This window comes from Streptomyces sp. NPDC047085 (assembly GCF_040643735.1).
GTDB lineage: Bacteria > Actinomycetota > Actinomycetes > Streptomycetales > Streptomycetaceae > Streptomyces.
Map to the genome: position 1 here is coordinate 225,459 of NZ_JBEYUW010000006.1, position 57,671 is coordinate 283,129.

Annotated in this window: 45 protein-coding genes and 4 pseudogenes (2 of these 49 cut by a window edge); 28 read left to right on the plus strand and 21 right to left on the minus strand. The window is 72.4% G+C overall.

What is annotated here, in order from left to right:
- Positions 1 to 38 carry the final stretch of a DUF1996 domain-containing protein gene (locus ABZ865_RS22290; RefSeq protein WP_361233638.1) on the plus strand. It extends 1,957 nt beyond the left edge of the window, so 38 of the gene's 1,995 nt are visible here — the last part of the coding sequence; its start codon lies off the left edge, out of view; the stop codon is at positions 36 to 38.
- Positions 39 to 85: 47 nt separating this feature from the next.
- Here ABZ865_RS22290 and ABZ865_RS22295 read toward each other — a convergent pair whose 3' ends face one another.
- Positions 86 to 772 carry a lipoprotein gene (locus ABZ865_RS22295; protein WP_361232844.1) on the minus strand — a complete coding sequence of 229 codons (687 nt, stop codon included), beginning with the start codon at positions 770 to 772 and terminating at the stop codon, positions 86 to 88.
- A gap of 115 nt (positions 773 to 887) precedes the next feature.
- Positions 888 to 1,565 (minus strand): class I SAM-dependent methyltransferase, encoded by a 678-nt coding sequence (locus ABZ865_RS22300; protein ID WP_361232847.1) that lies wholly within the window; start codon positions 1,563 to 1,565, stop codon positions 888 to 890.
- 110 nt (positions 1,566 to 1,675) lie between these two features.
- Here ABZ865_RS22300 and ABZ865_RS22305 point away from each other — a divergent pair, with 110 nt between their 5' ends.
- The 6 genes from ABZ865_RS22305 (at position 1,676) to ABZ865_RS22330 (ending at position 8,056) form a co-directional block, all read left to right on the plus strand.
- Positions 1,676 to 2,134 carry an NAD(P)H-dependent oxidoreductase gene (locus ABZ865_RS22305; protein ID WP_361232850.1) on the plus strand — a complete coding sequence of 153 codons (459 nt, stop codon included), beginning with the start codon at positions 1,676 to 1,678 and terminating at the stop codon, positions 2,132 to 2,134.
- 245 nt (positions 2,135 to 2,379) lie between these two features.
- A complete protein-coding gene (locus ABZ865_RS22310; protein ID WP_361232853.1) occupies positions 2,380 to 4,569 on the plus strand; it encodes an acetoacetate decarboxylase family protein in 2,190 nt (729 codons plus the stop codon).
- Between the two features lie 107 nt (positions 4,570 to 4,676).
- Positions 4,677 to 4,937: a hypothetical protein gene (locus ABZ865_RS22315; protein WP_361232856.1), complete on the plus strand. Its 261-nt coding sequence runs from the start codon at positions 4,677 to 4,679 to the stop codon at positions 4,935 to 4,937.
- 155 nt (positions 4,938 to 5,092) lie between these two features.
- The gene (locus ABZ865_RS22320) at positions 5,093 to 6,346 is read left to right on the plus strand and encodes a beta-ketoacyl-[acyl-carrier-protein] synthase family protein (protein WP_361232859.1); all 1,254 of its coding nucleotides are present in this window, start codon (positions 5,093 to 5,095) and stop codon (positions 6,344 to 6,346) included.
- 49 nt (positions 6,347 to 6,395) lie between these two features.
- A complete protein-coding gene (locus tag ABZ865_RS22325; protein ID WP_361232862.1) occupies positions 6,396 to 7,343 on the plus strand; it encodes a fatty acid desaturase in 948 nt (315 codons plus the stop codon).
- A gap of 212 nt (positions 7,344 to 7,555) precedes the next feature.
- Positions 7,556 to 8,056: a hypothetical protein gene (locus ABZ865_RS22330; RefSeq protein WP_361232865.1), complete on the plus strand. Its 501-nt coding sequence runs from the start codon at positions 7,556 to 7,558 to the stop codon at positions 8,054 to 8,056.
- Between the two features lie 68 nt (positions 8,057 to 8,124).
- Here the strand turns inward: ABZ865_RS22330 and ABZ865_RS22335 are convergent, their stop codons facing one another.
- The 3 genes from ABZ865_RS22335 to ABZ865_RS22345 form a co-directional block, all read right to left on the minus strand.
- Complete coding sequence (locus tag ABZ865_RS22335; protein WP_361232868.1) at positions 8,125 to 9,198, minus strand: glycerophosphodiester phosphodiesterase family protein; 1,074 nt, start codon at positions 9,196 to 9,198, stop codon at positions 8,125 to 8,127.
- Positions 9,199 to 9,366: 168 nt separating this feature from the next.
- Positions 9,367 to 10,548 (minus strand): PP2C family protein-serine/threonine phosphatase, encoded by a 1,182-nt coding sequence (locus ABZ865_RS22340; protein WP_361232871.1) that lies wholly within the window; start codon positions 10,546 to 10,548, stop codon positions 9,367 to 9,369.
- Between the two features lie 60 nt (positions 10,549 to 10,608).
- The gene (locus ABZ865_RS22345; RefSeq protein ID WP_361232873.1) at positions 10,609 to 11,598 is read right to left on the minus strand and encodes an aldo/keto reductase; all 990 of its coding nucleotides are present in this window, start codon (positions 11,596 to 11,598) and stop codon (positions 10,609 to 10,611) included.
- Between the two features lie 478 nt (positions 11,599 to 12,076).
- On the opposite strand from ABZ865_RS22345, the gene ABZ865_RS22350 reads away from it, so the two are divergent.
- Positions 12,077 to 13,051, plus strand: a complete 975-nt coding sequence (locus tag ABZ865_RS22350; RefSeq protein WP_361232876.1) for a hypothetical protein — start codon at positions 12,077 to 12,079, stop codon at positions 13,049 to 13,051.
- 73 nt (positions 13,052 to 13,124) lie between these two features.
- Positions 13,125 to 16,499, plus strand: coding sequence for a pyruvate carboxylase (locus tag ABZ865_RS22355; protein WP_361232880.1), 3,375 nt, complete (start codon positions 13,125 to 13,127; stop codon positions 16,497 to 16,499).
- A 59-nt stretch (positions 16,500 to 16,558) separates the two neighbouring features.
- Here the strand turns inward: ABZ865_RS22355 and ABZ865_RS22360 are convergent, their stop codons facing one another.
- From ABZ865_RS22360 to ABZ865_RS22400, 9 genes and pseudogenes are all read right to left on the minus strand, one after another.
- Complete coding sequence (locus tag ABZ865_RS22360) at positions 16,559 to 17,539, minus strand: hypothetical protein (RefSeq protein WP_361232884.1); 981 nt, start codon at positions 17,537 to 17,539, stop codon at positions 16,559 to 16,561.
- 161 nt (positions 17,540 to 17,700) lie between these two features.
- A complete protein-coding gene (locus ABZ865_RS22365) occupies positions 17,701 to 18,168 on the minus strand; it encodes a hypothetical protein (protein WP_361232887.1) in 468 nt (155 codons plus the stop codon).
- Positions 18,169 to 18,258: 90 nt separating this feature from the next.
- Complete coding sequence (locus ABZ865_RS22370) at positions 18,259 to 19,032, minus strand: polysaccharide lyase family 7 protein (protein WP_361232891.1); 774 nt, start codon at positions 19,030 to 19,032, stop codon at positions 18,259 to 18,261.
- Between the two features lie 125 nt (positions 19,033 to 19,157).
- The gene (locus ABZ865_RS22375) at positions 19,158 to 20,384 is read right to left on the minus strand and encodes a chitinase (protein WP_361232894.1); all 1,227 of its coding nucleotides are present in this window, start codon (positions 20,382 to 20,384) and stop codon (positions 19,158 to 19,160) included.
- A gap of 227 nt (positions 20,385 to 20,611) precedes the next feature.
- Positions 20,612 to 22,678: pseudogene (locus ABZ865_RS22380) on the minus strand (TIM-barrel domain-containing protein); the annotation flags it as partial.
- 701 nt (positions 22,679 to 23,379) lie between these two features.
- Positions 23,380 to 23,808, minus strand: coding sequence for a PaaI family thioesterase (locus ABZ865_RS22385; RefSeq protein ID WP_361232897.1), 429 nt, complete (start codon positions 23,806 to 23,808; stop codon positions 23,380 to 23,382).
- 109 nt (positions 23,809 to 23,917) lie between these two features.
- The gene (locus tag ABZ865_RS22390) at positions 23,918 to 24,133 is read right to left on the minus strand and encodes a 4-oxalocrotonate tautomerase family protein (protein ID WP_361232900.1); all 216 of its coding nucleotides are present in this window, start codon (positions 24,131 to 24,133) and stop codon (positions 23,918 to 23,920) included.
- Between the two features lie 37 nt (positions 24,134 to 24,170).
- A complete protein-coding gene (locus ABZ865_RS22395; protein ID WP_361232902.1) occupies positions 24,171 to 25,079 on the minus strand; it encodes an SDR family oxidoreductase in 909 nt (302 codons plus the stop codon).
- A 108-nt stretch (positions 25,080 to 25,187) separates the two neighbouring features.
- Entirely contained in the window at positions 25,188 to 25,973 is a 786-nt protein-coding gene (locus tag ABZ865_RS22400) for an SDR family oxidoreductase (protein ID WP_361232905.1), read from the minus strand.
- Positions 25,974 to 26,111: 138 nt separating this feature from the next.
- Here ABZ865_RS22400 and ABZ865_RS22405 point away from each other — a divergent pair, with 138 nt between their 5' ends.
- From ABZ865_RS22405 to ABZ865_RS22440, 8 genes and pseudogenes are all read left to right on the plus strand, one after another.
- Entirely contained in the window at positions 26,112 to 26,960 is an 849-nt protein-coding gene (locus ABZ865_RS22405; protein ID WP_361232908.1) for a helix-turn-helix transcriptional regulator, read from the plus strand.
- A gap of 142 nt (positions 26,961 to 27,102) precedes the next feature.
- Positions 27,103 to 27,852 (plus strand): annotated as a pseudogene (locus ABZ865_RS22410) (GNAT family N-acetyltransferase); the annotation flags it as partial.
- A gap of 123 nt (positions 27,853 to 27,975) precedes the next feature.
- On the plus strand, positions 27,976 to 30,618 hold the full coding sequence (locus ABZ865_RS22415; protein ID WP_361232911.1) for a glycosyl hydrolase: 2,643 nt from the start codon (positions 27,976 to 27,978) through the stop codon (positions 30,616 to 30,618).
- 212 nt (positions 30,619 to 30,830) lie between these two features.
- The gene (locus ABZ865_RS22420; protein WP_361232913.1) at positions 30,831 to 32,006 is read left to right on the plus strand and encodes an NAD(P)/FAD-dependent oxidoreductase; all 1,176 of its coding nucleotides are present in this window, start codon (positions 30,831 to 30,833) and stop codon (positions 32,004 to 32,006) included.
- 113 nt (positions 32,007 to 32,119) lie between these two features.
- Positions 32,120 to 33,931, plus strand: coding sequence for an RICIN domain-containing protein (locus tag ABZ865_RS22425; RefSeq protein WP_361232916.1), 1,812 nt, complete (start codon positions 32,120 to 32,122; stop codon positions 33,929 to 33,931).
- A 48-nt stretch (positions 33,932 to 33,979) separates the two neighbouring features.
- Positions 33,980 to 34,852, plus strand: a complete 873-nt coding sequence (locus ABZ865_RS22430) for an inositol monophosphatase family protein (protein WP_361232919.1) — start codon at positions 33,980 to 33,982, stop codon at positions 34,850 to 34,852.
- A gap of 131 nt (positions 34,853 to 34,983) precedes the next feature.
- Complete coding sequence (locus ABZ865_RS22435) at positions 34,984 to 37,524, plus strand: discoidin domain-containing protein (RefSeq protein ID WP_361232922.1); 2,541 nt, start codon at positions 34,984 to 34,986, stop codon at positions 37,522 to 37,524.
- A gap of 98 nt (positions 37,525 to 37,622) precedes the next feature.
- Complete coding sequence (locus ABZ865_RS22440; protein ID WP_361232925.1) at positions 37,623 to 37,871, plus strand: chaplin; 249 nt, start codon at positions 37,623 to 37,625, stop codon at positions 37,869 to 37,871.
- Positions 37,872 to 37,936: 65 nt separating this feature from the next.
- On the opposite strand, the gene ABZ865_RS22445 is transcribed toward ABZ865_RS22440, so the two are convergent.
- Complete coding sequence (locus ABZ865_RS22445; RefSeq protein ID WP_361232928.1) at positions 37,937 to 39,133, minus strand: acyltransferase; 1,197 nt, start codon at positions 39,131 to 39,133, stop codon at positions 37,937 to 37,939.
- A 309-nt stretch (positions 39,134 to 39,442) separates the two neighbouring features.
- Here ABZ865_RS22445 and ABZ865_RS22450 point away from each other — a divergent pair, with 309 nt between their 5' ends.
- The 4 genes from ABZ865_RS22450 (at position 39,443) to katG (ending at position 44,343) form a co-directional block, all read left to right on the plus strand.
- Positions 39,443 to 40,822: a serine hydrolase domain-containing protein gene (locus tag ABZ865_RS22450; protein WP_361232931.1), complete on the plus strand. Its 1,380-nt coding sequence runs from the start codon at positions 39,443 to 39,445 to the stop codon at positions 40,820 to 40,822.
- 121 nt (positions 40,823 to 40,943) lie between these two features.
- Positions 40,944 to 41,405 (plus strand): GNAT family N-acetyltransferase, encoded by a 462-nt coding sequence (locus ABZ865_RS22455; protein WP_361232934.1) that lies wholly within the window; start codon positions 40,944 to 40,946, stop codon positions 41,403 to 41,405.
- Between the two features lie 228 nt (positions 41,406 to 41,633).
- The gene (locus tag ABZ865_RS22460) at positions 41,634 to 42,071 is read left to right on the plus strand and encodes a Fur family transcriptional regulator (protein ID WP_361232937.1); all 438 of its coding nucleotides are present in this window, start codon (positions 41,634 to 41,636) and stop codon (positions 42,069 to 42,071) included.
- Between the two features lie 46 nt (positions 42,072 to 42,117).
- On the plus strand, positions 42,118 to 44,343 hold the full coding sequence (gene katG / locus ABZ865_RS22465; protein WP_361232940.1) for a catalase/peroxidase HPI: 2,226 nt from the start codon (positions 42,118 to 42,120) through the stop codon (positions 44,341 to 44,343).
- Positions 44,344 to 44,460: 117 nt separating this feature from the next.
- On the opposite strand, the gene ABZ865_RS22470 is transcribed toward katG, so the two are convergent.
- Positions 44,461 to 45,021, minus strand: a complete 561-nt coding sequence (locus ABZ865_RS22470) for a heme-binding protein (RefSeq protein WP_361232943.1) — start codon at positions 45,019 to 45,021, stop codon at positions 44,461 to 44,463.
- A gap of 252 nt (positions 45,022 to 45,273) precedes the next feature.
- Between ABZ865_RS22470 and ABZ865_RS22475 the strand changes: the two genes are divergently transcribed.
- From ABZ865_RS22475 to ABZ865_RS22500, 6 genes are all read left to right on the plus strand, one after another.
- A complete protein-coding gene (locus ABZ865_RS22475) occupies positions 45,274 to 46,464 on the plus strand; it encodes a sensor histidine kinase (RefSeq protein ID WP_361232946.1) in 1,191 nt (396 codons plus the stop codon).
- Positions 46,461 to 47,144, plus strand: coding sequence for a response regulator transcription factor (locus ABZ865_RS22480; protein WP_361232949.1), 684 nt, complete (start codon positions 46,461 to 46,463; stop codon positions 47,142 to 47,144). Before ABZ865_RS22475 ends, ABZ865_RS22480 begins: the two co-directional genes overlap by 4 nt.
- Positions 47,145 to 47,244: 100 nt before the next feature.
- Positions 47,245 to 47,700 carry a universal stress protein gene (locus ABZ865_RS22485; protein ID WP_361232952.1) on the plus strand — a complete coding sequence of 152 codons (456 nt, stop codon included), beginning with the start codon at positions 47,245 to 47,247 and terminating at the stop codon, positions 47,698 to 47,700.
- Between the two features lie 257 nt (positions 47,701 to 47,957).
- Positions 47,958 to 50,354, plus strand: coding sequence for a phosphoketolase family protein (locus ABZ865_RS22490; RefSeq protein ID WP_361232955.1), 2,397 nt, complete (start codon positions 47,958 to 47,960; stop codon positions 50,352 to 50,354).
- Between the two features lie 30 nt (positions 50,355 to 50,384).
- Entirely contained in the window at positions 50,385 to 51,455 is a 1,071-nt protein-coding gene (locus tag ABZ865_RS22495; RefSeq protein WP_361232957.1) for a zinc-dependent alcohol dehydrogenase family protein, read from the plus strand.
- A gap of 208 nt (positions 51,456 to 51,663) precedes the next feature.
- Positions 51,664 to 52,266 (plus strand): hypothetical protein, encoded by a 603-nt coding sequence (locus tag ABZ865_RS22500; RefSeq protein WP_361232960.1) that lies wholly within the window; start codon positions 51,664 to 51,666, stop codon positions 52,264 to 52,266.
- Positions 52,267 to 52,320: 54 nt separating this feature from the next.
- Here the strand turns inward: ABZ865_RS22500 and ABZ865_RS22505 are convergent.
- A pseudogene (locus ABZ865_RS22505) lies at positions 52,321 to 53,258 on the minus strand (serine hydrolase).
- Positions 53,255 to 54,256, minus strand: coding sequence for a LysR family transcriptional regulator (locus tag ABZ865_RS22510; RefSeq protein WP_361232963.1), 1,002 nt, complete (start codon positions 54,254 to 54,256; stop codon positions 53,255 to 53,257). The pseudogene ABZ865_RS22505 and the gene ABZ865_RS22510 overlap by 4 nt, the downstream one beginning before the upstream one ends.
- Before the next feature lie 146 nt (positions 54,257 to 54,402).
- Between ABZ865_RS22510 and bla the strand changes: the two genes are divergently transcribed.
- The gene (gene bla / locus ABZ865_RS22515; protein WP_361232966.1) at positions 54,403 to 55,311 is read left to right on the plus strand and encodes a class A beta-lactamase; all 909 of its coding nucleotides are present in this window, start codon (positions 54,403 to 54,405) and stop codon (positions 55,309 to 55,311) included.
- A gap of 144 nt (positions 55,312 to 55,455) precedes the next feature.
- On the opposite strand, the pseudogene ABZ865_RS22520 reads toward bla, so the two are convergent.
- The 3 genes and pseudogenes from ABZ865_RS22520 to ABZ865_RS22530 all read right to left on the minus strand — a co-directional run.
- Positions 55,456 to 55,549 (minus strand): annotated as a pseudogene (locus tag ABZ865_RS22520).
- Between the two features lie 92 nt (positions 55,550 to 55,641).
- Entirely contained in the window at positions 55,642 to 57,213 is a 1,572-nt protein-coding gene (locus ABZ865_RS22525) for an amidohydrolase (RefSeq protein ID WP_361232969.1), read from the minus strand.
- A 26-nt stretch (positions 57,214 to 57,239) separates the two neighbouring features.
- A protein-coding gene (locus ABZ865_RS22530) for an APC family permease (protein ID WP_361232972.1) crosses the window boundary here: on the minus strand, positions 57,240 to 57,671 show its 3' portion. 1,083 nt of this gene lie beyond the right edge of the window; 432 of the gene's 1,515 nt are visible here — the last part of the coding sequence; its start codon lies beyond the right edge, outside the window — the gene reads right to left on this strand; its stop codon occupies positions 57,240 to 57,242.

Below are 57,671 nucleotides of genomic sequence, written 5' to 3' on the forward strand. Positions count from 1 at the left end.
TGATCATGCTGCTGCGGGCCAGGCGGCTGCGCTACTGACCCTGACCTCGGCCTGAGGTCTCGGACAGAGGCCTCGGGCCGAGACCTCAGGCGATCCGAAGGGTCCGCTTGGCCAGTTCGTACGCCGGCAGCATCGCCTCGTGCTCCTCGGTGTCCATCCCGCCGAGGTGCAGCACGACCGGGCCGTCGGGCGTGGTGACGGCGAGGGCACGCTCCTTCTTGGTCTCGTCGAGGAGCTTGCTCGTGTAGAGGTACTCGACCTCCACGCCGGAGAGGCCGCCGCCCGTCTTGACGGCGCGGTACTTCTCCTTGCTGACGTTGTCCTCGGCGGCGACGAACGCGCGCAGCACGGTGCGCGCGTCGGCGTCGCCCGGCTCACCGGTCCACACGCGCAGGAAGCCGATGTGACCGGCGGGCTTGGCGTCGATCTCGCAGGCGGCGGTGACCGGGCCCTGGCGCAGGAGGCTGTCGGCGAGGACTCCCGTGAGGTCGCCGTCCGGCCCCTTCGACGTCTTGGCCAGCTCCTTGTCGGTGTCGATGCCCTTGGCCTTCCAGTCTTGGGCGACGGCGAAGCTGACGGGCAGTTCGCAGGCCGAACCGGCGGCGCCGATCGTGCCGCCGCTCGCCGCGGCCGCCTCCGTCGCGCCCTTCGCCCCCGCGCCCTCCGCCGTGGCCGACGCGCTCGCGGACGCCTTCTCGTCACCGTCCGTCGATTGCGCACAGCCGCCCAGCACGGCGGTCAGCACCACCGCCTGGACCACTCCGCCCAGCATGGACCCCACCCTGACCTGCACCGTCGTCTCCCCTCCTGTTCAGGGCGGTCACTGTAACCGAGGGTGCCGACATCGCCGTACGCGCTATCCCGTACGCGACAGGGCCGGGCCGGGCTCAGGCCGCCTCGCGCCGGCAGTGCAGGAACAGATGCGGCTCGGGTCCGGCATCGGGGTGGGCCGGGGAGAACAGCGCGTGCTCCTCGGCCAGCACCGTCAGGCCCGCCGCGGCCACCAGCCGTGTGAAGTCCGCGCCGGCGAAGCTCGTCACCCGCACCGGCTGCCCCATGAACACCCCGTCGACGCCCTCCACATCGAGCGGCACCGTGGCCAGCACGGCGAGCCCGCCGGGCCGCAACGCCCGCGCCAGCCGGCCCACGACGGCCGACTGCTCGGCGCGGGACATCTGCAGCAGGGAGAAGTACACGCACACCGCGTCGAACGAGCCCTCGGCGAGCGGCAGTTCACGGATGTCGGCGAGCCGGAACTCGGCCTTCGGCACCTGGCGGGAGGCGAGGTCGACCATGACCGGGGAGACGTCGACGCCCAGCACGTCGTGCCCCGCCTCCGCGAGGGCCTGCGCGGTCGGCCGTCCCGTTCCGCTGCCCACGTCCAGGACCCGGCTGCCCGGCTCCAGCCGCTCCAGCAGCCACTGGAGGGAGGCCCGGTGCCCCTCGGAGGAGGCGAACGCCTTCTCGTAGTCGAGACCCAGCACGTCGAACACGACGGCGGCCGGTACCCGGCGGTCGTCCTCGGCCAAGACGGCTCCTCTCCTCCGTGCCGCAGGCGTCGGCATCTCATCCGTGCCGCGGGTGTCGGCATCGTCGCACCCCGGCCGGGTGCCCACAACGGTGCGTGGCGGGCACCATTTGCGGCTCGTGGCACCGGCAGGGCAGGGTGCGGGACGTGCCTACCCTGCTGATCGTGCATCACACCCCGTCGCCCAACTGCCAGGCGCTGTTCGAGGCCGTCGTCTCCGGCGCGACCACCCCGGAGATCGAGGGCGTCCGCGTGGTCCGCCGCGCCGCCCTGGCCGCCACTGCCTCCGACGTCCTCGAGGCCGACGGCTATCTCCTCGGCACCCCGGCGAACCTCGGCTACATGTCCGGCGCCCTCAAGCACTTCTTCGACCAGGTCTACTACCCCTGCCTGGATCAGACCCAGGGGCGGCCCTTCGGCTACTACGTCCACGGCGGCAACGACGTCACCGGCGCCGTCCGCGCCATCGAGTCCATCACCACCGGCCTGGGCTGGCGCCGTGCGGCCGAGGCGGTCACCGTCACCGGTGAGCCGGGCAAGGCCGATGTGCAGGCGTGCTGGGAGCTGGGGGCGACGGTCGCGGCGGGGCTGATGGCCGACGAGTGAGCCGGGCGCGGCCGGTCCGACGGCCGACGCGTGAGACCGACGAGGCTCCGCGGGGGCCGGCCGAGTGATCTTGGTGCCGTCGGACTACAGGAGCGGGGCGCGTGTCCGCTGCCTGGAGGGATGCCTGTCCGCTGCCTGGACGGATGAAGGTGCGGGCGCGGAGTCCCTGGCCGACGATGGGACCGAGGCCGCGCCCCGCCGGACGCGGCCGCTCTGTCGCACGTCGTCGAGTCGAGGAGCGTCGGATGCGAGCGGACGGCCACGCACGCGGGCGGCCCGGGCAGGACGAGCAGGACGCCCAGGACGCTCAGGACGCCCAGGAACTCCTGCGCCGATGCTCGCGGGACGTCGTCGATGTCGCCGCGGGCATCCGCGCGGTGTCCGCGCGCACCAGCGGCGCGCTGTTCGAGCCGTCCCTGACCGGCTCGGCGCGCCGGCGTCCCCGTACCGGCCTGGCCGTGCGGTGGGCGTTGCTGCGGGCGCTGACGAACAAGCGGGGCCTCGGCGGCTCGGCGATCACGGCACCCACGGGTTTCGGACATGTGCTGGGCACGGCCGGGGAGGTGCTGGGCCGGGAGAGCCTGGCCGCGCTGGTCGCGGTCACCTCGCTGCGGCTGAGGATCGCCGCCGTGCTGATCGACCACCCCGAGTTCGAACGCGACCCGGGCATGCGCCGGCTCGTCGACGCCGTCTCCGCCGACCGCGACCCGGAGGCCGTACGCGCCCTGCGCGCCCTGTTCCGGGACCGGGGCGCCCAGCGCGCGCTGTCCGGGCTCGCCCCGCTGATGGCCGAACTCCTCGCCGTCCGGGCCCTGTTGGACGAGGACCCGATGAACGACGAGACCGGCTGGGCGCCCGCTGCGGGCCGTGAGCCGTCCGCCGACCCGGTGTACGGCATCCGAGCCTCCCACCTCGTCGGCGCGGACCGGGTCGAGGGCGCCGCCGACGCCGTCGACCTCGCCGACCAGGAGAAGCAGACCATCGCCACCGAGGGCTCCTTCCTCGGCTTCCTGCGCAACATCGAGACACTCTCCACCGACGGGCGGATCCTCGTGCAGAACGTGCGCGGACCCGACGGTGTCGTCCGGTACGTCGTCCAGGCCCCCGGCATGGCACCCGGCCGCCCCCGCAACGACTCCCCGCAGGACTTCGTCGGCGCCTGGCGCGACCTCTTCACGGCCGACTCGCCCCACACCCGCTCGATCCAGCTCGCCCTCGAGGACTACGGCATCCCGCGCGGCGCCGCCCTCGCCCTGATCGGGCACGGCGAGGGCGGCATCGCGCTGATGAACCTCGCCCAGGACGAGGAGTTCTGCCGCGCCTACCGGGTCACCCATGTGGTTGCCGTCGGCTCCCCCCTCGGCGACGAGAGGCCCGCCGATCCGCGCACCTGGGTCGCGAGCGTCACCAACCAGCACGACATCGTGCCCGCCCTCGACGGCCGGGGAACCGGCCCCGCCTTCGACCCGCACCCGAACCGGTACGAGGCCGACTACACCGGCCCCACCCACGAGTTCCCGCTGTGCCACATGCTGCGCGAGTACATCGAGCACCTGCGCACCGTCATCCCCGAGGCCCGCAAGGACATCGACGAGGCGCTCACGCCCTACCGGGGCCCCGTCGTGCGCACCCAGGCCTACCGGCTCAAGGACCGCGCCCATCCCCCGGAGGGCTACCCCTTCCTCACCCTGCCCACCACCTCCGTCCCCACCACCGCCGGTCCGGTCGACGTCCCGGTGCGCTACTACGACTCCTCGGCCGCCCATCTCTGCTACGCGGTCGACGCCGACACCGCCCGGGCCCTGCTGCCCGACGTCACCTGGACGGTGCCCAGCAGACTCGGGCGGCACCGGGCGTTCGCGCTTCTGTCCCTGTACGAGCACCGCTGCACCACCATCGGCCCCTACACCGAGATCGCCCTGTCGGTCCTGGTGGACGACCTGTGGCGGCCCCGCCCGCTGGACCTCGCCGCCGACCTGCTGCGCCGCGTCGACCTGCGCCGCACCGGCAGCTACGTCCTCTCGCTCGCCGTCACCAGCGAGGAGGCCCGCACGGTCGCCCGGGAGATCTGGGGCCAGCGCGCCGTCCGCACCATCGCCGAGGCCGACCTCATGGGCCGGAACCTCCGCTTCACCTCGGCGGACCTCGGCATCACCGTCGAGGGCCGCCTCGGCCCCGGCCTCCGCTGCCCCGAGGCGGACCGGGTGCTGTACGGCAGGCGCGGCGAGAGCACCGTACGCACCCTCGTCCGCACCCACGGACCGCTGCGGCTGCACCCCGGGACCGGCGTACGGCCGCGCCTGGACACCGCCGCGGCCGAACCCATGGCCGGGCACCTGCGCCGGCTCGGCATCGACGGCGCCCGGCCCCTTTTCGTCCTGACCTGCCCGCAGTTCATGGCCCACCGCAGCGCCGGCGCCCTCCTGCCGCGCTGACCCTCCACCGCACGCGCGACCCCTACGAGCACCCGCGACCGCCCTCAGCCCGCACGACCCCTATCAGCACACGCGACCGCCCTCAGCACACGCGACCGGGAGCAGCCATGGTGACCGAGTCCACCCGAACGATCCCGTCGACCGGCGGACTCCTCGACCGGGTGAGCATGTTGCGCACCGACGCCGACCTCATGGACGGCTACGCCCGGCGCCTGCTCGCCACCGCCTCGGCGCTGAGCGACAGCGCTGTCGCACCCGAGTGGAGCCGGCCCACCCTGGAACGGCAGGCGGCCGCCTGTACCACGGCGGCTGAGCAACTGCGCACCGCCGCCGAGGCGTTGCTCGCCCACATGCGAGCCGGGGGCTGAGCCTCCTCGGGGACCCCCAGGCCGGCCCCGCGTCCCTGTGCGTCCGGGGCCGGGCTGTCGACGTTGGCACATCCGGGTGGTAGCGGCGCCCGTCCTGGGCCGAACGAGTTGTCGCGGACCGGAACCGGCGGTCCGCGCCCGGATAATCACCGCTCATGCACCTCGTGAAAGCAGGCGGCGCGACCCGGCGGGCGCCGGTGGCCGTCACCGGGCTGGGACTGGTCACCCCGGCCGGCGTCGGCAGGGACGCGACGTGGGCGGGCCTGTGCGCGGGTGACTCCACGGCGGCCGCCGACCCGGGCCTGGACGGGCTGCCCGTGGCCTTCTCCTGCCGGGTGCCCGACCTGGACGCGGCCGGCCTGCTCGGTCACCGGCTCAGCCGCCGCCTGGACCGCTTCACCACCTTCGCGTTGCTCGCCGCGCGGGAGGCCGTCGCCGACGCCCGGCTCGCCCCCGGCGGCTGGGACGGCGCCCGGGTCGGCGTCGTCATGGGCGTCGGCACCGGGTCCATGCAGGGCTGGCAGGCCGAGTTCGACCGGCTCGCCGGGCAGACACCGGAGCGGGTCTCGCCGCTGGCGCTGCCGCGCAGCGTGCCCAACATGGCCGCCGCCGAGATCGCCCTGGACCTCGGCGCCACCGGCCCCAACATGGTCGTCAGCACCGCCTGCGCCTCCGGCACCAGCGCGCTCGGCCTGGCCCGGGACTTGCTGCTGTCGGGCGCCTGCGACCTCGTCCTCGCCGGGGGCAGCGAGTCGGCGCGGCTGCGGATGACCGCCGCCTGCTTCGCCCAGATGCGCGCCCTGTCCCGGCGCGCCGACAGTCCCCACGAGGCCTCCCGCCCGTTCGACCGCGACCGCGACGGCTTCGTCCTCGGCGAGGGCGCCGCCGTCCTCGTCCTGGAACGCACCGAGGACGCCCGCGCCCGGGGCACCCGCCCCGTGGCCCTGCTCTCCGGCTTCGGCGCCTCCTGCGACGCCCACCACTTCACCGCCCCGCACCCCGACGGCGACGGCGCCGCCCGCGCCATCCGCGGCGCCCTCGCCGACGCCGGACTGGGGCCCGAGGACGTCGACCACGTCAACGCGCACGGCACCGCCACCCCGCAGGGCGACGCCGCCGAGCACAACGCGCTGCACCAGGTCTTCCGCCGGCCCCCGCCCGTCACCGCCGTCAAGGGCACCATCGGGCACGCCATCGGCGGCGCCGGAGCCATCGAGGCGGCCTGCACCGTCCTGACCCTGCGCCACCAGCTGATCCCGCCCACCGCCAACCTGGACACCCTCGACCCGGCCATGGACCTGGACGTCGTCACCAAGGTTCCCCGCGAGCAGCGGATACGAGCCGCCGTCAGCAGCTCCTTCGGCTTCGGCGGCCAGAACGCCGTCCTCGCCTTCACGGCCGTCGACTAGCCGCCGTGCCCCTCCGAACGCGCCCCAGCCGAAAGGAAAAGGTCCCGCCTTGTCGGAGTTCTCGGAATCCACCCCGCTGGCCGGCCGGTCGCGCACCTGGCCGAACGCCGAGCAGTTCATGATCGGCGTGTTCGTCGGCGTACCGTTCCTGGCGCTCCTCGCCGCCGGGCCGCTCGCCTGGCGGCACGGGCTGAGCCCCACGGACCTCGTGCTCGCGGTCGCCTTCTACGTCGTCAGCGGGCTCGGCATCACCGTCGGATTCCACCGGCACTTCACCCACGGCTCGTTCAAGGCCCGGCGGCCGCTGCGGATCGCCCTCGCCCTGGCCGGCTCGCTCGCCGTGCAGGGCCCCCTGATCACCTGGGTCGCCGACCACCGCAAGCACCACCGCTTCTCCGACCGCGACGGCGACCCGCACTCGCCCTGGCGCTACGGCCGCACGCCCCGCGCCCTCGCCAAGGGCATGCTCTACGCCCACCTCGGCTGGCTGTTCGAGACCGAGCACGCCGCGCCCCGCCAGTACGCGCCCGACCTCGTCCGGGACCGCACGCTGATGCTGATCTCCCGGAACTTCGGCGCCCTGGTCCTCGTCTCGCTCGCCCTGCCGGCCCTGCTCGGCGGGGCGCTGACCCGCTCCTGGCAGGGCGCGCTGACCGCGTTCTTCTGGGCCGGGCTGGTCCGGATCTGCGTCGTCCACCACGTCACCTGGTCCATCAACTCCATCTGCCACGCGGCCGGTTCCCGCCCGTTCCGCAGCCGGGACCGCTCGGGCAACGTGTGGTGGCTGGCCCCGCTGTCCTTCGGCGAGTCCTGGCACAACCTCCACCACGCCGACCCCACCAGCGCCCGGCACGGCGTGCTCACCGGGCAACTCGACGCCAGCGCCCGCCTGATCCGCTGGTTCGAACGCCTCGGCTGGGCGTACGACGTGCGCTGGCCGGACCGCCGCCGCCTGGGCGCCCGACGGCAGGAGCCGCCCGCCGAGAAAGCCGCGTAGGCAGCGGAACCCGCCGCCGGCCTGACCGGACGTGGCCGAAAAGGCGGGGAAAGGGACCGGAATTCGGCACAACTTTCGGCGTTGCGCCAAGCGCGGGAATTCCGGGGCGGGAAAGGGGAAAGAAAGGGAACCACGGGGGAGGAGTTGCGGTCTTACGGTCTGCCGACGCCCGGGATCAGCCCGGTCGCGAAGAATCCGGGGGAACGAGAAACATGTCCGTCCAGAGGCGCAAGACCTTGCTGACCGCCGTCGCCCTCACCGCCGGCCTCACCCTGGCCGCCGTCACGCCCGCCCTCGCGGGCAGCGGCGTCAGCCACACCACCCGCGCCGCCGCCGTCTCCTCCGCCCAGGGCGACCCGCGCAACGTCACCCAGCGGGTGGCCGACTTCTACGGCGCCTACATCGACTCCGTGTGGGCCAACGAGGACCCAGCGGCCGGCGCCGACGCCAAGGCACTGCGCGCCTTCTACCTCTCCGCGGCCGCCCAGAAGAAGATCGCCGCGTACGAGAAGAAGAACCACGCCGACGGCGTCCTGTTCGCGCAGAACGTGCCGGTGAAGTGGAAGGTCGTCTACACCGGCTCCGGCGCGGGCCACGCCACCAGCAGGGTCACGCTGACCTGGAGCGACAGCAGCCACGCCCAGGTCACCAAGATCGACGTCCTGTCCGATCTGAAGACCCTGAAGATCACCGACCTGAAGCCGGCTCACTGACCGGCCTACGGGCGCGCAGTCCCGCCCCGCCCCCACTCGGGGCGGGGCTCGCGACTGCCCGGGCCCGGTCAGGCCCGGTCGTGCGGGAAGTACGGCCGCGGCAGCCGCATTCCGCGGTCGGCCATGATCTGCCGTACACGGTTGGGGTAGTCGGTGATGATCCCGTCGACGCCCATGTCCATCAGCGCCTCCACCGTGGCCGGGTCGTCGCAGGTCCACGGGACCACCTTGAGCCCCCGGTCGTGGGCCTCGGCGACCATCGCCGCGTCCGAGTAGAAGCGGAAGCCGGGGTCGCCGATCTTCCCGGACTGCGGGAAGCCGTAGTTGGGGGCGAGGGTCGTGACACCGGGGACGGTCGCGGCCGCCCTGACGAAGTCGCCGTCGTAGTCGTCGGCGTCGATCCCGCCGAGCCAGGGGGACGCGCCGGGCTTGCCGACCTGCAGGAAGTCGTAGTTGGTCAGCGCGACCAGCGGCCACTTCGGCGCCAGCCGGTGCATCTCCTTCAGCGCGCCCCAGTCGAAGGACTGGATGGTGACCTGGCGCTCGATGCCCGAGCGGTGGATCTCCTCGTACACCCGGCGCACGAACACCTCGCGCGGCGCGGTCTGTTCGGGCGCGCCCGCCTCGACCTTGGTCTCGATGTTCAGCTTGACCTGGTGGGCGTGGTAGCTCGTCACCAGGTTCAGGACGTCCTTCAGCTCGACCATCCGGAAGCCCTTGACGACCTCCTGCTCCGGGAAGCCGGGCAGCTGCTGGTAGCCGCAGTCCAGGGTCTTGATCTGCGCGAGGGTCAGGTCCTTGATGTACTTGCCGACGTACGGGTACTGCGGGTCACCGGGGGTGACCGGGCCGGTGTCGCGGCACTTGACGCCGCTGATCTGCCGGTCGTGGTTGACGACGACCTTCAGGTCCTTGGTGACGTGGGTGTCCAGCTCCAGCGTGGACACCCCGAGCCGCAGCGCCTTGCCGAAGCCCTCCAGCGACTCCTCGGTGGTCATGCCGAGGCCGCCGCGGTGGGCCTGGAGGTCGAAGCGGGCCGGGGGCGGGTCGTCCTGTGCCGCGGCGTGTGCGGTGACCGGGAGCGCGAGGGCCGGCAGCAGGGCCAGGCCGGTGAGCAGGGGGCGCAGGTGGCGTAGGGACATGCGCGGATTGTGCGCGGCGGACGGGACCGGGGGAGCGCTGAGCGACTGAACAGCGGCGCACGGGAAGCCGAACGTTGTCCGTGCGTGGGCTCAATCGCTGCGGCGGTGTCGAACGTGTGTTTGTCGTTGGGTGTGCGTGGGATCGAGCCGCGTCCGGCCCGCCCGCCCTCACCCCGTCCCCGACGCGGTCCCGGTGCCCTGTCGTACGGTCTCGCCGGGGCTTCCGCGGCCGTGGTGGCGGCGCCGGTCCCCGGCGGCGGCGCGGTGCACGGCGATGAGCGCGGCGTCGTCGCCGAGCCTGCCGCCCGCGTGGGCGAGCAGATCGCGGCGCAGATGGTGCATGAGCGCCTCGGGGGAGTCGTCGGTCCAGCGCGCGACCCGGTCGGCCAGCGGATAGAACCGGCCGTGCGCGTCGCGGGCCTCGACCACGCCGTCCGTGTACAGCAGCAGGGTGTCACCTGGCTCGAAGGAGAACACGTCCAGGGTGTGCTCGACGTTCCCGTGCACCCCGAGCGGCGGCGACGGGTGCAGGCTCGGGACGGTGACCGCGTGCCCGGGGCTCAGCAGCAGGGGCGGGGGATGGCCGCAGCTGGTCAGCATGGTGACCGGATTCTGGTCCGGGATCTCCACCAGCAGCGCGGTGGCGAACCGCTCGCCTGCCTCCTCGACGGGCTCCAGCTCGGCGGCGTACCGGGTGATGCTCTGGTCCAGCGCCGCGGCCAGGGCCGTCAGCTCGACGTGCCGGTGCGCGCTCTCACGGAACGCCCCGAGCAGCAGCGCGGCCTCCCCGATGGCGGACAGCCCCTTGCCGCGCACATCGCCGATCAGGACCCGGATCCCCTCGTCGTACTGGGTCGCCGCGTACAGGTCGCCGCCGATCTGCGCCTCGTCCTCGGCGGCCAGATACAGCGACGCGATCCGCAGCGGGCCGATCTGTTCCGGCAGCGGCCACATCAGCACGTGCTGCGCGGCCTCGGCGACCGTGCGGACCTGCGCCAGCTGGGCCTGCCGCCGTTCCCGTACGGCGCTGTAGACGACCACCATCACCGAGAGCACGGCGAGCGTGATGAGCTGCACGATGTGGTTCGTCGTGGTGAGCCCGCCGTGCTTGACGGCGATGAGCGTCTGCGCGGCCAGCGCGAGGGCGCTGACGAACGCGGTGGTCCGGGGGCCGGCGAACGAGGGGGTCAGCGCCGGTGCGATCACCAGGGCCGGGCCCAGGTGGATGTCCTTGGGCGTGCGCAGGTCCACCACCGTGATCACGACGATGAGCGCGATCGGGAGCAGCAGCAGCGCGTGGGCCGACCGCCAGGGCTGCCGCAGGCGGGCGACCCACTCCCGGGGGTTCATGACTACCAGCGTGCCCCCGGACCCGGCCTTCGGCACATGGAGGGCACGCGGCGCACCCCGCTAGCGGTTGACCGTCCGCATGCCGGCCTCGTCGTAGCGCTCGCCGTGCGCCTCGGGGAGTTCGGCGTCGATGCGGGCGAGGTCATCCTTGGTCAGCTCGATGTCGACCGCGGCCGCGTTCTGCTCCAGGTACGAACGGCGCTTGGTACCGGGGATCGGGACCAGGTCCTCGCCCTGGGCCAGCACCCAGGCGATCGCCAGCTGGGCGGGGGTGACGTCCTTCTCGGCGGCGATCTCCTTGACCTTCGCCGCCAGCCGGAGGTTCGCCTCGATATTGGCGTCGGTGAAGCGCGGGCTGTTGCGGCGGTAGTCGTTCTCGTCCAGCTCCTCGGGGGAGGAGAACCGGCCGGCGAGGAAGCCGCGGCCGAGCGGCGAGTAGGGCACGAAACCGATGCCGAGCTCCCGGCAGGCGGGCAGCACCTCGGCCTCCACGTCGCGCGACCACAGCGAGTACTCGCTCTGCACGGCCGTGATCGGGTGGACGGCGTGGGCGCGCCGGATGGTCTCCGCGCTCGCCTCGCTCAGCCCGATGTGCCGCACCTTGCCCTCGGCGACCAGCTCGGCCAGCGCGCCGACCGTCTCCTCGATGGGCACGTTCGGGTCGACCCGGTGCTGGTAGTACAGGTCGATGTGGTCGGTGCCGAGCCGCTGGAGCGAGCCGTGGATCGAGCTGCGGACGTGGTCGGCCGAGCCGTCCTGCGGGCCGACCGTGCTCATGTCGCCCGGAACCGCGTTGTCCAGCCGGTAGTTGAACTTCGTGGCGATCACATACTCGTCGCGGTGCCCCCGGATCGCCTCGCCCACCAGCGACTCGTTGGTGAGGGGTCCGTACAGCTGCGCGGTGTCGAGGAAGTCGATCCCCAGCTCCAGGGCCCGCCGGATCGTCGCGATGCCCTCGTCCTGGTCGGTCGTGCCGTAGAAGGCGGACATTCCCATGCAGCCGAGGCCGATGGCCGATACCTGGAGATCCCGCAGACTGCGCTGTCGCATGTCGTGTCCCAGCCTTTCCCGCACTCTCGATGGTCGTTCCCCGAGGCGCGAAGCCGCCCATCCATCTAGCGACGGATTCCGTCCACCGGCATCCCGTGACAGGGGCCGGGGCGGCGCGAGCCGTGCGCGCCGGGGGTGTCTGCGACGCTACGACTTGGAGCGCACTCCAAGTCAAACCGGGCCGCAGCGACGGCGGCCGGAGCGGGACGGCGACGCATCCGCGGGCGGCCGGGTTGCCTTGCCCGCACCCGATTCTTGTCACGGTGGCGCACGTGTGGTGGATCTTGACGCCCGGCTCCCCGCTCGCTGAACTGAGACGGCCGACCCGGGGCGGAAGCACCCATCCGCACCACGACGGCCTCAACGGGTGGAAGACGGGACACAGCCTCGTACGACGGAGACACCGGTAGCGGGGCAAAGGGGGAGCGATGTACGTGGCGGGGGATGGGGACCCGGAGCCGACGGGCCGTCGCGTGCCATGAGCCGCGACGGGCACGGAGAGCTGGTCCGCTCGGTGCTCACGCGCCTCGCCCGGTTCACCGGGCGCACACTGCGCGGCGAGTGGCATGCCATCGTTGTCGACCCCGTGCGGCGCCTCGCCCGCCGGGGACCGTCCGGACTGGTGCTGGCGGTCGTCGCCGCGTCCGGCGTCATCTTCTTCCACGACCTCGCCCAGCACCCCGCGGGCGCCATCTGGGTGCGGCGGCTCGGCGGCGTCACGGCCGACCTGCCGCTGTGGCTGTCCCTGCTGCGCACCCCGGTGTCGCTGTACGTCCCGGCGCTCGACCTGCCGGTGTGGGCGGGCATCACCCAGCTTGTCCTCGCCTTCGCCCTCGCCGAACTGGCCCTCGGCCGGGCCCGGACATTGGCCATCGCCTACGTCACCACACTGGCCGGCACCCTCACCGCGCGGGTGATGATCGCACTCGGCCCCGGCTGGTGGGGGCTCGGACTGCCGCCCGAGTGCGGCCGGGTCCTCGACACCGGTCCGTCCGCCGCCGTCGTGGGCCTGTTCACCTATCTGGCGGTGGTCCGGCGCGCCCCCGTGGTGTTCACGCTGACCGGCGGATCGATGGTGTGGGAGTCGATCGCCGTCCCCAACCTGGCCGGGCGCGAGCATCTGATCGCGGTGGGCGCGGCGATCGCCCTGGGACTCCTGCACGGCCGCCGCGCACGGGTACGGGCCGTCGTACGGTCCCTGCTACCAACGCGGAAGGACGCGCCCGTACCGGCGTCCGGGCCCGTACGTGCGATGACCGATCCCGCACCCGCGGCCGATCCCGCACCCGTGACCGATCCCCCACCCGTGACAGGGCGTGCACCCGCGACCGATCCCGCACCCGTGACCGCGTCCGCACCGGCAGCCCCGTCACGGCCGGCGCGCGCGCAGACGCCTCCGCAGCCGCGTCAATGTGACGCTTTTCGCACTTCGACACGCGCGGGTGCCCCCTAATGTTGCCGCGACGTAGGGCAGGGCATGGCTGACACCATGGTGCTCGTCGCCGGCAGGCTGAAGGGAATCCAGAATGTTCCGCAAGGTGCTGGTCGCCAACCGTGGAGAGATCGCGATCCGCGCGTTCCGGGCGGGCTACGAACTCGGCGCGCGCACGGTCGCCGTGTTCCCGCACGAGGACCGCAACTCGCTGCACCGGCTGAAGGCCGACGAGGCGTACGAGATCGGTGAACCGGGGCACCCGGTGCGGGCGTACCTCTCCGTCGAGGAGATCGTGCGCGCCGCCCGCCGGGCCGGGGCGGACGCCGTCTACCCCGGCTACGGCTTCCTGTCCGAGAACCCCGAACTCGCCCGCGCCTGCGAGGAGTCGGGCATCACCTTCGTCGGGCCGAGCGCGCAGACGCTGGAGCTGACCGGCAACAAGGCCCGCGCGGTCGCGGCGGCCCGGGCGGCCGGCGTGCCTGTCCTCGGCTCCTCCGCGCCCTCCACCGACGTCGACGAACTCGTGCGCGCCGCCGAGGAGATCGGATTCCCCGTCTTCGTCAAGGCGGTCGCGGGCGGCGGCGGCCGCGGCATGCGCCGCGTGGAGGACCCCGCCCAGCTGCGCGAGTCCATCGAGGCCGCCTCCCGCGAGGCCGCGTCCGCGTTCGGCGACCCGACCGTCTTCCTGGAGAAGGCCGTCGTGGACCCGCGCCACATCGAGGTGCAGATCCTCGCCGACGGCCAGGGCGGCGTCATCCACCTCTTCGAGCGCGACTGCTCTCTGCAGCGCCGCCACCAGAAGGTCATCGAGCTGGCGCCCGCGCCCAACCTCGACCCCGAGCTGCGGGACCGGATCTGCGCCGACGCCGTGCGCTTCGCCCGCGAGATCGGCTACCGCAACGCGGGCACCGTGGAGTTCCTCCTCGACCGCGACGGCAATCACGTCTTCATCGAGATGAACCCGCGCATCCAGGTCGAGCACACGGTCACCGAGGAGGTCACCGACGTCGACCTGGTCCAGGCCCAGCTGCGCATCGCCGCCGGCGAGACCCTCGCCGACCTCGGCCTGTCCCAGGACACGGTCCAGCTGCGCGGCGCCGCCCTCCAGTGCCGTATCACCACCGAGGACCCGGCCAACGGCTTCCGCCCGGACACCGGCCGGATCAGCGCCTACCGCTCGCCCGGCGGCTCCGGCATCCGGCTCGACGGCGGAACCACCCACGCGGGTACCGAGATCAGCGCCCACTTCGACTCCATGCTGGTCAAACTCACCTGCCGGGGACGGGACTTCAGGGCCGCCATCGGGCGCGCCCGGCGTGCCGTGGCCGAGTTCCGCATCCGCGGCGTGGCCACCAACATTCCCTTCCTGCAGGCGGTCCTGGACGACCCCGACTTCCAGGCCGGGCGGGTGACCACTTCCTTCATCGAGGAGCGCCCGCATCTGCTGACCGCCCGCAGCTCCGCCGACCGCGGCACCAAGCTGCTCACCTACCTCGCCGACGTCACCGTCAACAAGCCGCACGGCAAGCGCCCCGACCTGCTCGACCCGGTCACCAAGCTGCCGCCGCTCCCGGCCGGCGAACCCCCGGCCGGTTCCCGCCAGCGGCTGGTCGACCTCGGCCCCGACGGCTTCGCCCGCCACCTGCGCGAGTCGCCGACCATCGGGGTCACCGACACCACCTTCCGCGACGCCCACCAGTCCCTGCTCGCCACCCGCGTGCGCACCAAGGACCTGCTCGCCGTCGCCCCGGTCGTCGCCCGCACCCTGCCCGAGCTGCTGTCCCTGGAGTGCTGGGGCGGCGCGACGTACGACGTGGCGCTGCGCTTCCTGGCCGAGGACCCGTGGGAGCGGCTGGCCGCCCTGCGCGAGGCCGTCCCCAACATCTGTCTGCAGATGCTGCTGCGCGGCCGCAACACCGTCGGCTACACCCCGTACCCCACCGAGGTCACCGACGCCTTCGTGCAGGAGGCCGCCGCCACCGGCATCGACATCTTCCGCATCTTCGACGCCCTCAACGACGTCGGCCAGATGCGGCCCGCAATCGACGCCGTACGCGAGACCGGCACCGCGGTCGCCGAGGTCGCCCTCTGCTACACCGCCGACCTCAACGACCCGGCCGAGCGGCTCTACACCCTCGACTACTACCTGCGCCTCGCCGAGCAGATCGTCGAGGCCGGCGCCCACGTCCTGGCGGTCAAGGACATGGCCGGACTGCTGCGCGCCCCGGCCGCGGCCAAGCTGGTGTCCGCGCTGCGCCGCGAGTTCGACCTGCCGGTGCATCTGCACACCCACGACACGGCGGGCGGCCAGCTCGCCACCTACCTCGCCGCGATCCAGGCGGGCGCCGACGCGGTGGACGGCGCGGTGGCCTCCATGGCCGGGACGACCTCGCAGCCGTCGCTGTCGGCGCTCGTGGCCGCCACCGACCACTCCGAGCGGCCCACCGGGCTCGACCTCCAGGCCGTCGGCGACCTGGAGCCGTACTGGGAGGGCGTCCGGAAGATCTACGCGCCGTTCGAGGCGGGCCTCGCCTCCCCGACCGGACGCGTCTACCACCACGAGATCCCCGGCGGCCAGCTGTCCAACCTGCGCACCCAGGCCGTCGCCCTCGGCCTCGGCGACCGCTTCGAGGACATCGAGGCGATGTACGCCGCCGCCGACCGCATCCTGGGCCGGCTGGTCAAGGTCACCCCGTCCTCCAAGGTGGTCGGCGACCTCGCCCTGCACCTGGTCGGCGCCGGCGTGTCCCCGGCCGACTTCCAGGAGAACCCCGACCGGTTCGACATCCCCGACTCGGTGATCGGCTTCCTGCGCGGCGAGCTGGGCACCCCGCCCGGCGGCTGGCCCGAGCCGTTCCGCACCAAGGCCCTTCAGGGCCGCGGCGAGCCCAAGCCCGTACCCGAGCTGTCCGCCGAGGACCACGAGGGACTGGCGAAGGACCGCCGGGCCACCCTCAACCGGCTGCTGTTCCCGGGCCCGACACGGGAGTTCGACACGCACCGGCAGACGTTCGGCGACACCAGCGTCCTGGACAGCAAGGCCTTCTTCTACGGTCTGCGCCCGGCCAAGGAGTACGCCGTCGACCTGGAGCCGGGCGTGCGGCTGCTGATCGAGCTGCAGGCGGTCGGCGAGGCCGACGAGCGCGGCATGCGCACCGTGATGTCCTCGCTCAACGGCCAGCTGCGGCCCATCCAGGTCCGGGACCGGGCGGCGGCCTCGGACGTGCCGGTGACCGAGAAGGCCGACCGGGCGAACCCGGGCCATGTGCCGGCGCCGTTCGCCGGTGTGGTGACGCTGGCGGTGGCCGAGGGCGACGAGGTGGCGGCCGGGGCGACCGTGGCCACCATCGAGGCGATGAAGATGGAGGCGACGATCACCGCGCCGAAGGCGGGCCGGGTCTCCCGGCTGGCCATCAACCGGATCCAGCAGGTGGAGGGCGGCGACCTGCTGGTCGAGATCGCCTGAGACGAGCACACGCCGCGCCCGGGCCCCGTGGCCCCCGGGCGCGGCGCGCGGTCGTCGGGCTAGAGGCGCCCGGACGGGTACCGCAGGCGGGCGAGGAGCAGGTTCGGGTCCCGGCGGGTGAGGAGGGCGGCGCCCGGCACGTAGACGTTCCGGCCGCGTACGGCCACCGAGGTCGGGTTGGACAGCCCGTCCCGCCCGGTCAGCACGACCGTGCGGGTGCCGTCGCGGCGCACCAGCACCACCTGGCTGCTGCGGTTCAGCGCGGCCAGCACGGTGCTGCCGCGACCGGGGAACGCGAAGTCGTCGATGCCGCCCAGGCCGGTGGCCCGCGTCTCGGCCGGGCCGGCGCCGCCGTCCGGGCGCACGGGCAGGCGCAGCAGCGTCTCCCGGTCGGTGTTCGACACCCACACGGCGTCGCGGTGCACCTTGATCCCGTTGGCGCCGAGGCCGACGGCGGGCGGAGCGGGCAGCGGGCGCAGGGACGCCCCGGTGGCCCACGCGGTGGCCGTTCCGCCCGATCGCGGGACGCGCCAGACCATGCCCCGCACCGAGTCGGCGGCGTACAGCACGTTCCGGCGCTCGTCCAGGGCCAGGCCGTTGGGCAGCCCGTCCGGCGGGAGCTTCGCGATCTGCACCGGTGTGCCGCCGTCGCCGGGGATCCGCCAGACGCCCGTCTTCGCCGTGCCGGTCGCGTAGTTGACGTACAGGGTGCCGTCGTGGGCGCGGGCGATGCCGGTGACGACGGCGCTGTGCAGGAGGGGGGTGTCCGGGTTCCGCTCGGCCGGCAGCGTCGCGAGGACACGGGTGCTCCCGTCGAGGGCGACGTGGGTGACCTGGCGGGCGAGGGCGAGGGTGAGGTCGGCGGAGCCGTCGCCCTCCAGCGCGATGTTCTCGGGTGTCTGCCCGGCGGCCAGGTCGAAGTGGGCGACGATGTGCGGGTCGGTGACGGGCGGCTCGTGGCCGGCGGCCGGGGCGGCCGCGATCACACCGAGCGCGAGGGCGGCCGTGGCGGCGCTCGCCAGGCGCGGGAGTCGGGGCATGTGACCTCTCTTCGGACGGCGCACCGGGCGCCGGCGTGCGGGTCACACCAACATGACGCTCCGCCGGTCGCCGCCCGTGGGAGCCGTGGCCGAGGGGTCGCCCGCGCGGACCACGCCTCGGCGCCGTACGGGGCGCGCCCGGTTGACGACCGGCGCAGCGGTCAGTCCCAGAGCGGGTAGACCATGACCTGCTTGAAGCCTTCCGGACGGGCTTCGGTGGTGTAGGTCAGGCTCATCCGCGTGAAGTGCTCGACGCCAGGGTTCTTCTTCCACGGCGCCGGGCGGTCCAGCCGCACCGTCACGGGGTACGGGTGGAACTTGCCCGCGGCGCAGTACGGCTTGCAGTCGTTGACCAAGTTCACGCCCTCGGCGGTCGCCGTCCGGGCGTTCCACTGCTTCCAGTCGAGCTTGGTCAGGACGCTGTTGCCGTCGCCGCAGGCAAGGATGAAGTCCGTCGGGCGGACGTTGCGATGCCACATGCAGTCGACCAGCACCGGTTTCGGGGACGCCGCCTGGGCCGCCGTGGCGGCCGCGCCGGCCGGTGTGCCGGCCGAGGCCGTCGTCATCGCCGCTGTCAGCAGGGCTCCCGCCGCGAGGGTGACCGCTGTTCCCACCACTGATCCGCGCATGGCCGCTCCCACCCGTCGTGCTGTGAACGCGTGCACTCGACGCTACGACCGTCCGCCCGGATCCACCAGTCGCGCAGGTCGCGCCGCGTGTCAGCCGTGCGAGACGGTCAGCTTGTAGAACGCGACGCGGGCTCCCTTCGTGGTGCTGTCGGAGGAGGACTGGTTGTAGGAGCCGGCCTTGAAGTACTGCTTGTACGGTTTGAACGACGAGGGGATGGGGTAACGCGTGGTGCTGCCGTTGACGGTGAGTTCGATGGTGTTCCCGCCGGTCACGGCGATGGTGTAGCTCCACGTCTTGCCGACGGACACGTGGCCCACGTCGTGCGGGGTCTGCCCGCCGGACGGCGAGTTCTCGGTGCCGAGCACGATGTCGCCGTTCGCGTGGTAGTACAGCTCCAGCAGCGGCTTGGTGGAGGAGCCGCCGGAGCCGAGGTGGATCTGGCCGACGCACACGTTCTTGGTCACCGAGACCACGCGCAGGGTCGCGCTCAACCGGTGCGAGCCGCCGAGCGGCCAGTCGGCGGCGCTGCCGTCGCGGTTCATCTCGCGCAGCTCGGAGCGGGCGTAGTTCGAGTTGGGTGTGGTCACGCCCTTCTCGGGCGCCCAGAACGTCATCGCGCCGTCCCGGGTGTCGGTGTAGAAGTACGCGTCCTGGTAGCCGTTCGCGCCCCGCAGCCGGGACGAGGGGATGGTGGTCGGGGAGCCGGGGGAGCCGATGGGCTCCTGGAGCTGCCAGACCGACAGGTCGAAGTTGCCGCCGGGCGCGACATGCGGGTCGGCCGCGTCCGCGCTGCCGCCGAGGGCGGTGAGGGCGAGGGCGAGGCCCGCGGCGGTCATCGCCGCGAGAAGCCGGGAACGGGTCATGTGGGGGTCCCTTCCGCCAGAAGGACGCGTTCAGCGTTCGACGTTCAGCACTGTGAACGCTGAACGCGTCCTTGGTCGTTCGGTGACCCGTGAAGCTAGAGGCCTGAACCAGACACGTCAAGAGGTCAGCAGGCGCCCTCGTCCTGCCAGGGGCCCCACTCCGCGCCGCTGGGTGCCTCGTTCTGGGTCCACCACTTGGCCTTCCAGTTGTGGTGGTTGTACGAGACCTCGTTCCCGTTCGTGTACACCGTCGTCGCACTCCAGGGCGTCTTGCAGCCGGTGCCCGGCGGAGTCGGCGTCGGGGTCGGGGTGGGGGTCGGCGAGGGCGTGGAGGTGGGCGGGGTGGCGCCCGCGAACTTCACCGAGTACTTCGCGAAGTCCCAGGAGTTCTGGGCCACGCTGGAGCAGGTCCCGGACGTACGGCCGCCGTTGTCGGCCGGCGTGCACTGGCGGTCGCGGTTCAGGGACCAGAACGTGAACCGGTCCATGTTGTGACTGGTCGCGTAGTCCAGCACGGTCTGGAAGTCGGCCTGGCTGAAGTACTCGCCGGTGTCGCTGCGCCCGTTCATCCCGGAGAAGCCCTCGTGGGCGTAGGCCGTGGCCTGGTCCCAGCCGAACGTGGACTGCAGGATCGAGTTGAAGTTGGTCAGCGCGCTGGTCTGGCTCGCCGCCCCGTTGAACCCGCCGTCGAAGGGCATGATGGAGAAGTTGTTCGGGGTGAACCCCTGCGACTTGGCCTCCAGCAGCATCTGCTTGCCGAACCAGCCGGTGCCGTCCGCCGTGCCGGCCGTGGTCACGGACACGTACAGGCCCGGGTTGTTCTGCTGGAGGATCTTCGCGGCGCCGATCTCGTTCTTGATGGCCGCCGCGCTCTCGTACTCCGGCTCCTCCAGGTCGAAGTCGATCGCGTGCAGGCCGTACTTGGTGATGACCTGCTGGTACGCGGCCGCCGTGGACGCCGCGTCCGAGCAGGCCTGGCCCAGCTTCGTGCCGCCGTAGCCGCCGATGGAGACGGAGACGTCACCGCCCTTGGCGCGGATGGAGTTGATCACCGACTGGACGGCGGTGTCCGAGGAGACCGGGGCGGTGCCGCCCCAAGTGGGCGAGCAGCCGCCTCCGTTGGGGGCGAGGACGAAGGCCAGCTGGAAGGCCTTGAGTCCGGTGGCGTCCATGATGGCGCCCGCGTCCGGCGGGTCGTTGTCCAGCGGCATCAGATACGGGGCGGCGGCGTACCAGCGGTTGCTGAGCGCGGTGGTCGCGCCCGAGGCGCTGGTCGCGACGAGCGCGGTCGTGCCCGCGGCGGCGAGGGTCACGGCCGCCGCCGCGCTCAGACATGCGTGCAGACGTCTCACTGACGGCCTCCAGAGGTGTGGGGTGGGGGAGTTGCCCCAGCCTCCGGGAGCTGTCGCGCTCACGTCAATGGGTTGGTCTAGTCCAAATCTCGCTTTGGACTAGACCATGCGATTTCTTTACCCACCTGTCCTTACATGAGGCGCAGAGCGAACCCCCGGACGAGCGGGAGGCTCGGCGTGGTGACCGTCGTGACCCGGGTGTCCGCGTCGTACGACCAGACGGAGTCTGGGAGTTGACGTCCGTCGAGGAACACCCGCGCCGGCGCGGAGTCCCCGTGCACGGTGAACCGGTACGACCGCGCGTCCACCTTGCCCGCGTAGTCACCCGCGCTCGCTCCGACCGAGACGGTCGTCCCCTTGGCGTCGGAGCGCACCGAGACCCGCTGGGTGGCGGCCGCGCCCCTGGCGAAGTCACGCGTTACGCCGTCGTCCTCGTAGAGCGTGTAGTGGCTGGTGCCGTGGGCCGACGGGTACAGGTCCCAGTCCAGCTCGTGCCGGTCCCGGGTCTGCCAACTGGTCGTCCCCTTCGGCCACATGGGAACGATCGCGCCCGCGCGCACGAACAGCGGGAGCGTGTCCAGCGGCGCGTGGTACCCGTTCAGGGTGGTCGGCCCCTGGTAGGTGCGCCCCGTCCAGTAGTCGGTCCAGGTGCCCTTCGGCAGATAGATGCCGTCACGGGTGTCCGAGTCCTGGTACACGGGCGCGACGAGGAAGTCCGGCCCGGACAGGAACTCGTATTGCGCCTGCGCACCCAGCGTGTCCGGGTCGTCCGGGTACTCCAGCCACAGCGGACGCACCGCGCCCACACCCGTCTTCGCTGCCTGCGCCGACAGCGTGTACATGTACGGCAGCAACCGCTCCTTCAGCTGAAGGTACTTGCGGTTGACGGAGGTGTACGGCTCCCCGTCCAGCCAGGGCTGCTGGTCGGCGGGCTTCTTGGTCGTGAGGTCGGAGGCCCAGCCGTCCATGGTCATGATGGCCGGCAGGAACGCCTTCCACTGCAGGTCGCGGGCGTACATCTTCGCGTCGTGACGGTAGATGCTGCCCACGTCACCGGTGTTGTAGGCGATGCCGGACATCGTCGCCCCGGCGTACGTCGGGATCTGCCAGCGGATGTAGTCCCAGGACAGCTTCTGGTCGCCGCTCCACAGCACCCCGCAGCGCTGGGCGCCCGCCCAGGACACGGGCAGCCACACGAACCCGCGCGCGTCGCTGTTGTCCTCGATCCCCTTCTTGGCCGCGTCGCAGGCGTCCAGCGCGAACTTGTAGCCGTTGCCCACCCAGGCCACGTCCAGCTTCGCCACCCGCTGGCCCGCCCTGACCTGGTCGGCGAGCTTGTCGATGCCGTCCTGGGTCCACAGGCCGAGCTGGGCGTGGTGGTCCTGCAGGCCCTTGGCGGTCTGCTCCAGGTTCTCGTACCCGCAGCCGTAGCCGTCGTTGACCAGCATCCAGCCGAGCGGCATCTGGTGCTCGGTGTAGCCGTCGGCGATCTTCAGCGCGTCCAGGGTGTGCCGCTCGCCCCGGTTGGCGTTGTGCAGATAGCAGTCGGAGTCGCCGGGTTCGAGCCCGTACACCGGCGGCATGAAGGGCCTGCCCGCCAACGCGGTGTGTGCGCCGATGACTTGCTTGGCGTCACCGAGGAAGTAGTAGGCGTCCAGGCGCCGTTCCTGCTGGCCCGTGGTGACCGGTTGGCCGAAGGTGTACACGCCGGGCGCGAAGGTGTTGCGGAAGACGCCGTAGCCCGCGCTGGAGAGGTAGAACGGCTGGGAGTTGTTGTAGCCGCCCTCGTTCCAGTCGAAGCTGTTGGCCACGTACATCGTCCGCCCTCGGTGCGAGAAGCTGCCGTTCTGCTCGCCGCCGCCGAAGAACTGCTCGTCCGTACCCCGGGTGAGGCTCTGCCGCATGCCCCCGGTGGACCAGCGCAGGGGCTTGGCCTCCTGCCAGATCCGGGTGCGGTTGTCGGGCTTGTACAGCCCGAAGCGGAGCGGCTTCTTGTACACGCGCAGGACGGCCTCGGGGGACCGGATGCCGTAGTAGTCGCCCGCGTCGAAGGACGAGGTGCGCCGCTGGAGCGCGGGCTGCTCGCGCACGATCGCGGTGCCCGCCGGGTCGCTCAGCGAGCCCGACGGGTCAGCTTGCAGACGGAGTTGACCTCCCGTCAGGAAGTCGGCACGGGCGGTGAGTCCGCCCGCCTCGATCCGGTAGCTCCCGTCGCCGCCGGAGAAGGACGTGAGATCGCCGGCGTCCGTGGTCGCGGGCAGATACGCGGTGCCCGTGAAGGAGTTGTCGTGCACGTCGTACGGCACGACCACCACGTGGTACGTCCCGGACGCCCGCGGGATCACCGTGGCCTCGGGGTCGGCGGTACCGGCGCTGGAGGCCACCTGCTTGCCGTGGTCGTCGAAGACGTACAGGTCGAAGTCGTCGGCGGGCCGCTCCCAGGTGATGGAGAGTGGGACGCCGCCCTCGGGGTTGTCGTCCCAGTAGCCGTCGGGCACCGAGACGGTCAGGTCGAAGCGGTCGCAGACCTTGTTCACGGGGTCGTCGGAGGCGGCGGGACAGCTCTCGGTGCCACCGAGGGTGCCCTTGGCGTAGACCGGGCTCTGCCAGCTGACGCTCGCGTGACCGGGGTCGAGCACGGCGCCGGCCGCTGTGTCGGCGGCGGCGGGCGCCGGGGCGGCGAGCACGGTCCCGGCCAGGGCCGTCGCCAGCCCCAGCGGAACCCAGGCGGGCCACGGCACACGATGTCGGAGTCTTCGCACGGCGGAACAGCTCCCCTCGCACCAACGCGGACTGACTGTTCTTGCGATGTCTGCTCGTAAGCGCTCGAAATGAGCGTCATTCGAGCAACTTCACGCACGAAGCCTCAGGGTTGAAGCAGGTTCATGTCAATAGCGCCGTACGGATGGCGGTCGGGCGCGGTCCGGCTGACGGCCCGGCACGACGAAGGCCGGCCCCTCGCGTCTCGTGGGGCCGGCCTTCGTGTGGTTGACGCTCAGTCGGTGTTCCTCCTGAGCACGATCTGGGTCTGCGTGGTCTGCCCGACCAGCCGGTCCCGGTCGTCGCGCAGATCGGTCTGCACCACCAGGAGGGTGCCGCCGAGGTGCAGCGGGCGGGCCGTGGCGTGCACGTGCCCGGAGGTGACAGCCCGCAGGAAGTTCGTCTTGGACTCCACCGTCGACGTACCGGACGCCCCCTCGGGCAGGTTGAGGTAGGCGCACACCGCGCCGACGCTGTCCGCCAGCGCCATCATCACTCCGCCGTGCAGCGCACCGCCCGCCGTGCACAGGTCCCGGGACCAGGCCAGGCTCCCGACGGCACGCTCGCCCGTGGCCTCGTGCAGTTCGATGCCCAGCCCGGCCGCGAACGGCATGGCGGCCAGCAGATCACCGGGCTTCGGGACGACCGGCTCGGAGGAGGACATGGCGTACCGCCTTTCGTGGGTGCCGTGATTGGCTGTGATGCCGCGATGCCGTGCTGCGGTGGTCCGCGGACGGTGATCCACTGTGGTGCCGCCGGGCGGAGCGCGCCAGTCAGTCCTCGGACGAGTCCTGGATCATGGCCAGGGTCAGTACGTCGCCCCCGATGCCCCAGCCGCCGTCGGCGACCTCCTCGACCAGCACCATCGTGGCGGCGCGGGCGCGCTCGCCGTAGATCTCGACGTACAGCTCGGTGGTACGGGTGACGATCAACTCCTTCTGCTTCTCGTCCAGGCTTCCGGCGGGGACCTTGAAGTTGGCGAACGGCATGATGATTCTCCTTGCTTGACGGTGTGTCAGGGCGATGTCAGAGCGAGCTGCCCGCGGTGAGCAGATCCTCGAGTCCGGCACGGCGGAAGAAGTCGGCGCGGACGCGGTCGGCGACCGCCGAGACCACCTCGCTGCCGTCCCGGCTGGGGTCGACGTGAGTGCGCAGCGGCCGGCTGCCGGCGGGCAGGTCCACCAGGCGTACGACCGTCTCGGCGACCTGCGCCACGTCCGCGTCCGGCGGGATCAGCGCCGCGAGCCTCTTGTCGAGGCCGGCGAGCAGCGTGCCGTAGCGCTCGTCGTAGGCGGCGGCCCGGTCGGTGTCGGCGGGCGTGCCCGCGTGCGCGAAGTGGTTGGTGCCAGAGGTGAACGCTCCCGGGACGACGATCGCGGTGTCGATGCCGAACCGGATCAGCTCGGCGGCGTAACTCACCGCCAGCGCGTCCATCGCGGCCTTCGCGGCGAAGTACGGTGCCAGGAACGGCGGACAGCCGCCCCGGGTGCTGGAGCTGCCGATCCACACCAGCAGTCCCTCGCCCCGCTCCCGCAGGTGGGGCAGCGCGGCCCGGTTGACACGCTGGGCGCCGAGCACGTTGACGTCGTACAGGTCGGCGAGCTGCTCGGGGGTGAACGCCTCGGCGGGTCCGCTGACCATGTGGCCCGCGTTGTGGACCAGCACGTCCAGGCGGCCCTCGGCGGCCAGGATCTCGGCCACGGCCGTGTCGGCGGAGTCCTGGGAGGTGACGTCGAGCTCGACCGCGCGCAGGGCCACGCCGTGCTCGGCCGCGTACCGGTCGAGCTCGGCCACGGCGGGTGCGTTGCGGGTGGCCGTCTGCCGGATGCCCGCGTAGACGGTGTGACCGGCGTCGGCGAGCGCGCGCACGGTCAGCGCGCCGAAACCGCTGGAGGCGCCGGTGACCAGGACGGTCCGGGGTATGTCGGTGGGCATGATTCCTCTTGGGAGTACGGGGAGTACGGGGAGTGAGGTGAGAACGCGGAGTACGGGGAGACGGGGAGGCGCGGGGGCGAGTAGGCGCCGAGGAGAGACGGGGAGCTGTCAGACGATTCCGCCGTTGGCGCGCACGACCTGGCCGTTGACCCAGTGGCCGGCCGGGGAGGCGAGGAAGGCGACCACCCCGGCGATGTCGGCGGGCGTGCCGAGCCGCTCCAGCGGGGGCTGGGCGGCCAGCTTGGCGATGGTCTCCTCGTCCTTGCCGTCCAGGAACAGATCGGTGGCCGTGGGCCCGGGAGCGACGGCGTTCACGCTGACGTCCCGGCCGCGCAGCTCCCGGGCCAGGATCATGATCATCGCCTCGACCGCGCCCTTGCTGGCGCTGTAGGCGCCGTAGGAGGGGAAGGACAGGCCCACCACGGAGGTGGAGAAGGCGATGAACGAGCCGCCCCGGCGCAGCGTCCGGGCCGCCTGCCGGGCGACCACGAACGTGCCGCGGATGTTGGTGCGGTGCAGCGCGTCCAGCTGCGCCAGGTCCAGCTCGGCGATCGGCGCGAGGTACATGCGGCCGGCCGCGTGGACCACGACGTCGACTCCGCCGAACTCGCGGGCGGCGGTCTCGAACAGCTCGGCGACCTGCGTCTCGTCGGCGACGTCGGCGCGGACGGCGATCGCGCGGCCGCCCGCCGCGGTGACGTCCTTGACGGCGGCCTCGGCCGCGTCGCGGTTTCCCGCGTACCCGACCACGACGGCGTAGCCGTCGGCGGCGAGCCGGGTCACCGTCTCGCGCCCGATACCGCGGGAGCCGCCGGTGACGATGGCGACGCGAGGTGCCGCGGTTTCCCGCGGTGCCGAGGTTTCCTGCGGTGCCGAGGTTTCCTGCGTTGACATGGGAACTCCTGATGCTGGAGGGGCCGGTTCTGCTCGTGTCTCCAGCCTGCGCGGCTTGTCCCGTGCCAGCCACGGCTCGGCTCACCCTGGGGTCGGCAACCCCTGGCTCCGGGCCGCCGCGGGAGTGACCATGGGGACGTGAACCATGCCGAGCTCGCCGCCTTCCTGAAGTCCCGCCGCGACCGGGTCCGCCCCGCCGACGTCGGCCTGCCCACCGGGCCCCGCCGCCGGGTGCCGGGCCTCAGGCGCGAGGAGGTCGCCCAGCTGGCCGGGCTCTCCGCCGACTACTACACCGAGCTGGAGCGCGGCCGGGGCGCCCAGCCCTCCGCGCAGGTCCTGGTCGCGCTCGGCCGTGCGCTGCGGCTGAGCGGCGACGAACGCGACCACCTCTTCCACCTCGCCGACCGCCCCGGGCCGGCCGCTCACGGCACCGCGGTGCACGCCCAGCCCGCCCTGCTCGGGCTGCTGGACCGGCTCACCACCACCCCGGCCCAGATCATCAACGACCTGCACGAGAACCTCGCCCAGAACCCTCTTGCCGTGGCGCTGGTCGGCCCGGCCCCGGCCACCCGGGGACCCGAGGCGAGCTTCGTCTACCGCTGGTTCACCGACCCCGGCGCCCGTGACCTCTACCCGGTCGAGGACCATCCGCACCACTCGCGGGTCTTCGTCGCCGACCTGCAGGCGGTGGCGGCCCGGCGGGCCAGGGACCCCGAACTCACCCGCATGGTCGCCACGCTGCGCCGCCGCAGCGAGGAGTTCGCCGCACTCTGGGAGCAGCGGGACGTGGCCCTGCGCCGGACCGACCACAAGCGGATCGTCCATCCCCTGCTCGGCGTCATCGAGCTGGACTGCCACAGCCTGTTCAGCGAGGACGGCCGCCAGCGCCTGCTGTGGTTCAGTGCCCCGCCCGGCACCGAGGGCGCCGCACAGCTGGAGCTGCTGTCGGTCATCGGGACGCAGGACTTGGCGGCCGGCACGGAGTGATGGGGCAGCCCCTCCAGTCGTCCCCACTCCGCACCCGTGCCCGGGGACCCATGGCCGGTCATCGGTCGCCCCGGGCACCCTTAACAGCCTGCGTGGTGTTTCGCGACGTTTGACCCGTCGCGACTGACCGTCAGCAGTCGCGCAGCCCGGCGTCACCTGGGACACGCAGGAACTGCTGCGGGCCTGCGGGCTCGGCATCTTCGAGTTCGATCATCTCGTGCAGGAGCAGCGGCCGTTCGTCCCGCACGTCACCGGCACCTTCGCCTCACCGGTCATCGACGTGAAACCCGGCGACGGCACCTACGCCAAGTGGCTGCGCGGCGCCTACCCGGGGCTGGCCAAGACGACGCTGAAGAAGGAGCGCCGGCTCGGGCGGGACATCGGTGAGGTGCGGTTCGAGTTCGACGAGCGAAGTCCGGCGCCCTGCGCACCCTCATGCGGTGGAAGTCCGCCCAGTACCGCAGGACGGGACGCATGGACCGGTTCGCGCGGCCCTGGATCGTGGACCTCGTGGACCACCTGTTCCACGTCCGCGAGGAGCACTTCACCGGCGTGCTGTCCGTGCTGTACGCGGGTGACCGCCCGGTCGCCGCCCACTTCGGCCCGCGCTCCGGCACGGTCCTCGCCGCCTGGTTTCGACAAGGAGTACAAGGACTGGCTCAAGACCCGCGAACTGCGCGCCGGCGAGGGCTTCGCCGCCCGCACCCACCCCGTGGCCGTGGTACAGCGGCTGTGGCGCCGGCCCGTGCGCGGTCCGCGCAACACGGTCCTGGCCCACCCCCGGCTGCGCGAGCCGGCCGACCGGCTGCTGAGGACGGTGGGGGAGGTGCGCAGCCGGGGCCGTTCGGCCGTGCCGGACGCCGCAAAATCACCGGCCGAAGCGGGCAGTTGACGGGCCGGATCTCCCTCAGTGGCAGGTTCTCGTCAAAGATTTAGCCAAGCGGCGGACGTTCCCGCCTTCCCGTGATCGGGTCTCCTGCGTCGGCAGTGTCGATCCCCATCCGGGAGGTCCTTGGTGTCCGTGCCAACCCGCAGAAGACGGTGGTTCACCGTCTGCGCGATCACCGCGTCCGCCGCACTCATCGCGATACCCCCGTCCGCCGCCTCCGGCCGCGGCGGCGCCGGCCCGTTCGGAGTCCGTACCCTCGGCCAACTCGCCAAGGAGCGCCAGCAGTCGGTAGGCGCCATGTCCCCGCATCTCCAGGCGAAGGACGACGACGGCGGCGAGGCGGACGAGATCGCCGAGGGCGCCGACCAGTACGCCGAGGCCCGCACCTCACCCGGTGTGGTCGCCCCCGGCGCGTACGGCGCCGCCTGGCGCGACCTGCGGAACTTGCCCTCCACGAAGGGCAGTTGGCGTCACGTCACCGGTCTGCCGTACAACTCCGACGACGCGCGCTACCGCGACATCGACTCCAACTCCAGTGGCGGCTCCGGCAACGTCACCGGTCGTATGGCGGCCATCGCGGCCGACGACGACGGCTATGTCTACGCGGGCAGCGCCGGTGGCGGCGTGTGGCGCTCGCGCAGCGGAGGCGGCCACTGGAGGCCCATCAGCGACCGGCTGCCCGCCCAGTCCACCGGCGCCCTCGCCGTCGACGGATCGGGCCGGCTGTGGCTCGGCACCGGCGAGGCCACCACCAACGCGGACGCCTACCTCGGCAGCGGCGTGTACGTCCTGCCCGACCCGCACGAGGGCACGTTCTCCCCGCACCGCCGGGTCGGCGGCGACGAGCTGGAGAGCACCACCATCCACCAGCTGCGCTTCGGCGGCGGCAAGGTGTGGGCGGCCACCAGCGAGGGCGTGTGGAGCCACTCCACCAAGCGGCTGAGCGGCGCCTGGAAGCTGGAGTACGCCCCCAACCCCGACTATCTGCGCGGTGGTTCGAAGGCGGGCGACCCGGCCGCCCCGTACAAGAACATCACCAACGACATCGCCATCGACCCCAAGGACCCCTCCAAGGTGGTCCTCGCCGTCGGCTGGCGCAGCGGTGACGACTACAACGGCTTCTTCACGAAGGTCCGCGGCGTCTGGACGCGGATCACCAGCGGCCTCGGCGACCTCCCGGCCGACGCCGACGGCGTCGGCAACGTCACCTTCGCCCGCTCCGCCGACGGCTCCCGCTACTACGCCATCGACCAGTCCCCGGAGCAGCTCAATACCAATCCGGACAGCGGCCTGGAGGGCATCTTCGTCTCCACGTCCGGCTCGCCGACCGGCCCCTGGACGAAGATCGCCGACTACAAGGGCCTGGCCGCCGACAACTCGGCGCTGACCTCGCCCGGTTACATGCCCGGCGTCCAGGCCTGGTACAACCAGTTCCTCACCGTCGACCCGAGCGACCCGCGGCACGTCTACGCCGGCCTCGAAGAGGTCTACGAGACCAAGGACGGCGGCAGCACCTGGTCCACCGTCGGTCCGTACTGGAACTTCGGCTTCTCCTGCTGGAGCATCGACCCGGCCAAGCAGAGCGGCGACTGCAACGCGACCACGCACTCCGACCAGCACGGTGTCGCCATCGGCCGCTACCACGGCAAGAGCTGGGTGTACGTCGGCAACGACGGCGGTGTCTACAAGCGCCCGGTCCACGGCGCCCAGGACGCCGACGGCCACGCCACCGACTGGACCTCCCTCAACGACGGCACGATCGACACCCTGCAGTACTACTCCGTCGGCATCGGCAAGGACCTCGACCACGGCGGCCTGACCGTCACCGGCGGCCTCCAGGACAACGGCCAGTCCGTCCTGCGCAGCGACGACAAGGTGATGGGCTCCAACTTCGGCGGTGACGGCGGCGACACCCTCACCGACCCCGCCAACGGCTGCAACATCGCCGAGGAGTACGTCTACCTCGCCATCCAGGTCACCCAGAACTGCGCGGTCAACGACGGCAGTTGGATCACCGACCCGGCCAAGGCCACGTCGTACGGGGTCGCCCCGGCCGACAACGCCACCGGCGAGGCCCGCTTCATCGCCCCGCTCGCGGCCGACCAGAAGAACGCCTCCACCTGGATCGCCGGCGGGCGCCACGTCTGGGTGCAGACCCACGGTTACGCCATCCGCAGCGGCTCCGAGTGGACCGCCGTGCACGACTTCGGCGCCGGACGCGTCGCGACAGCCGTGGCGGCCTCGGGCGGGAAGATCTACGCCGCCTGGTGCGGACCGTGCAACAACCAGGGCTTCGCCCGGGGCATCGCCGTCGGCAACGCGGACGGCACCGGCTGGCACGACATCGCCCTGCCGGTCGACGGGACCGTGCCCAACCGCTACCTCAGCGGCTTCGCCGTCGACCCGAAGAACGCCGACCACGTCTTCCTCGCGGTCAACGGCTTCTCCCGGCACTGGACCGAGGGTCCCGGCGCGGGCGTCGGCCACGTCTTCGAGTCCAGGGACGGCGGCACCACCTGGAAGGACATCTCGGCGAACCTGCCCGACGTGCCGACGAACTCCGCGCTCGTGACGGCGGACGGCGGCCTCGCCGTCGCCACCGACCTCGGCGTCGTCTACCGCGCGCCGGGCCGCACGACCTGGCAGCGCGTCGGCGACCTTCCGGCCGTCGCCGTGCTCCAGCTCAAGACCAGCCCGAGTCGCGGCACCCTGTACGCGGCCTCCCACGGCCGGGGCATCTACGCCATCAAGCTGCGCGACCTCGACTGAGCCTCCCGCGGCCCCGCGAACGGGTGACCCCGGCACCTCCGGGGTCACCCGTTCCGCGTGTCCGGCGCGCGCACGCCGGAGAAACCGATCGCGGCGCGCCGACGGCCGCAGCTCCCCTGAGACGCGGCCGAATGTGGTGCCTCGGGTTGCCCGCCGCGCCCCGCATGCCGTACGTCTGCCGAGTCAACGCGACGGAACGGTGGGGTGGACCGATGGCACGCATCCTGGTGATCGGCGGCGGTATCGCGGGCACGGCGGTCGCGCTGGGCCTGCACAAGGGCGGCCACGACGTCGCCGTGTTCGAGGCGCACCCCGACACCGCCGAGGATCTCGGCGCCTTCCTGACCCTGGCGACCAACGGCATGCGCGCCCTGGCGCAGTTGGACGCCACGGACACCGTCGCGGCCGTCGGTTTTCCGCTGATTTCCCTGCGCCTGCTCGACAGCCAGGGCGCAGAGGTCACGCGCGCACCGCTCGCCGGCGCGGGCGACCCCGCCCTGCGCTACCGCTGTCTGCGCCGCGGCGAGCTGAACGCGGCGCTGCAGGCGGAGACGGTCCGGCGCGGCGTACCCCTGCGCCACGGCACCCGCCTGGTGTCCGTGGCCGACGGCCCCGACGGCGTCACCGCGCATTTCTCCGACGGCACCACTGCCACCGGAGACCTCCTGATCGGCGCCGACGGCTTGAACTCGACCGTGCGCCGGCTCACCGTCGCACCCACCACGCAGCCCCGGTACGCCGGCCAGCGCGTCTACTACGGCTACACGGACGGGGACGTCGCGGCCGAGGGCACCGGCGCCATCACCATGGTGCGGGGCACCGAGGCCGCCTTCGGGTACGCGGTCTCGCCGGCGGGGGAGACGTACTGGTTCGCCCGCGTCCTGGGTGACCCGCTGCCCGCCGGCGGCCCGGACCACGGCACGGCCGCCGAACGGCGCGACGAACTGCTCCCGCTGCTGCGCAAGGACGCCGCGCCCGCCGCGGACATCGTCGCGGCCTGCGCCGACCGGGTCATGGTCACCAACGCGACCGAGATGCCGCTCGGCATCCCCTGGCACACGGGCCGCGTCCTCCTCGTCGGCGACGCGGCGCACGCGGCCTCCCCGGCGACCGGTCAGGGCGCCTCGATGGCGCTCGAGGACGCCGTCGTCCTCGCCAAGGCCCTGCGCGACACCCCCGATCCGCGGTCCGCGTTCGCCCGCTACGAACAGCACCGCCGCCCCCGCGTCGAACTCAACATCACCGTCAGCGGCGCCATCTCCCGCGGCACCCACACCCCGTCACGCACCGGTTCCACCGCCCCGGGCGCCTCACGCGAGGACGACACGCTGATCCGTCAACTGGACTGGGAAACACCGCTCGTCGAGGAACGCGATCCGGAGGCCTGAGGGGCGCGCCGCCGCGAAAGTGCAAGAGGCGGCGCATGGGAGTCCATTGCCGACGTGACCGCCGGGCCCGGATCGTTCCGGTGCAACCGGCCCTTCGGCAACAAGGAGCACTCGTGCGACTCTTGAGCAGAGCGGGCGGCGCCGTGGCCACGGCCGTCGCCCTGGTCCTGGGCGGCGGCACGGCGGTCCCGGCGTCCGCGTCCGCCCCCGGCGCCGCCGCGACGTACAGCGTGACCGTGGGGACGCCGGTGCCCTTCGCCCACCCCACGGACACCCCCGCCACCCCCTACGTCGACCGCGACGGCACCTTCCACTACCAGCAGTCCGCCGCGCTCTACGGCGCCAAGGACCCCCGCACCTGGGACTTCTACACCGGCAAGGACTTCGACACCGCCGCCTTCGACAAGAAGCTGAGCACCGCGGTCAACCCCGCGAACAGCGCCGACCGCAACGACGACACCACCTGGCGGTGCAACAACAGCCCCACCGGCCGTGAGGCGACGTACGCCCCGGCAGGCTCGGGCTACGCGCAGAAGAACTACTGCGACCTGTCCGGCGTCTGGATCGACCCCGACACCGGCGACTGGTACGGCCTGGTGCACAACGAGTTCACCCCGCAGCCCTTCGGCGACGGGCTGCACTACGACGCCATCGACTACGCCGTCTCCACCGACCGCGGCCGCACCTGGACCATCGAGGACCACGTCCTCACGTCCCCGTACAGCACCGAGCGCGGGGACACGACGGCCTTCCCGAACCAGACGTACTCCTACGGCGACGGCGACCAGCGCCTCTTCGTGGACACCGCCTCCGGCTACTTCTACGCCTATTACGGCTCCCGGATCGTGGACAAGAAGGGCGGCTGGAAGGCCTTCTACGAGCACGTGGCCCGCGCCCCGATCTCCGCCAAGATGGCGCCCGGCTCCTGGCGCAAGTGGTACGACGGCTCCTGGTCCCAGCCCGGCACCGGCGGCCGGGAGAGCAACATCGTGCCCGTCGACACCGACCACCCCACCGGCTACACCCCCGCCTCCGCCGAGTACGACCCGGCGAACACCGGCACCGCCGCCGAGCAGATCGCGGCCGGGAAGATGCCCCCGACCTCCCCGCTGTTCGTCATGAACATCGCCTACGACGCCTACCTCGGCCTGTACATCGGCGAACCGCAGGCCGTCGACCAGAGCGGCAACTCGTCGCAGTACTTCTACGCCACCGACGATCTGGCCTCCCAGCAGTGGCACCTCATCGGCGACACCGGCGCCTACACGAACGCCTCCTGGTACCGCTGGTTCCTCGACAGCGCCAACCGCACCAGCTCCGCCGTCGTCGGCAGGACCTTCCGCTCGTACTGCGCCTTCGGCTGCCACCACGACGCCTCGGGCGAGTACGTCGACGTCACCATCGACACGGCCGCGCCCGCCGCGCCGCCCGTGGACAGCGGCCGCCGCTACCGCATCGCCAGTGGCGCCGGCAGGGTTCTGGCCCAGGCCTCCGGCGGCTCCGCGACGACGTCCGTCGCCGCCTCCACCGGCTCGCTCCGCGAGTCCTGGGTCTTCACCCCCACGGGCGACGGCGCCTTCACCCTCGCCAACGCCGCGACCGGCCGCCTGCTGGGTGTCGACTCCGGCTCCACCGCCGGCCGAGCCTGGGGCGCCCGGCCGACCGTCACCGCGGCACCGTCCGGCGGACCGGCCGTCGGCCAGCAGTGGTTCCTGATCCCGAACGCGGGCGGCGACCACTCCTACCGCCTGGTCAACCGCTACAGCGGCCTCGTCCTCGCCCTGTCCGGGACCTCGACCCGGCGCGCCGAGACCACAGTGCCCCGCAACTGGACCGACTCCAGCGGCAGTTCGGTCGGCGGCGGCCGCACCGCGGCCGAGCAGACCCTGTCCCTCACCCCGACCGGGCAGGCCGCCAGGCCATGACCGGACCCGGGCCCGCCGCCCGGCGGGCCCGGTGCCTATCCTGCTCGCATGGTGATCGACAACGCGGAGAACCGGGAGTCCGACGCCCAACTGGCCCTGAGGGCGGCGCGGGCGGGCGCCGAGGTGGTGCGCGCGATGTACGGGGCATCCCTCCCGCGGTTCGAGAAGTCGGCCGGTGACTTCGCGACGGCGGCGGACCTCGCCGCCGAGACGGCCATCGTCGAGGTGCTGCGCGGTGCGCGGCCCGACGACGCCGTCACGGGCGAGGAGAGCGGCAGCACCGGGGCCGCGGGGGCCCACCGGCGCTGGCTGGTCGACCCGCTGTGCGGCACCCTCAACTACGCGGTACGGAACATGCTGGTGGGCGTGAACGTGGCCCTGCGCGTGGGCGACGAGATCACGGCGGCCGCGACGGCCGACCCGTTCAGCGGCGAGGTGTTCTGGACCGACGGCGACCGGGCCCGGGTTCGCAACATGCACGGGAGCGCGGACGAGGACGCTTACGGGGACGCGGACGAGGACGCTTACGGGGACGAGGAGTTGGCGCCCACGCCGGAGTCCCGGCTGGTGGACGTCAACCTCGATCCGCCCTTCCCGAACGCACCCGGCTTCCGGGCGGTCCGGCTCCTGGCCGACCCCGGCTTCGCGCAGCGGTTCCGGCCCCGGGTGGTGTCCACGACGCTCGCGGTCGCCTGGGTGGCCGCCGGCCGGCGCGCCGCGTACGTCACCGACGGCGACCTGCGCGACAGTGTGCACTTCGCGGCCGGGATCGCCCTGTGCCGGGCCGCCGGCTGCGTGGTGACCGGCATCCACGGCCAGCCTCTGCACACCGGCGCGGGCGGGCTGATCGTGGCCGCCGACGACGAGACGCACGGCGCGCTGCTGAGCATGATCAAGGGGCAGTTGCCACACGGCAGTTGAGACATCAGTTGAATCATTTGGCTTCCGAAGGCTTGCCGCCGGCTTGGCTCATCACTTAAATCAAAGCATGAACTAAGCCATGGGCTTGGTTGCTTGGTTGCGTGACCCCACACCCGCAGGGAGCCGCCGGAATGAGACTGAGATCCCTGGGCATCGCGCTGGCCGCCACCGCCGCGCTGATCGCCCTGCCCGCCAACCAGCCACCGGCCGTCGCGGCCGACACCCCGCTGTCCCAGGGGAAGACGGCCACCGCGTCCTCCGAGGAGAACGGCGGCACCACTGCCGCCAAGGCCGTCGACGGCGACACCGGGACCCGCTGGTCCTCGGCCGCCGGCGACGACCAGTGGCTCCAGGTCGACCTGGGCGCGACGGCCACGGTCACCCAGGTGGTGCTGAACTGGGAGACCGCCTACGGCAAGGACTACAAGGTCCAGATATCGAAGGACGGCACCACCTGGACCGACCTGAGGTCCGTCACCGGCTCCGACGGCGGCGTCGACACGCTCGACGTCTCCGGCCAGGGCCGCTACGTGCGGATGCTCGGCGTGCACCGCGCCACTCAATGGGGCTACTCCCTCTGGGAGTTCCAGGTCTTCGGCACGGCGAGCGGCACCCAGCCCGCCTGCGGCACCGCGAACGCCGCCCAGGGCAGGCCCGCCGCCGCCTCCTCCACCGAGAACGCAGGCACCCCGGCCTCCGCCGCCTTCGACGGCGACACCGCGACCCGCTGGTCCAGCCAGGCCTCGGACCCGCAGTGGGTGAGGGTCGACCTGGGCTCGGTCCAGAGCCTGTGCAAGGTCGACCTGAACTGGGAGACGGCGTACGGCAAGGACTTCCAGATCCAGGCCTCCACCGATGGCCAGAACTGGAGCACGCTCAAGAGCGTCACGGGCGCGACCGGCGGCACCGCCTCGTACGACGTCAGCGGGTCGGGCCGCTACGTCCGCGTGTACGGCACCGCGCGCGGCACCGGCTACGGCTACTCCCTGTGGGAGGTCGCCGTGCACACCGGCTCCACCGGCGTCCCGCCCGTCCAGGGCGGCGGCGACCTCGGCCCGAACGTCATCGTCGTCGACCCGTCGACGCCCAACCTGCAGCAGAAGTTCGACGACGTCTTCGCCCAGCAGGAGTCGAGCCAGTTCGGCACCGGCCGCTACCAGTTCCTGCTCAAGCCGGGCACCTACAACGGGATCAACGCCCAGATCGGCTTCTACACCTCGATCTCCGGCCTCGGCCCGAACCCCGACGACACGCAGATCAACGGCGACATCACCGTCGACGCGGGCTGGTTCAACGGCAACGCCACCCAGAACTTCTGGCGTTCGGCGGAGAACCTGGCCATCAAGCCGTCCAACGGCACGGACCGCTGGGCGGTCGCCCAGGCGGCCCCGTTCCGCCGCATCCACGTCCAGGGCGGCCTCAACCTCGCCCCGAACGGCTACGGCTGGGCCTCCGGCGGCTACATCGCGGACTCGAAGATCGACGGCACGGTCGGCCCGTACTCCCAGCAGCAGTGGTACACTCGCGACAGCTCGGTCGGCGGCTGGACCAACGGCGTCTGGAACATGACGTTCTCCGGCGTCCAGGGCGCACCCGCGACCAACTTCGACAGCGGCCCGTACACCACCCTGGACACGACACCGGTCTCACGCGAGAAGCCGTTCCTGTATCTGGACGGCTCCGCCTACAAGGTGTTCGTCCCGGCCAAGCGCACCAACGTCCGCGGAGTCTCCTGGCCGGCGAACGCGGGCACCTCGATCCCGCTCGACCAGTTCTACGTCGTCAAGCCGGGCGCCACCGCCGCCACCATCAACCAGGCCCTCGCCCAGGGCCTCGACCTCCTCTTCACCCCGGGCGTCTACCACCTCGACCAGACCATCGACGTCACCCGCGCGAACACCGTCGTCCTCGGCCTCGGGCTCGCCACCCTCGTCCCGGACAACGGCGTCGACGCGATGCACGTGGCCGACGTCGACGGCGTCAGGCTGGCCGGCTTCCTGATCGACGCGGGCCCGGTCAACTCCGACACGCTCCTGCGGATCGGCACCCCCGGCGCCATCGCCGATCACTCCGCCAACCCCACCACCATGCAGGACGTGTTCATCCGCATCGGCGGCGCCGGACCCGGCCTCGCCACCAACTCCGTGGTGGTCGACAGCAACAACGTCATCGTCGACCACACCTGGATCTGGCGCGCCGACCACGGCAGCGGCGTCGGCTGGGACACCAACCGCGCCGACTACGGCCTGCGGGTCAACGGCAACGACGTACTTGCCACAGGCCTGTTCGTCGAACACTTCAACAAGTACGACGTGTACTGGAACGGCGAACGCGGCCGGACGATCTTCTTCCAGAACGAGAAGGCGTACGACGCCCCGAACGCCGCCGCCATCACCCACGACGGCATCGTCGGCTACGCGGCCTACAAGGTCGCCGACTCCGTCACCGCCCACGAGGCATGGGGCCTGGGCAGCTACTGCAACTACACGGCCGACCCGTCGATCGTGCAGGCCCACGGCTTCCAGGTGCCGGCCACGGCAGGCATCAGGATGCACGACCTGCTGGTGATCTCCCTCGGCGGCAAGGGCCAGTACGCCCACGTCGTCAACAACACCGGCGCCCCCACGTCGGGCACGGACACGGTCCCCTCCAAGGTGACCCAGTTCCCGTAGCGGTTCCCATGGCGCCCCGAACGGCGTAGCAGGGCAGGCGCCCGGGGCGGGGTGCCGGTCAGATGGAAGCGTTCCATCGTCTACTAGTGAGGCAACTCATGCGTATGCGCAGCTTTGCTACGACCGCCGTTCTCGCCGGTACCCTGGCCCTGACGGGTGCCACGGCAGCCCACGCGGCGGACCCCGACCCGACGGTCGGCGTGACGGGCAACAGCCCGGGCGTCCTCTCCGGCGACGTGATCCAGATCCCGGTCGACATCCCGGTCAACGCCTGCGGCAACTCGCTCAACCTCCTCCTCGCGCTGCTGAACCCGACCAGCGGCAACACCTGCATCAACAGCGGCTGACAGCGGCCCGTGCGCCGGTTCCCACGCGTGGGGACCGGCGCACGGCTGTTCGGAGAACGGCCCGTTCAGTCCCGTGCGGCGCTCGACGCCTCTCGGGTGGACGGCACCGGCTCGCGTTCCGGGGCGGAGCGGGAGCGGCCGCGGCGGCGCAGGAGCAGGCGTCTGGCCGGGCGTTCGACCGCCTCGTACAGGACCCAGGAGAGCGCGAGGGAGAGGGTGAAGGCGGCGGTGGTGACCGCCAGGCCGGCCAGGATGCCGAAGTGCGGTTTGCTGCCGAGCAGGTTGGTGCCCGCGCGCAGGACCAGCAGATGGATCATGTAGAAGGCGAACGACAGTTCCCCCAGCCGCACCATCCGCCGGTGCCGCCACAGCGAGGGCAGCCCCTTCAGGTCCGCCACGGCCGCCGCGGGGATGAGCACCGTGAACCCGGCGAGGGTGCAGACGGTGGCCGGATAGCCCGGGGTGACCTGGGGGACGAGGAAGTAGCCGATGATGGCCAGCGCCAGCGACGCCTCCAGTCCGGGCCCGCGCCACCGGCCGAGCAGCACCAGCCGCGCCGTCACCGCGCCGAGGACGAACTCGGGCAGCCGGGCGGCGGGCAGGGAGTACAGCGACTCGCTCGTCCAGTGGTGGGCGTCCGCCCGGGCCAGGACCAGCACCGACACCACCGCCAGGGCGCCGAGCGCGACCGTGCCCCGGGCGCCGAGCCGGCGCAGCAGCAGGAAGAGCAGCGGGAAGGCGGCGTAGAAGAACGCCTCGCAGGCCAGCGACCAGCTGACCGGGTTCAGGGTCTGCCACCAGGGGTGCCACCAGGAATGCAGCAGCAGAGCGTTCGCCAGTGTCTGTGAGGGCGTCGGCTTCGGCTGACGGGCCAGCGTGTACGCCATGAGGAACGCGACCCCGAGCGTCACCAGGTGCACCGGGTAGATCCGCGCGATGCGCCGCCGCCAGAAGCCGAGCGCGCGGTCGTGCGGCCGGGCGGACCACGTCAGCACGAAGCCGGAGAGCACGAAGAAGAACGAGACGCCCGTGGCGCCTGCCCCGAATCCCCAGAAGACCAGGTGGCCGGCGTAGCCGCCGAAGTAGCCGAAGTTGTTGACGTGCAGGCCGAAGACGAGAAGTGCCGCCATCCACCGCAGTCCGGTGAGGGACGGCAGGGACGGCGCCGCGGCGGACGGGGAGGATCTGGACGTGGCCGGGGTCGGGGCCGCGCCTGTCCGTGTGGGCGGCGTCCGGGTCTCCCGGGTCGTCGCCGTACTCATCCGATCACCTGCCGCAGGAGGTACGCGTGGGGCATGAAGGGGAACGTTGCCCGTTCGCCCCCTCTCATTCACGTCACGTTGCAAAGGTCACACTGCTGCCGAACGACGCAGCCCCCGGTATGCCACGGATGGCCCGGCCCGGTGCACCCGTACGAGTGAGGGCCGCCGGCGGTCCCGGTCCGCTCGGCGAGGTCTCTCACGAGCCCGTATGAACTAAGTTCAAGTGAGCACTTGCACTTTGTTCAGGTGGGCTCTAGAGTCCTCTTGTACTTAGTTCAAGCGGTGTTCCGGCGAATGGGAGGGGTCATCATGACGCAGCAGGCGCTGTCGGAGTTCGTGGCGGCGACGGCCAAGGAGTACGGGGTTCCCGGTGTGGCCGTCGGGATCTTGATGGACGGTCAGGAGATGTATGTCTCGCACGGCGTGACGAGCCTCGACCAGCCGCTCCCGGTGGACGAGAAGTCGCTGTTCCCGCTCGGGTCGATCAGCAAGTCCTTCACCGCCACCGCGCTGCTGCGCCTGGCGTCGGAGGGCCGGGTGGAGCTGACCGCGCCGGTGCGCCGGTACGTCCCCGAACTCCGGCTCGCCGACGAGCGGTCGGCGGAGCGGATCACCGTGCTGAACCTGCTCAACCACACCGCGGGCCTGGAGTGGAACCTCATCGGCACCGATGCCGAGGACCTCTCCCTGTCGGCGTTCGTGGAGCGGATGGTCGGCCTCGACATCATCGCGCCGCCCGGCACGCGGGCCTCGTACAGCCAGGCCGGGTACAACCTCGCGGGCCGGGTGATCGAGAAGGTCACGGGTCTGCCGTTCGAGCGGGCCGTGACCTCGCTGGTCCTGGAGCCGCTGGGCCTGACCGGCACCTGCTACGACCTGGACGACGCCATGGCCGCACGGTTCGCCCGGGGGCACAACCGGGACGAGGACGGCACGGTCCGGCCCGTCCAGCCGTGGACCGTGTACCGGGGCGGCGGGCGCGCCAACAACCCCGGCGGCGGTGGACTCGTCTCCTGCGTCGGCGACCTGCTGCGCTGGGCCCGCTTCCACCTCGGCACCGGAGAGGGCGTGCTGCCCGCCGAGGCGCTGCGGAGCATGCGGACGCAGACCGTCGAGCTGCGCGGCAGCACCCTCGGGGACGCCTTCGGCATCTGCTGGTTCCTGCGGGACGTGGACGGCGTCCGCACGGTCGGGCACGGCGGTTCGGGCCACAGCCACTTCGCCGAACTGCTGCTCGTGCCCGAGCGGAACTTCGCCGTCGTCGCACTCGCAAACGGTGGACCGGACGGCTACCAGTTCAACCAGTCGGTGGCCCGCTGGGCCCTGGAGCACTGCCTCGGCGTGGTGGACCGGGACCCCGAGCCGGTCCCGTACGACGAGGCGCGGGCCCGGCAGGTCGTCGGCCGCTACGAGATCGGCCCCATGAACCTCGACATCGCCGCCGACGGCGGCCGGCTGACGCTCGCGGTCGGGATCAAGCCGGAGATCCGCCACGCGTCGGACACCGAGATGCCGCCGGACTACGCGGCGGCCGGCCTCGGGTTCCTGCCCGGCGACGGCGACGAGTACATCATCACGGAGGGCGGCCTGAAGGGGCAGCGCGGCTTCTTCACCTTGGACGACGACGGCACGGTCACCGGCGTCGACCTCGCGGGCCGGCTCTTCAGTCGGGTCCGGGAGACCTCTTGACCGGGGCGGCGGGCGTGGGACCCGGCGACGGCTCGTGGAGCCGGGCCGGGCGCGCGGTGGGGAGCCAGGCCGGGCGACGCCCTATGGACAGGCCGCACATGCGCTGGAAGCATTCCCGATCATGAATCGGAGTGTGCGTGTGCGGCCCGCCGAACCCGCTGACCACGACCAGGTCATCGCCGTCGTGGACGAATGGTGGGAGCGGCCGATCCGCTCGGTGCTGCCCCGGCTCTTCCTGGACCACTTCCACCGCACGAGCCTGATCGCCGAGGACGACGCCGGTCTCGCGGGCTTCCTCGTCGGCCTGATGTCCCCGTCGGCGCCCGACGCCGCCTACATCCACTTCGTCGGCGTGGCACCACGGCTGCGCGGCACGGGACTGGCCCGCCACCTCTACGAGCGCTTCTTCGAACAGGCCTCGGCCCAGGGCCGTACCCACGTGAAGGCGATCACCTCCCCGCAGAACCGGGGATCCATCGCCTTCCACACCGCGATGGGCTTCACGGTCACTGGCCCCGTCCGCGACTACGACGGCCCCGGAGTCGACCGGATCGTGTTCGAGCGCCAGCTGCCCGCGGTCTGACCTCCCCGACGCGGCGCTCACCCGTTCGGAGGACCCCTCGGCTTGCCGTGCCCGCGCGGCGGAAGCGCGGCCACATGATGCGTACCGGGCGCGTGATGCGTACAAGACGCGCGAGAGTCATGCCCAGGAAGCGTGTGCATAAGCAAATTCAGGTCTGCGGGCAAGAGGCCAGAATTGCATCGTTCGTTTTCTTGAATCCTTCGTGTTTATGAGGGTAGGTTCGGCCCCATGACCGCATCCGAGACTCCGACCACCGCCGAGGAGCTGCGCGGTGCCGGCCTGCGCGTGACGGCGGCCCGCGTCGCGCTGCTGGAGACCGTCCGGGGCGGTGACCACCTCGGCGTCGAGGCGATCGCCTCCGGGGTCCGCGAGCGCGTGGGCCACATCTCTTTGCAGGCTGTCTACGAGGCCCTGCACGCGCTCACCGCGGCGGGCCTCATACGCCGTATCGAGCCGGCCGGCAGCCCCGCCCGGTACGAGGGACGCGTCGGCGACAACCACCACCACGCCGTGTGCCGCTCGTGCGGTGCCGTCGTCGACGTCGACTGCGCGGTCGGCGAGGCACCCTGCCTGACCGCGTCCGACGACCGTGGCTTCGCGATCGACGAGGCCGAGGTCGTCTACTGGGGCACCTGCCCCGACTGTTCCAACGGCCGCAGTTTCTGAGCACCGATTCTGAGCACCGATTTCCGTCCAGTTCGGAAGGATTGCCATGACTGAGAACTACGACGCACTCGCCGCGAAGACGGAGGAGGGGAGCGGCGGCTGCCCCGTCGTGCACGGGCGTGCCCCGCACCCGACCCAGGGCGGCGGCAACCGTCAGTGGTGGCCGGACCGGCTCAACCTGAAGATCCTTGCCAAGAACCCGGCCGTGGCCAACCCGATGGACGAGGGCTTCGACTACGCCGAGGCGTTCCAGTCCCTCGACCTTCCGGCCGTGAAGCGGGACATCGAAGAGGTGCTCACCACCTCCCAGGACTGGTGGCCGGCCGACTTCGGCCACTACGGCCCGCTCATCATCCGCATGGCCTGGCACAGCGCGGGCACCTACCGCATCAGCGACGGCCGCGGCGGCGCCGGCGCCGGCCAGCAGCGCTTCGCGCCGCTGAACAGCTGGCCCGACAACGCCAACCTGGACAAGGCCCGCCGTCTGCTGTGGCCGGTCAAGAAGAAGTACGGCAAGAGCCTGTCCTGGGCCGACCTCATGATCCTCGCCGGCAACGTGGCGCTGGAGTCCATGGGCTTCACGACCTTCGGCTTCGGCGGCGGCCGCGAGGACGTCTGGGAGGCGGAGGAGGACGTCTACTGGGGTCCCGAGACCACCTGGCTGGACGACCAGCGCTACACAGGCGACCGCGAGCTGGAGAACCCGCTCGGCGCCGTCCAGATGGGCCTCATCTACGTCAACCCGGAGGGCCCGAACGGCAACCCGGACCCGATCGCCGCGGCCCGCGACATCCGGGAGACGTTCCGCCGCATGGCGATGAACGACGAGGAGACCGTCGCCCTGATCGCCGGCGGTCACACCTTCGGCAAGACCCACGGCGCGGGCCCGGCCGACAACGTCGGCGCCGACCCCGAGGCGGCCGGCCTGGAGGAGCAGGGTCTGGGCTGGAGCAGCACCTACGGCACCGGCAAGGGCGCGGACGCCATCACCTCCGGCATCGAGGTCACCTGGACCACCACGCCGACCCGGTGGAGCAACAACTTCTTCGAGAACCTGTTCGGCTACGAGTGGGAGCTGACGAAGAGCCCCGCCGGCGCCCACCAGTGGAAGCCGAAGGACGGCGCGGGCGAGGGCACGGTCCCGCACGCTCACGACTCCGCGAAGAAGATCGCGCCGAACATGCTCACGACGGACCTGTCGCTGCGCTTCGACCCGATCTACGAGCCGATCGCCCGCCGCTTCTACGAGCACCCCGAGGAGTTCGCGGACGCCTTCGCCCGCGCCTGGTACAAGCTGACCCACCGTGACCTGGGCCCGAAGTCGCTGTACCTCGGCCCGGAGGTCCCGGAGGAGACGCTGCTGTGGCAGGACCCGCTGCCGGAGCGCGAGGGCGAGCTGATCGACGACGCGGACGTCGCGTCCCTCAAGGCCAAGCTGCTCGACTCGGGCCTCACCGTGTCCCAGCTGGTCTCCACCGCCTGGGCGTCCGCGTCCACCTTCCGCGGCAGCGACAAGCGCGGCGGTGCCAACGGTGCCCGCATCCGCCTGCAGCCGCAGCGCGGCTGGGAGGTCAACGAGCCCGACGAGCTGGCCCAGGTGCTGCGCGTCCTGGAGGGAATCCAGCAGGAGTTCAACGCCTCCTCCGGCGCCAAGAAGGTCTCCCTCGCCGACCTCATCGTCCTCGGCGGTGTCGCCGCGGTGGAGAAGGCCGCCAAGGACGGCGGCCACGAGGTGGAGGTGCCCTTCACCCCGGGCCGTGTCGACGCGACCGAGGAGCACACGGACGCCGAGTCCTTCGAGGCGCTGGAGCCCGTCGCGGACGGCTTCCGCAACTACGTGGGCAAGGGCAACCGCCTGCCGGCCGAGTACCTGCTGCTCGACAAGGCGAACCTGCTCGACCTGAGCGCGCCCGAGATGACCGTCCTCGTCGGCGGCCTGCGCGTCCTGGGCGCCAACCACCAGGGCTCGCGCCACGGTGTCCTCACCGAGACGCCCGGCGCGCTGACGAACGACTTCTTCGTCAACCTGCTCGACCTGGGCACGACCTGGAAGTCGACGTCCGAGGACGCGACCACGTTCGAGGGCCGTGACGCGGCCACGGGCGAGGTCAAGTGGACCGGCACCCGTGCCGACCTGGTCTTCGGCTCGAACTCCGAGCTGCGCGCCCTCGCCGAGGTCTACGCCTCGGACGACGCGAAGGAGAAGTTCGTGAAGGACTTCGTCGCCGCGTTCGACAAGGTCATGAACCTCGACCGGTTCGACCTCGTCTGAGCCGTCCGAGCACAGTGCTGAGCACAGTGCTGACGGCCTGAACAACCGTCCGAAGGCGTCCGGTCCGGCCCGTGAGGGTCGGACCGGACGCCTTCGCCGTGCCGGGGGCGGCCGGCCTCAGTGGCCCAGCACCGCCACGCCCGCCTGTGCGTACTTCTCGTCCAGGTCGCCGGACGGGGCGCCCGCCACGCCGATGCCCGCGACCGGGGCGCCCTTGGCCGTGACCGGGGCACCGCCGCCGAGGAACAGCGTGCCCGGGATGTCCTTGAGGTTCGGTGCCTGCTCCAGCCGCTTGGCCAGCTCCGAGGTGGGCGCGTTCCAGGAGACCGCGGTGAACGCCTTGCGCTCGGCGGACTCGTACGACTGGGGGCCCGCGCCGTCGCCGCGCAGGGTGACGATCGTGTTGCCGTTGCGGTCGACGACCGCCACCGACACCTGCCGGCCGTCCTTCTCGGCGGCGTCCACCGCGGCCTGCGCCGCCTCGGTGGCCGCGTCCAGGGTGAGGTGGGTGCTCTGCGTGAGGTCGCCGCCCCGGACGGACACGGCGGCGGGAGTGATGCCCTCGGAGTCGGCGGCGTTGGCGGCGACCGTACCGACGACACCCGCGCCGACGACGGCGAGGGCGGCACCGCCGAGCAGGACGCGGCTACGGCTGGACGGCTTCTTGCGGCTGGGCATGACAGGGCCTCTCTGCGGTGGACCGGCAGTGGGATGCGGGGGCGGTGTCGCTCCCACATCGATCCTCGGCCCGGATCCGGCCCTTCCCCGTCGACGGACCGGTGGTCCCGGGGGTCATCCGATCGGATGACCCCGCCCGCCGGGGACCAGGGAACAATGGAAGGTGTTTGCCCAGTTCAGCGCAGAGACGGGGCAGAGACGGGGCTCAGAGAGAGCGCAGAGACGGAGCCCGACGTGAGGGAGCGAGCGAGGATGAGGGAGGAGCCGCCGGCAGCCACGCCCGAGCGGGACGACACCCGCGCCCTCACCATCGTCATGCACACGGCGTTCTTCGTGCTGCTGGCCGCGTCCCTCGCCCGCTACCTGGCCCGGCACGCCGAAGGCCCGCGCACCCCCTGGGTCATCGCCCTCTCCGTGCTGCTGGCCGTGCTGTACGTGCTCGGCCCGGCGATCGGCACCCGCCCCACCCTGCGCCGGCTGACCTGGCTGGGCCTGGTCGTCGCCGCCTGGGCCCTGCTCGTCGTCCTCGCGCCCAGCTTCGCCTGGTGCGCGGTCCCGCTCTTCTACACCGGTCTGCGCACCCTGCCGCCGCGCGCCGCCGTCCCGCTCGTCGCGCTGCTGACCGCGCTCGCGGTCGCGGCCCAGCTGAGCCTCGCGGGCTGGCCCGACCCCAATCTGCTCCTCGCGCCCCCGGCCGTCGCCGCCGTCGCCACCACCGTCTATGTCGTCATGCAGCGCCAGTCGGCCCGCCGCGACACCCTGATCGCCGACCTGGTCCGCACCCGGCGCGAGCTGGCCGCCACGGAGCGCCGGGAGGGCACCCTCGCCGAACGCGAACGCCTGGCCCGCGAGATCCACGACACCCTCGCCCAGGGCCTGTCCAGCCAGCGGATGCTGCTGCAGGCCGCGGACCGGCTCTGGGACACCGCCCCCGACACGGCCCGCGACCACGTCCGTACGGCCGCCTCCATCGCCGAGCGCAGCCTCGCCGAGGCCCGCCGTTTCGTCCACGACCTGACCCCGGCCGACCTCGCCGAGGGCGGCGGCCTGCTCCAGGCCCTGCGCGCGGTCGCCGAACGCGAGACGACGCCCGCGCTCACCGTCCGCGTCCACACCGAGGGCACCCCGCCTGCCGCGCTGCCGGCGCCCGTGGAGTCGGCCCTGCTCCGCATCGCCCAGGGCGCCCTGGCCAACGTCCGCGAACACGCGAACGCCGCGACGGCCACGCTCACCCTGACCTGCCTGGACGACCAGATCGTCCTGGACGTGACCGACGACGGCCGCGGCTTCGACACCGGTGCGGTCCCGGCCGGCGGGGACCGCGGGCACGGCCTCCCCGCCATCCGCGCCCGCCTGCGCCAGCTGGGCGGCACCCTGACCATCGAGTCGGCCCCCGGCGAGGGCACAGCACTGTCGGCGGCGATCCCGTTGGAGCCCAGATGAGCGAGCCACCCAAGACGGCCGAGACACCCCAGACACCGGGTACGGCAGGCGGCACGCCGCCCGTGCGCATCCTCGTCTGCGACGACCACGCCGTCGTACGCGCCGGACTGCTCGCCCTGCTGCACAGCGCGCCGGACATCGAGGTCGTCGGCGAGGCGGGCAGCGGCGAGGAGGCCCTCGCCCTCGCCCGCAAGGTGAACCCGGACGTCGTCCTGATGGACCTGCAACTGGGCGCCGGCATCGACGGCGTGGAGACCACCCGCCGTCTGCGGTCGACCGCACCGGCCCCGCACGTGCTGGTCCTGACGACGTACGACACCGACGCCGACGTCACCCGCGCCGTCGAGGCGGGCGCCACCGGTTACCTGCTGAAGGCGGAGCGCCCCGAGGACCTCTTCGCGGCCGTCCACGCCGCCGCCCAGGGCCGCCCGGCCCTGTCACCCCCGGTCGCCGACCGCGTCATGTCCCGGCTGCGCGATCCGCGCCCCACCCTCACCCCCCGCGAACGCGACATCCTCGCCCACCTCGCCCGCGGCCTGGCCAATCACGCCATCGCCCGCGCCCTGTTCATCAGCGAGGCCACGGTCAAGACCCACCTACGCCGCATCTACGACAAGCTCGGCGTGGACACCCGGGCGGGCGCGGTCGCGGTGGCGAAGGAACAGCGGCTGCTGCCCTGAGCGGATGCGCTGCTGTGGCGGTGCGGCGCCACCGCGCGCAGCGTGGGAGGGAGGGGCGAATGTCCCGAGCCCGGTGCCATGGCAGGAAGAGGTGGGACGCATGGAGGCGGAGGTTGCCCGGCCCAGGGTCGTGGTCGGCATCGACGGGTCACCGTCCTCGTACGCGGCGCTGCACTGGGCCGTGCGCTATGCCCGGCTCCTGGGCGGCACCGTGGACGCGGTGTCCGCCTGGGAGCTGCCGGGCATCTACGGCTGGTCGGCGCCCGCGGTGGACATGGACCTCGACGAGCAGCAGGCCCGGGATCAGATGACCCGGGAACTGACCGAGGTGCTCGGCTCCGAGGCGGTCGCCTCGGTACGGCCACTGCTGGTGCACGGCAACGCCGCCGACGTCCTGCTGAGGGCCGCCGAGGGTGCCGAGGCCCTGGTCGTCGGCAGCCGGGGCCGGGGCGGATTCGCCCGCGCCCTGCTCGGTTCCGTCAGCCGGCACGTGACGGACCACGCGAGCTGTCCGGTGGTGATCGTGCGCCCAGGGGCGGAGCCGGGCACGGACTGAGACGCCCCGCCGGGGCGGTCGTGGTGCTGTGCGGCCGGGGGAGCGAGCACCGCAGCCCGTTCGGCGACGCCGCCCCGGCCGGGTCGGTCGGCCGTGCGGCTCGGGCCGAACGGCCCCTGTCCCCGCCGGCGCCCGCACCGCCACGCTGGAACCGGATCGCTCCCCCAGGGAGGTGGACACCACGCTCCTGCCCCGCACCACCACGTGATGTGCCCCGCAGACCGGCCGACCACCGACGACGACTTCCGGAGCCTCCCATGCCGCAGGCCGCCCACCCGGACGCCCCCGCACTCACCGACCACGCGCTCACCGACGAGGAACTGCGCACCCTGGACGCGCACTGGCGCGCCGCCAACTATCTGTCCGCCGGCCAGATCTACCTCCTGGCCAACCCTCTGCTGACCGAACCGCTCCGGCCCGAGCACATCAAGCCGCGCCTGCTCGGCCACTGGGGCACCTCACCCGGGCTCAACCTCGTGTACACGCACCTCAACCGTGTGATCAAGGCGCGCGGGCTGGACACGCTGTGCGTGTGGGGGCCGGGGCACGGCGGGCCCGCCGTGGTCGCGGGCTCCTGGCTGGAGGGCAGCTACAGCGAGACGTACCCGGACGTGAGCCGGGACGCGGCCGGCATGGAGCGGCTGTTCCGGCAGTTCTCCTTCCCGGGCGGAGTGCCCAGCCATGTGGCCCCCGAGACCCCCGGCTCGATCCACGAGGGCGGCGAACTCGGCTACTCCCTCGCGCACGCCTACGGCGCCGCCTTCGACCACCCGGACCTCCTGGTCGCCTGCGTCATCGGGGACGGCGAGGCGGAGACCGGACCGCTGGCCGCGTCCTGGCACTCCAACAAGTTCCTGGACCCGGTGCACGACGGAGCCGTGCTGCCGGTCCTGCACCTCAACGGCTACAAGATCGCCAACCCGACCGTGCTGTCCCGGCTCCCCGAGGCCGAACTCGACGCGCTGCTGCGGGGATACGGACACGAACCCCTGTACGTCACCGGCGACGACCCCGCCGCGGTGCACCGCGCCCTGGCCGGCGCCCTCGACCAGGCACTGGACCGCATCGCGCTGATCCAGCGGACCGCCCGCGAGAGCGGCGACGGCGAGCGCCCGCACTGGCCGCTGATCGTGCTGCGCACCCCCAAGGGCTGGACCGGCCCGGCCGAGGTGGACGGAGAACCCGTCGAGGGCACCTGGCGCTCCCACCAGGTCCCGCTGCCGAACGTGCGCGAAAACCCGGAACATCTGCGACAGTTGGAGCAGTGGCTGCGCTCGTACCGGCCCGAGGAACTGTTCGACGCCGACGGGCGGCCGGTCGCGGACGTCCTCGCCTGTGTCCCCAAGGGAAGCAAGCGGCTCGGATCCAGCCCCTACGCCAACGGCGGCCTGCTCCTGCGCGAACTCCCCCTTCCGCCCCTCGACGCCTTCGCCGTCCCCGTCGACAAGACCGGCTCGACCCTGCACGAACCCACCCGTGTCCTCGGCGCCTTCCTCGAACAGGTCATGAAGGACACCGGGCCCCGCCGGGACTTCCGTCTGGTCGGCCCCGACGAGACCGCCTCCAACCGGCTCCAGGCCGTCTTCGACGCCAGCGGAAAGGCCTGGCAGGACGCGGTGCTCCCGGTCGACGAACACCTCGACCGGCACGGCCGGGTCGTGGAGGTCCTGTCCGAACACCTCTGCCAGGGCTGGCTGGAGGGCTATCTGCTGACCGGCCGGCACGGACTGTTCTCCTGCTACGAGGCGTTCGTGCACATCGTCGACTCGATGGTCAACCAGCACATCAAGTGGCTGAAGACCGCCCGCGGACTGCCCTGGCGCGCTCCCGTCGCCTCGCTCAACTACCTGCTCACCTCCCATGTGTGGCGTCAGGACCACAACGGTTTCTCCCACCAGGACCCCGGCTTCGTCGACCACGTCCTCAACAAGAGCCCCGAGGTCGTACGGGTCTATCTGCCCCCGGACGCCAACACCCTGCTGTCCGTGGTCGACCACGTCCTGCGCAGCCGCGACTACGTCAACGTGGTCGTCGCCGGCAAACAGCCCTGCTTCGACTGGCTGTCCCTGGAACAGGCCGAGGCCCACTGCGCGCGCGGCGCCGGGATCTGGGACTGGGCGGGCACTGAGGACGGCGGCGAACCCGACGTGGTCCTCGCCTGCGCCGGGGACGTCCCCACCCAGGAGGTGCTGGCCGCCGCCCAGTTGCTGCGCCGCCACCTGCCCGGGCTGGCGGTGCGCGTGGTCAACGTGGTCGACATGACACGGCTGCTGCCGCACGAGGAACACCCGCACGGGATGACCGACTCCGAGTACGACGGCCTGTTCACCACCGACAAGCCGGTGATCTTCGCCTACCACGGCTACCCGTGGCTGATCCACCGGCTCGCCTACCGCCGCACCGGGCACCCGCACCTGCATGTGCGCGGCTACAAGGAGTCCGGCACCACGACCACCCCGTTCGACATGGTCGTGCGCAACGACCTCGACCGCTACCGCCTCGTCATGGACGTCATCGACCGGGTTCCCGGCCTCGCCGTGCGCGCCGCCGCCCTGCGCCAGGCGATGGCCGACGCCCGCACCCGCCACCACGCCTGGATCCGCGCCCACGGCACCGACCTGCCCGAGGTCGCGCACTGGAGCTGGAACATCTGAACGGTTCACACCGGAGAGGTGAGGAGCGCCATGAAAGGTTTCGTCTTCCAGGGCCCGGGAGAATCCGCCTGGCAGGACGTCCCGGACCCGGCCCTCAAGGAGCCCACCGACGCGATCGTCAAGGTCGACGCCGTGACCATCTGCGGGACGGACCTGCACATCCTCAAGGGCGACGTGCCCGAGGTGCGCACCGGAACGGTACTCGGACACGAAGCCGTCGGTGAGGTCGTCGAGGCCGGCGCCGACGTGCGCTCCGTCCGGCCCGGGGACCGGGTCCTCGTCTCCTGCATCACCTCCTGCGGCCGCTGCCGCTTCTGCCGGGAGAGGCGGTACGGCCAGTGCCGGGGCGGCGGGGGCTGGATCCTCGGCCATTTGATCGACGGCACCCAGGCCGAGTTCGTCCGGGTGCCCTACGCCGACCTGTCCGTGCACCCGCTGCCCGGCACCGTCCGCGGCGAGGACGCCGTGCTGCTGGCGGACATCTTCCCGACCGCGTACGAGGTGGGCGTCCTCAACGGCCGGGTACGCCCCGGTGACACCGTGGCCGTGGTCGGCGCCGGGCCGGTCGGGCTCGCGGCGATCGCCACGTCTCGCCTGTTCTCGCCGGAGCGGATCATCGCGGTGGACCTGACGCCGGCCCGGCTGGAGGCGGCCCGGCGGTTCGGCGCGGACGCGGTGGCGGACGTCCACGAGGCGCCCCGCCAGCTCGTGGACGATCTCACCGACGGGCTCGGAGCGGACGTCGTCATCGAGGCGGTCGGCGCCCCGGAGAGCTTCGAGCTGTGCACGCGCATGGTCCGCCCCGGTGGCCACGTGGCCAACATCGGCGTGCACGGCAAGCCGGCCACGCTGCACCTCGAAGACCTGTGGATCAAGGACGTGACGATCACGACCGGGCTCGTGGACACCTACTCCACGCCCACGCTGCTGCGGATGGCCGTCGCCGGCCGGCTGCCCACGGCCGGGATGGTCACCCACACCTTCCCGCTCGACCTCATGGAGGAGGCGTACGAGGTCTTCGCCAAGGCCGGGGAGACCGGCGCGCTCAAGGTGGTGCTCGGCGGAGAACAGCATGCGGAAGTGGCCGTTCCGACGGCCTGACGCGCGGTGGCGGAGGCGCGCGGAGTGTGGCTCAGTCGTCGTCCGCCGCATGGGATACGACATGGTCGTACGGGGTTCCGGCCGTCGGCGAATTCGACGTTTTCGGCGCCCTCGTACACCAGGTTTCGTCATCCACTCAGCGGACGCCCGGATGGAGGTGCAGGATGGTGTCGTGACGCTCACGGGCACGTGAGAGGAGGCGGCGACCATGACAGGGACACCTCCCACGTCGGGCACGCGGGTGCGGCTGTGGCGCTGGAAGCGCAACCCCCTCAAGCGGCACTGCGACGTCATCGAGGCCTGGATCGTGCTCGTCACCTGGTTCCTCGCCATCGCGGCCGGCGTGTTCGCGGGCCAGGCCGCGGCCCACTCCATGGACTCGGCGTTCTCCGCCCGGCGGGCCCAGGTGCATCCCGTGTCCGCCGTCCTCACCGACGACGCGGTGCGGACCCCGCCCACCGAGAGCGGGTACGAGGACGGCCGGGTCTGGGCCGCCGTACGGTGGACGGCCCCGGACGGCACCGTGCACAAGGACCGCGCCAAGGTCGTCCCGGGCGCCCCGGCGGGCACCTCGGTGACGGTGTGGGCCGACCGTGCGAACCGGATGGTCTCGCCACCGGCCACCGCCTCGGAGGCCCTGCTGCAGACGGTGCTGGCCGGTGTGCTGGTCGCACAGGTCGCGGGCACGACCGTCTGGGCCGGAGGACGCCTGGTCCGGGCCCGGCTGGTCCGGCGCCGGCTGGCCGAATGGGACGCGGAATGGCGGCGGGTCGAGCCCGAGTGGCGGAACCTGAGCGGGGGCAGGGGCTGATCACTTCGCCCTGGGAGCCTGCCCGGTCGCGCCGGGCAGGCGTCCCGGCGCGCGTCAGCCGCGCAGTGCCTCGAAAGCCTGCCGTGCCCCGATCCCGATCGCGAGGTCGATGTCCGGAGCCAGGCCCGCCCGCCGGTCCGCGCGGGTGAGCGCGGCCATCGCCACCCGGTCTCCGGAGTCCGCCTCCACCACACCGATCTCGTGCCGCAGATGGAGGAAGGTGCCCGTCTTCCCGCTGTACCGCAGGGAGTCCGCGCGCAGTTCGCTCGGCAGCCGGTGGGTGAAGACCTGATGCCCCAACAACCTGCGCAGCTCGGCGGTGGCTCGCGGGTGGGAGATCTCGTCCCGCCACACGCGCTGCAGCAACTCCACGAGGGCCTCGGCGGTGCCGGTGTTGGTGTAGGCCGGGTCGAGCGTGCGGATGGTGTGCCGCCCCGCCCGCTCGTCACGGACGGCCAGCTCCAGGGCGAGGGAGAAGTCGTCGCCGGCGGCTCCCGCCGCGCACTCGTACATGTGGTTCATCCGGTGCCGCAGCCGGATGCCCGCGCAGCCCCAGGCGCTCAGCCGGGCGTCGACGTCCGCCACCGGCACCAGGTCGAACAGCGCGTCCGCCGCCGCGTTGTCGCTGACCGAGAGCATCAGCAGGACAAGATCGGCGACGGCCACGGTGGCCGCATGCCGGAAGGCCGCCAGCCCCGTGGGGCCGACGCTGCTGGTGGCCGGGTCGACCGTCACCGGATGTGCCGGGTCGAGGTTCCGGCCGCGATACGGTCCAGCACCACGAGGGCGAACGGGACCTTCACCACCGACGCGAGGGGTACCGACTCGCCGACGTCGAAGCCGAGTTGTTCACCCGAGTCGATGTTCCGGGCCAGGAACGAGCCGCGCACGCCGAGCGCCGCCCAGTCCTGGGCGATGGTGTCGGCGACGTCGAGGAGGGCGCCGTCGGCGGCGACATGGAGGGGGTGGCGGTGGGCCGCTGCCGCGTTCATCCGCGTGCCGCCAGCCGCGACCGGACGTCGTCGTCCATGTCCCCGGGCCGTGCCGCGCCCGGTACGGCGGCCGCGGCACCGGCGGCCCCGGCCAGCGCCGTCATCAGCCAGTGCGGCACCCGCGCCCCAGGGCCCTGACCGCCCGCCGCGCTCACCTCGTACCCCCGGTGCAGTGCGGCATCCCCGAGCGGGGCCCAACTGGCCCCGTGCCGTCGCGCGAACGACTCCGTGCACAGCAGCGTCGCCCGCCCGGCCAGGGTCTCCGCGAGTGCGGTGGCCGCCGGTCCGGCCGGCCGGACCAGGCCCTCCGGCAGCCCGGCCCGGGCGGCGGCGCACCCCAACCGGTCCTGCGCGTACGGCGCTTCGTCCTCCGGCAGGGTCAGGATGGGCAGCGGGCCGGGCTGTTCACCGGCCGCCGCCCGGCTCCGGCGCGGTCTGAGGTCCTCCAGGTGCACCGCGCGGCGGCGGGCACTCTCCTCGAGCGTACGTGGCGGCTCCCCACCATCAGGCTGGGGTGCCGACGCCAGTCCGAGCGGCACCCGGAGCGCGCCCTGCTCCGGAGCGACGCGGACCAGCGCGTAGGCCAGCGAGCCGTCGACCAGCCCGGCGACCCGCTCCTGCGGCGGCAGCTCCCGTACGCCGAGGGTGATCCCGCGTTCGGTGCCGGCCCGGATGACGCGGGCCAGCGCCGCGGGCGCGCAGTCCGCGGGCACCCCGACGGCACACACCTGCGCCCGCCGGGCCGACCGGGCCACCTGCCCGAGCCGCTGGGCCCGTTCCAGCACGTCCCGCGCGTACGGAAGCAGCAGCACGCCCAGTTCCGTCGTCGTCACCTGCCGCCGCGAGCGGTCGAACAACAGGCCCCCGAAGTGGGCCTCCAGGGTCTTGATACGGCGGCTGAGGAGCGGCTGAGCGATGCCGAGAGTCTCGGCCGCGCGCGAGAAGCTCGCCTCGTCGGCGGTCGCGACATACGCCTCGAGGTGCGCGAGGAGATCCATCCAGCAGTCATATCAATAAGTTCTGACACCTTCAAAGATCACTCTTGGACATGAGAGGAGTCCGGCTGTTTCGCTGTTCCCGTCGAAGATCCACCGAGCGCGCTCTGCCCGACGACCGACGACCGACGACCGGGAGAACTCCGCACATGACCAGTCCCGCCCCGCTGCCGCGCCGCCGCCTCATCAAGGCCGGTCTCGCCCTCACCACCGCCGCCGTGGTCACCCCTGCCGTCATGGCGCCGACCGCCTCGGCGGCCCCCGGCGCCACCCGAACCGAGTTGAGCGATCTGGAACAGCGCTACGGCGCGCGCCTCGGCGTGTTCGCCCGCAACCTGCGCACGGGGGAGACCGTGGTGTACCGCGCGGGGGAGCGGTTCGCGATGTGCTCGACGTTCAAGGCGTTCGCCGCGGCGGCCGTGCTGCGCGACCATGCCGACTGCGCACCCCTGGACCGGGTGATCCACTACCCGCCCCGGGACATCCTGCCCAACTCGCCGAGGACCGAGGAGAACCTCGCCACCGGCATGTCGGTGCACGACCTGTGCGCGGCCGCGATCCAGTACAGCGACAACGCGGCCGGCAACCTCCTGCTGCGCGAGATCGGCGGCCCGGCCGGCCTCACCCGGTTCTTCCGGTCCCTCGGCGACCGGGTGAGCCGTCTCGACCGCTGGGAGACCGACCTGAACACCGCCGTCCCCGGCGACCCGCGCGACACCACGACCCCGCAGGCCCTGGGACGGAGCTTCGAGCGTCTGACCCTGGGCCGGGCCCTGCACCCCGCCGACCGCGAGCAGCTCGTCACCTGGCTGAAGGGCAACACCACCAGCAAGAAGCGGTTCGGCGCCGGACTGCCCGAGGAGTGGGTCCGCGGGGACAAGACCGGCACCGGCGACTACGCGACCGCCAACGACATCGGCGTCGCCTGGACCACCCGCGGGACACCCCTCGTGCTGGCCGTACTGTCCACCAAGGCCACGAAGGACGCACCTGTGGACGACGCGCTGATCGCCGACACGGCCCGCGTCCTGGCCCGCACGCTCGCCCCCGGCGAGTAGCGCCCCAGCCGCCTGCCGTCCCCGCGCCGGCACGACGTCGGCGTCCCGCCCCGATGGCAGGTCGTCGATGAGTGCTTGGGAGCCGCAGACATAGGTGCTGACAGTCTGCCGGGAGCCCGCGGCCGGCGTCGTGTGCGTTTCGGGCGGAGAGGGCAGGATTCGAACCTGCGTGGGCCGCGTGGGCCCGACCTCGAGACGTGCTCGCTGGTCCCCGATCAACCACTCCGGGCACCTCTCCCTGTTCCCGGCTTCCGGTTTCCCGTGCCGTTCACATGCACAACAGTGCCAGGAGCCGCTGACCGCGGGCTGACGGACCGCTGACGCGTCCGGTCAGCGGCCCCGGTGCACCACGTGGCCGCCCGTCACCGTCAACGCGACCGGCGCGTCGGCCAGTTCGTCGCCGGGGGCGTGCACGGGGTCCACGGCGAACGCCGTCAGGTCGGCCCGCAGGCCGGGTGCGATGCGGCCTGCCAGGGCGGACTCGCCGGCGGCGGCCGCCGCGTGGCTGGTGCAGCCCTCCAGCGCCTGCAGCGGCGTGAGGCCCGGCCGCTGCGCGGCGGCGCCCTTCGGCCGGCGGGCCGTCGCCAGGACGGCACGCGCGTCGTAGTGCGCGATGGGCCAGTCCGAGCCGAGCGCGACCGTGGCCCCGGCCTCCCGCAGGTCCCGCAGCCGCCAGGCGCGGCCCGACCGGTCGGCGCCCAGGCGCCGCGACCACTCGTCGGTGCCGTCGTCCCGGGTGTAACCGGTGTGCGGCGGCTGCAGCGAGGCCGCGACGCCCAACTCCACGAAGCGGGGGAGCAGTTCGTCGGGGACCGTCTCGATGTGCTCGATCCGGTGCGCCCCGCGCCCGCCGGGACCGAGCGAGGCGACGGTGTCCAGGACGTGCCGCACGGCCGCGTCCCCGATGGCGTGCGTGGCCGTACGAACACCCGCCGCGTGCAGGGTGCGTACGGCGGCGGCGTACGCCTCGGGGTCGGGCCAGAACGCGTCCGTGCCCTGGCCGTGGCAGTCGGGGTGCTCCAGCCAGGCCGTGCCGCCCTCGACGGTGCCGTCCATGAAGAACTTCACTCCGCCGACCAGCCAGTGCCGGCCGCCCCTGCCCTGCAGCTCGATCAGCTCCCGCAGGGCGTCGTCGTCCGCGCCGGGCATGCACCAGGGCGCGAACCGCAGCCGCACCGGCAGCACCGTCTCCTCGGACACCGCGGCCATCAGGTCCAGGTCGCCGCCGTCCATCACATGGGCCCCGGTCAGCCCGGTGGCGGCCATGGCGGACAGCAGCTCCAGCAGCCGGGCGCGCCGGTCGGCGTACGACGGGCGCGGTACGACGTCCGTCACCAGGTCCATCGCCGCATGCTCGACCAGGTGACCGGTGGGCCGTCCCCCGGCATCGCACACCACCTGGGCGCGCTGGGCGAAGGAACGCGGTCCGGTCACGCCGGCGGCCGCCAGGGCCGGGCCGTTGACGAGGGCCGAGTGGCCGTCGTACAGGCGCAGGAAGGCGGGGGTGGAGCCGAGGACGTCCGCCACGAGGTCGTGGTGGACGGGCCGGCCCTCGAAGGCGTTGTGGTCCAGACCGTGGCCGACGACCCAGCCGTCCACCCGCTCCGCGCCGGCGAGCGCCGCGCGCAGCCCGGCCAGATCACGTACGCCGGCCAGATCCGTGCCCGTCGCCATCTCCAGCCCCCACACCGGATGGCTGTGCGCGTCGACCAGGCCGGGCACGAGGTGCGCCCCGGTCAGATCCACCACCTCGGTGCCGGACCCGCGCCAGTCGCGTACGTCGTCCCGCTCGCCCACCGCGGTGATCACGCCGTCGTGCACGGCGACGGCCGAAGCGGTGGGGCGGGCGGGATCGAGCGTGCGGACCTGGGCGCCGATGAGGATGAGGTCGGCAGCGGGCATCGGGGGAACTCCTGTACGGATGAGGGTCATTCGGCGGGAGCGGCGGCCGCGGTGGGAGCGGTGGAAGCGGCGGGTTCGGCCGGTTCGTCCGGCTCGGCGGCGAAGGCGTCGTACACCTCGGGGCGTCGGCGGCGCAGCCACCGGGCCAGCGGGAGCCCGAGGACGAAGACGGCCGGCGCCACGGCGACGAGAAGCGTGTTCACGGCCGGTGAGGCCCCCGTGAAGAGGTCCATGTGGGCCACCACCAGCACGATCGCGGTCGCCAGCAGGGTGGCGGCGACGACGGGCGCCACCATGGTCCGCAGGCTGCCCTCCCGGTGCCGGACGCGCCGGAAGTAGCAGGGCACCGCGATCGCCGCGAGCAGCTGCAGCAGCAACAGGCCGATCATTCCCGGGGTGTTCACCCACAGCAGCAGCTGCTGGTACGGGTCGGCGTCCGCGGCCCAGAACGCGAGGAC

Coding starts and splice junctions, on each gene's coding strand:
- ABZ865_RS22295 (WP_361232844.1), bottom strand. CDS start 772: ATGCTGGGCGGAGTGGTCCAGGCGGTGGTGCTGACCGCCGTGCTGGGC.
- ABZ865_RS22300 (WP_361232847.1), bottom strand. CDS start 1,565: ATGCCGACGCCTGCGGCACGGAGGAGAGGAGCCGTCTTGGCCGAGGAC.
- ABZ865_RS22310 (WP_361232853.1), top strand. CDS start 2,380: ATGCGAGCGGACGGCCACGCACGCGGGCGGCCCGGGCAGGACGAGCAG.
- ABZ865_RS22315 (WP_361232856.1), top strand. CDS start 4,677: ATGGTGACCGAGTCCACCCGAACGATCCCGTCGACCGGCGGACTCCTC.
- ABZ865_RS22320 (WP_361232859.1), top strand. CDS start 5,093: ATGCACCTCGTGAAAGCAGGCGGCGCGACCCGGCGGGCGCCGGTGGCC.
- ABZ865_RS22330 (WP_361232865.1), top strand. CDS start 7,556: ATGTCCGTCCAGAGGCGCAAGACCTTGCTGACCGCCGTCGCCCTCACC.
- ABZ865_RS22335 (WP_361232868.1), bottom strand. CDS start 9,198: ATGTCCCTACGCCACCTGCGCCCCCTGCTCACCGGCCTGGCCCTGCTG.
- ABZ865_RS22340 (WP_361232871.1), bottom strand. CDS start 10,548: ATGAACCCCCGGGAGTGGGTCGCCCGCCTGCGGCAGCCCTGGCGGTCG.
- ABZ865_RS22345 (WP_361232873.1), bottom strand. CDS start 11,598: ATGCGACAGCGCAGTCTGCGGGATCTCCAGGTATCGGCCATCGGCCTC.
- ABZ865_RS22350 (WP_361232876.1), top strand. CDS start 12,077: ATGAGCCGCGACGGGCACGGAGAGCTGGTCCGCTCGGTGCTCACGCGC.
- ABZ865_RS22355 (WP_361232880.1), top strand. CDS start 13,125: ATGTTCCGCAAGGTGCTGGTCGCCAACCGTGGAGAGATCGCGATCCGC.
- ABZ865_RS22360 (WP_361232884.1), bottom strand. CDS start 17,539: ATGCCCCGACTCCCGCGCCTGGCGAGCGCCGCCACGGCCGCCCTCGCG.
- ABZ865_RS22365 (WP_361232887.1), bottom strand. CDS start 18,168: ATGCGCGGATCAGTGGTGGGAACAGCGGTCACCCTCGCGGCGGGAGCC.
- ABZ865_RS22370 (WP_361232891.1), bottom strand. CDS start 19,032: ATGACCCGTTCCCGGCTTCTCGCGGCGATGACCGCCGCGGGCCTCGCC.
- ABZ865_RS22385 (WP_361232897.1), bottom strand. CDS start 23,808: ATGTCCTCCTCCGAGCCGGTCGTCCCGAAGCCCGGTGATCTGCTGGCC.
- ABZ865_RS22390 (WP_361232900.1), bottom strand. CDS start 24,133: ATGCCGTTCGCCAACTTCAAGGTCCCCGCCGGAAGCCTGGACGAGAAG.
- ABZ865_RS22395 (WP_361232902.1), bottom strand. CDS start 25,079: ATGCCCACCGACATACCCCGGACCGTCCTGGTCACCGGCGCCTCCAGC.
- ABZ865_RS22400 (WP_361232905.1), bottom strand. CDS start 25,973: ATGTCAACGCAGGAAACCTCGGCACCGCAGGAAACCTCGGCACCGCGG.
- ABZ865_RS22420 (WP_361232913.1), top strand. CDS start 30,831: ATGGCACGCATCCTGGTGATCGGCGGCGGTATCGCGGGCACGGCGGTC.
- ABZ865_RS22430 (WP_361232919.1), top strand. CDS start 33,980: ATGGTGATCGACAACGCGGAGAACCGGGAGTCCGACGCCCAACTGGCC.
- ABZ865_RS22435 (WP_361232922.1), top strand. CDS start 34,984: ATGAGACTGAGATCCCTGGGCATCGCGCTGGCCGCCACCGCCGCGCTG.
- ABZ865_RS22440 (WP_361232925.1), top strand. CDS start 37,623: ATGCGTATGCGCAGCTTTGCTACGACCGCCGTTCTCGCCGGTACCCTG.
- ABZ865_RS22445 (WP_361232928.1), bottom strand. CDS start 39,133: ATGAGTACGGCGACGACCCGGGAGACCCGGACGCCGCCCACACGGACA.
- ABZ865_RS22450 (WP_361232931.1), top strand. CDS start 39,443: ATGACGCAGCAGGCGCTGTCGGAGTTCGTGGCGGCGACGGCCAAGGAG.
- ABZ865_RS22455 (WP_361232934.1), top strand. CDS start 40,944: ATGAATCGGAGTGTGCGTGTGCGGCCCGCCGAACCCGCTGACCACGAC.
- ABZ865_RS22460 (WP_361232937.1), top strand. CDS start 41,634: ATGACCGCATCCGAGACTCCGACCACCGCCGAGGAGCTGCGCGGTGCC.
- katG (WP_361232940.1), top strand. CDS start 42,118: ATGACTGAGAACTACGACGCACTCGCCGCGAAGACGGAGGAGGGGAGC.
- ABZ865_RS22470 (WP_361232943.1), bottom strand. CDS start 45,021: ATGCCCAGCCGCAAGAAGCCGTCCAGCCGTAGCCGCGTCCTGCTCGGC.
- ABZ865_RS22475 (WP_361232946.1), top strand. CDS start 45,274: ATGAGGGAGGAGCCGCCGGCAGCCACGCCCGAGCGGGACGACACCCGC.
- ABZ865_RS22480 (WP_361232949.1), top strand. CDS start 46,461: ATGAGCGAGCCACCCAAGACGGCCGAGACACCCCAGACACCGGGTACG.
- ABZ865_RS22485 (WP_361232952.1), top strand. CDS start 47,245: ATGGAGGCGGAGGTTGCCCGGCCCAGGGTCGTGGTCGGCATCGACGGG.
- ABZ865_RS22490 (WP_361232955.1), top strand. CDS start 47,958: ATGCCGCAGGCCGCCCACCCGGACGCCCCCGCACTCACCGACCACGCG.
- ABZ865_RS22495 (WP_361232957.1), top strand. CDS start 50,385: ATGAAAGGTTTCGTCTTCCAGGGCCCGGGAGAATCCGCCTGGCAGGAC.
- ABZ865_RS22500 (WP_361232960.1), top strand. CDS start 51,664: ATGACAGGGACACCTCCCACGTCGGGCACGCGGGTGCGGCTGTGGCGC.
- ABZ865_RS22510 (WP_361232963.1), bottom strand. CDS start 54,256: ATGGATCTCCTCGCGCACCTCGAGGCGTATGTCGCGACCGCCGACGAG.
- bla (WP_361232966.1), top strand. CDS start 54,403: ATGACCAGTCCCGCCCCGCTGCCGCGCCGCCGCCTCATCAAGGCCGGT.
- ABZ865_RS22525 (WP_361232969.1), bottom strand. CDS start 57,213: ATGCCCGCTGCCGACCTCATCCTCATCGGCGCCCAGGTCCGCACGCTC.